The 56988-nt window shown below is 61.3% G+C and carries 52 protein-coding genes and 2 pseudogenes (2 of these 54 cut by a window edge); 26 read left to right on the forward strand and 28 right to left on the reverse strand.

Annotation, left to right across the window (positions count from 1 at the left end):
• Positions 1 to 47, reverse strand: the 5' portion of a protein-coding gene (locus NVV94_RS06875; RefSeq protein WP_258446471.1) for an FAD-binding oxidoreductase. The gene continues 1267 nt to the left of window position 1, outside the view; the window shows 47 of its 1314 coding nt (coding positions 1-47); its start codon is at positions 45 to 47; the stop codon falls past the left edge of the window.
• Positions 48 to 78: 31 nt separating this feature from the next.
• Positions 79 to 1443 (reverse strand): glutamine synthetase family protein, encoded by a 1365-nt coding sequence (locus NVV94_RS06880; RefSeq protein ID WP_258446472.1) that lies wholly within the window; start codon positions 1441 to 1443, stop codon positions 79 to 81.
• Between the two features lie 461 nt (positions 1444 to 1904).
• Between NVV94_RS06880 and hrpA the strand changes: the two genes are divergently transcribed.
• The 6 genes from hrpA to NVV94_RS06910 all read left to right on the forward strand — a co-directional run bounded on the left by hrpA (position 1905) and on the right by NVV94_RS06910 (position 10873).
• Complete coding sequence (hrpA, locus tag NVV94_RS06885) at positions 1905 to 5816, forward strand: ATP-dependent RNA helicase HrpA (protein WP_258446473.1); 3912 nt, start codon at positions 1905 to 1907, stop codon at positions 5814 to 5816.
• A gap of 210 nt (positions 5817 to 6026) precedes the next feature.
• On the forward strand, positions 6027 to 7148 hold the full coding sequence (locus NVV94_RS06890; RefSeq protein WP_258446474.1) for a beta-ketoacyl-ACP synthase III: 1122 nt from the start codon (positions 6027 to 6029) through the stop codon (positions 7146 to 7148).
• A gap of 145 nt (positions 7149 to 7293) precedes the next feature.
• Entirely contained in the window at positions 7294 to 7905 is a 612-nt protein-coding gene (locus NVV94_RS06895; protein WP_258446475.1) for an RNA polymerase sigma factor, read from the forward strand.
• Positions 7899 to 8138: an anti-sigma factor gene (locus NVV94_RS06900; protein ID WP_258446476.1), complete on the forward strand. Its 240-nt coding sequence runs from the start codon at positions 7899 to 7901 to the stop codon at positions 8136 to 8138. Before NVV94_RS06895 ends, NVV94_RS06900 begins: the two co-directional genes overlap by 7 nt.
• Before the next feature lie 206 nt (positions 8139 to 8344).
• On the forward strand, positions 8345 to 9658 hold the full coding sequence (locus NVV94_RS06905) for an OprO/OprP family phosphate-selective porin (protein ID WP_258446477.1): 1314 nt from the start codon (positions 8345 to 8347) through the stop codon (positions 9656 to 9658).
• An 87-nt stretch (positions 9659 to 9745) separates the two neighbouring features.
• Positions 9746 to 10873, forward strand: coding sequence for a GNAT family N-acetyltransferase (locus NVV94_RS06910; RefSeq protein WP_258446478.1), 1128 nt, complete (start codon positions 9746 to 9748; stop codon positions 10871 to 10873).
• A 117-nt stretch (positions 10874 to 10990) separates the two neighbouring features.
• Here the strand turns inward: NVV94_RS06910 and NVV94_RS06915 are convergent, their stop codons facing one another.
• Genes NVV94_RS06915 through NVV94_RS06930 form a run of 4 tightly spaced genes read right to left on the reverse strand, consistent with a single transcriptional unit; the run spans position 10991 to position 15170 of the window.
• Complete coding sequence (locus NVV94_RS06915; protein ID WP_258446479.1) at positions 10991 to 12823, reverse strand: ABC transporter ATP-binding protein; 1833 nt, start codon at positions 12821 to 12823, stop codon at positions 10991 to 10993.
• A gap of 46 nt (positions 12824 to 12869) precedes the next feature.
• Entirely contained in the window at positions 12870 to 13424 is a 555-nt protein-coding gene (locus NVV94_RS06920) for a peptidylprolyl isomerase (protein ID WP_258446480.1), read from the reverse strand.
• A gap of 4 nt (positions 13425 to 13428) precedes the next feature.
• The gene (locus NVV94_RS06925; RefSeq protein WP_258446481.1) at positions 13429 to 14232 is read right to left on the reverse strand and encodes an alpha/beta fold hydrolase; all 804 of its coding nucleotides are present in this window, start codon (positions 14230 to 14232) and stop codon (positions 13429 to 13431) included.
• A 14-nt stretch (positions 14233 to 14246) separates the two neighbouring features.
• On the reverse strand, positions 14247 to 15170 hold the full coding sequence (locus NVV94_RS06930) for a LysR family transcriptional regulator (protein WP_258447637.1): 924 nt from the start codon (positions 15168 to 15170) through the stop codon (positions 14247 to 14249).
• Between the two features lie 49 nt (positions 15171 to 15219).
• Here NVV94_RS06930 and NVV94_RS06935 point away from each other — a divergent pair, with 49 nt between their 5' ends.
• Together NVV94_RS06935 and NVV94_RS06940 are read left to right on the forward strand one after the other, a co-directional pair.
• On the forward strand, positions 15220 to 15534 hold the full coding sequence (locus NVV94_RS06935) for a 3-phosphoglycerate kinase (protein WP_258446482.1): 315 nt from the start codon (positions 15220 to 15222) through the stop codon (positions 15532 to 15534).
• Between the two features lie 155 nt (positions 15535 to 15689).
• A complete protein-coding gene (locus tag NVV94_RS06940; protein WP_258446483.1) occupies positions 15690 to 16289 on the forward strand; it encodes an FMN-dependent NADH-azoreductase in 600 nt (199 codons plus the stop codon).
• 217 nt (positions 16290 to 16506) lie between these two features.
• Here the strand turns inward: NVV94_RS06940 and NVV94_RS06945 are convergent, their stop codons facing one another.
• Complete coding sequence (locus NVV94_RS06945) at positions 16507 to 17808, reverse strand: mechanosensitive ion channel family protein (RefSeq protein WP_258446484.1); 1302 nt, start codon at positions 17806 to 17808, stop codon at positions 16507 to 16509.
• A gap of 208 nt (positions 17809 to 18016) precedes the next feature.
• On the opposite strand from NVV94_RS06945, the gene NVV94_RS06950 reads away from it, so the two are divergent.
• The 4 genes from NVV94_RS06950 to NVV94_RS06965 all read left to right on the forward strand — a co-directional run bounded on the left by NVV94_RS06950 (position 18017) and on the right by NVV94_RS06965 (position 21404).
• Positions 18017 to 19360, forward strand: a complete 1344-nt coding sequence (locus tag NVV94_RS06950; protein ID WP_258446485.1) for a DEAD/DEAH box helicase — start codon at positions 18017 to 18019, stop codon at positions 19358 to 19360.
• 233 nt (positions 19361 to 19593) lie between these two features.
• Positions 19594 to 19986 (forward strand): transcriptional regulator, encoded by a 393-nt coding sequence (locus NVV94_RS06955; protein ID WP_258447638.1) that lies wholly within the window; start codon positions 19594 to 19596, stop codon positions 19984 to 19986.
• Positions 19987 to 20151: 165 nt separating this feature from the next.
• Positions 20152 to 21081, forward strand: a complete 930-nt coding sequence (locus NVV94_RS06960; RefSeq protein ID WP_258446486.1) for a DMT family transporter — start codon at positions 20152 to 20154, stop codon at positions 21079 to 21081.
• 197 nt (positions 21082 to 21278) lie between these two features.
• A complete protein-coding gene (locus NVV94_RS06965; RefSeq protein WP_258446487.1) occupies positions 21279 to 21404 on the forward strand; it encodes a PA1414 family protein in 126 nt (41 codons plus the stop codon).
• Positions 21405 to 21438: 34 nt separating this feature from the next.
• On the opposite strand, the gene NVV94_RS06970 is transcribed toward NVV94_RS06965, so the two are convergent.
• From NVV94_RS06970 to speB, 6 genes are all read right to left on the reverse strand, one after another.
• A complete protein-coding gene (locus NVV94_RS06970; protein ID WP_258446488.1) occupies positions 21439 to 22161 on the reverse strand; it encodes an MBL fold metallo-hydrolase in 723 nt (240 codons plus the stop codon).
• A gap of 12 nt (positions 22162 to 22173) precedes the next feature.
• Complete coding sequence (locus NVV94_RS06975) at positions 22174 to 22425, reverse strand: acyl carrier protein (protein ID WP_258446489.1); 252 nt, start codon at positions 22423 to 22425, stop codon at positions 22174 to 22176.
• Between the two features lie 77 nt (positions 22426 to 22502).
• Positions 22503 to 23882 (reverse strand): sodium:solute symporter, encoded by a 1380-nt coding sequence (locus NVV94_RS06980; protein WP_258446490.1) that lies wholly within the window; start codon positions 23880 to 23882, stop codon positions 22503 to 22505.
• An 85-nt stretch (positions 23883 to 23967) separates the two neighbouring features.
• Entirely contained in the window at positions 23968 to 25479 is a 1512-nt protein-coding gene (locus NVV94_RS06985) for a cytosine permease (protein WP_258446491.1), read from the reverse strand.
• A gap of 48 nt (positions 25480 to 25527) precedes the next feature.
• Positions 25528 to 25935, reverse strand: a complete 408-nt coding sequence (locus NVV94_RS06990; RefSeq protein WP_258446492.1) for a nuclear transport factor 2 family protein — start codon at positions 25933 to 25935, stop codon at positions 25528 to 25530.
• A 9-nt stretch (positions 25936 to 25944) separates the two neighbouring features.
• Positions 25945 to 26895, reverse strand: coding sequence for an agmatinase (gene speB, locus NVV94_RS06995; RefSeq protein ID WP_258446493.1), 951 nt, complete (start codon positions 26893 to 26895; stop codon positions 25945 to 25947).
• Positions 26896 to 27118: 223 nt separating this feature from the next.
• Between speB and NVV94_RS07000 the strand changes: the two genes are divergently transcribed.
• Together NVV94_RS07000 and NVV94_RS07005 are read left to right on the forward strand one after the other, a co-directional pair.
• Positions 27119 to 28012 carry a LysR family transcriptional regulator gene (locus NVV94_RS07000; RefSeq protein ID WP_258446494.1) on the forward strand — a complete coding sequence of 298 codons (894 nt, stop codon included), beginning with the start codon at positions 27119 to 27121 and terminating at the stop codon, positions 28010 to 28012.
• A 13-nt stretch (positions 28013 to 28025) separates the two neighbouring features.
• A complete protein-coding gene (locus NVV94_RS07005; protein WP_258446495.1) occupies positions 28026 to 28625 on the forward strand; it encodes a tRNA-uridine aminocarboxypropyltransferase in 600 nt (199 codons plus the stop codon).
• 126 nt (positions 28626 to 28751) lie between these two features.
• Here NVV94_RS07005 and NVV94_RS07010 read toward each other — a convergent pair whose 3' ends face one another.
• The 3 genes from NVV94_RS07010 to NVV94_RS07020 are packed head-to-tail and all read right to left on the reverse strand — an operon-like array spanning position 28752 to position 33661.
• The gene (locus tag NVV94_RS07010; protein ID WP_258446496.1) at positions 28752 to 30107 is read right to left on the reverse strand and encodes an HlyD family type I secretion periplasmic adaptor subunit; all 1356 of its coding nucleotides are present in this window, start codon (positions 30105 to 30107) and stop codon (positions 28752 to 28754) included.
• 11 nt (positions 30108 to 30118) lie between these two features.
• Positions 30119 to 32266, reverse strand: a complete 2148-nt coding sequence (locus NVV94_RS07015; protein ID WP_408733482.1) for a type I secretion system permease/ATPase — start codon at positions 32264 to 32266, stop codon at positions 30119 to 30121.
• A 36-nt stretch (positions 32267 to 32302) separates the two neighbouring features.
• Positions 32303 to 33661, reverse strand: a complete 1359-nt coding sequence (locus tag NVV94_RS07020) for a TolC family outer membrane protein (protein WP_258446498.1) — start codon at positions 33659 to 33661, stop codon at positions 32303 to 32305.
• A 576-nt stretch (positions 33662 to 34237) separates the two neighbouring features.
• On the opposite strand from NVV94_RS07020, the gene NVV94_RS07025 reads away from it, so the two are divergent.
• The gene (locus NVV94_RS07025; protein WP_258446499.1) at positions 34238 to 38746 is read left to right on the forward strand and encodes a retention module-containing protein; all 4509 of its coding nucleotides are present in this window, start codon (positions 34238 to 34240) and stop codon (positions 38744 to 38746) included.
• Positions 38747 to 38937: 191 nt separating this feature from the next.
• Here the strand turns inward: NVV94_RS07025 and NVV94_RS07030 are convergent, their stop codons facing one another.
• Positions 38938 to 39354, reverse strand: coding sequence for a YbaN family protein (locus tag NVV94_RS07030; RefSeq protein ID WP_258446500.1), 417 nt, complete (start codon positions 39352 to 39354; stop codon positions 38938 to 38940).
• Positions 39355 to 39364: 10 nt separating this feature from the next.
• Positions 39365 to 39952 carry a YecA family protein gene (locus tag NVV94_RS07035; protein WP_258446501.1) on the reverse strand — a complete coding sequence of 196 codons (588 nt, stop codon included), beginning with the start codon at positions 39950 to 39952 and terminating at the stop codon, positions 39365 to 39367.
• A gap of 266 nt (positions 39953 to 40218) precedes the next feature.
• On the opposite strand from NVV94_RS07035, the gene recQ reads away from it, so the two are divergent.
• From recQ to NVV94_RS26690, 3 genes are all read left to right on the forward strand, one after another.
• Positions 40219 to 42348 carry a DNA helicase RecQ gene (gene recQ / locus NVV94_RS07040; RefSeq protein WP_258446502.1) on the forward strand — a complete coding sequence of 710 codons (2130 nt, stop codon included), beginning with the start codon at positions 40219 to 40221 and terminating at the stop codon, positions 42346 to 42348.
• A 117-nt stretch (positions 42349 to 42465) separates the two neighbouring features.
• Positions 42466 to 42900, forward strand: coding sequence for a MarR family transcriptional regulator (locus tag NVV94_RS07045; protein WP_258446503.1), 435 nt, complete (start codon positions 42466 to 42468; stop codon positions 42898 to 42900).
• Positions 42901 to 42924: 24 nt separating this feature from the next.
• The gene (locus NVV94_RS26690) at positions 42925 to 44076 is read left to right on the forward strand and encodes a hypothetical protein (RefSeq protein WP_309304281.1); all 1152 of its coding nucleotides are present in this window, start codon (positions 42925 to 42927) and stop codon (positions 44074 to 44076) included.
• Here NVV94_RS26690 and NVV94_RS07055 read toward each other — a convergent pair.
• Positions 44045 to 44209: pseudogene (locus tag NVV94_RS07055) on the reverse strand (patatin-like phospholipase family protein); the annotation flags it as partial. The gene NVV94_RS26690 and the pseudogene NVV94_RS07055 overlap by 32 nt on opposite strands.
• 77 nt (positions 44210 to 44286) lie before the next feature.
• Here NVV94_RS07055 and NVV94_RS07060 point away from each other — a divergent pair.
• Positions 44287 to 44568, forward strand: coding sequence for a SelT/SelW/SelH family protein (locus NVV94_RS07060; RefSeq protein ID WP_258446504.1), 282 nt, complete (start codon positions 44287 to 44289; stop codon positions 44566 to 44568).
• Here the strand turns inward: NVV94_RS07060 and NVV94_RS07065 are convergent.
• Both NVV94_RS07065 and NVV94_RS07070 read right to left on the reverse strand, forming a co-directional pair.
• A complete protein-coding gene (locus NVV94_RS07065) occupies positions 44565 to 45455 on the reverse strand; it encodes a DMT family transporter (protein ID WP_258446505.1) in 891 nt (296 codons plus the stop codon). The two genes, NVV94_RS07060 and NVV94_RS07065, sit on opposite strands and share 4 nt — an antisense overlap.
• A gap of 203 nt (positions 45456 to 45658) precedes the next feature.
• Positions 45659 to 45970, reverse strand: a complete 312-nt coding sequence (locus tag NVV94_RS07070; protein ID WP_258446506.1) for an Mpo1-like protein — start codon at positions 45968 to 45970, stop codon at positions 45659 to 45661.
• Between the two features lie 157 nt (positions 45971 to 46127).
• On the opposite strand from NVV94_RS07070, the gene NVV94_RS07075 reads away from it, so the two are divergent.
• On the forward strand, positions 46128 to 47195 hold the full coding sequence (locus NVV94_RS07075; RefSeq protein ID WP_258446507.1) for an AraC family transcriptional regulator: 1068 nt from the start codon (positions 46128 to 46130) through the stop codon (positions 47193 to 47195).
• Here NVV94_RS07075 and NVV94_RS07080 read toward each other — a convergent pair.
• Positions 47152 to 48606 carry a TrkH family potassium uptake protein gene (locus NVV94_RS07080; RefSeq protein WP_258446508.1) on the reverse strand — a complete coding sequence of 485 codons (1455 nt, stop codon included), beginning with the start codon at positions 48604 to 48606 and terminating at the stop codon, positions 47152 to 47154. The two genes, NVV94_RS07075 and NVV94_RS07080, sit on opposite strands and share 44 nt — an antisense overlap.
• Positions 48607 to 48706: 100 nt before the next feature.
• Between NVV94_RS07080 and NVV94_RS07085 the strand changes: the two genes are divergently transcribed.
• A complete protein-coding gene (locus NVV94_RS07085) occupies positions 48707 to 49270 on the forward strand; it encodes a nitroreductase family protein (protein ID WP_258446509.1) in 564 nt (187 codons plus the stop codon).
• A gap of 107 nt (positions 49271 to 49377) precedes the next feature.
• On the opposite strand, the gene NVV94_RS07090 is transcribed toward NVV94_RS07085, so the two are convergent.
• The 6 genes from NVV94_RS07090 to NVV94_RS07115 all read right to left on the reverse strand — a co-directional run bounded on the left by NVV94_RS07090 (position 49378) and on the right by NVV94_RS07115 (position 53463).
• A complete protein-coding gene (locus NVV94_RS07090) occupies positions 49378 to 50721 on the reverse strand; it encodes a HAMP domain-containing sensor histidine kinase (protein WP_258446510.1) in 1344 nt (447 codons plus the stop codon).
• A 79-nt stretch (positions 50722 to 50800) separates the two neighbouring features.
• Positions 50801 to 51214, reverse strand: a complete 414-nt coding sequence (locus tag NVV94_RS07095; protein ID WP_258446511.1) for a Spy/CpxP family protein refolding chaperone — start codon at positions 51212 to 51214, stop codon at positions 50801 to 50803.
• Between the two features lie 121 nt (positions 51215 to 51335).
• Entirely contained in the window at positions 51336 to 52013 is a 678-nt protein-coding gene (locus tag NVV94_RS07100; RefSeq protein ID WP_258446512.1) for a response regulator transcription factor, read from the reverse strand.
• A gap of 7 nt (positions 52014 to 52020) precedes the next feature.
• A complete protein-coding gene (locus NVV94_RS07105; protein ID WP_258446513.1) occupies positions 52021 to 52431 on the reverse strand; it encodes a translation initiation factor 2 in 411 nt (136 codons plus the stop codon).
• A 134-nt stretch (positions 52432 to 52565) separates the two neighbouring features.
• On the reverse strand, positions 52566 to 52865 hold the full coding sequence (locus NVV94_RS07110) for a YciI family protein (protein WP_258446514.1): 300 nt from the start codon (positions 52863 to 52865) through the stop codon (positions 52566 to 52568).
• 1 nt (position 52866) lies between these two features.
• Positions 52867 to 53463, reverse strand: a complete 597-nt coding sequence (locus tag NVV94_RS07115; RefSeq protein ID WP_258446515.1) for a septation protein A — start codon at positions 53461 to 53463, stop codon at positions 52867 to 52869.
• Between the two features lie 66 nt (positions 53464 to 53529).
• On the opposite strand from NVV94_RS07115, the gene NVV94_RS07120 reads away from it, so the two are divergent.
• The 5 genes and pseudogenes from NVV94_RS07120 to rluB all read left to right on the forward strand — a co-directional run.
• Positions 53530 to 54393, forward strand: coding sequence for a PHP domain-containing protein (locus NVV94_RS07120; protein ID WP_258446516.1), 864 nt, complete (start codon positions 53530 to 53532; stop codon positions 54391 to 54393).
• 13 nt (positions 54394 to 54406) lie between these two features.
• Positions 54407 to 55036 (forward strand): L-threonylcarbamoyladenylate synthase, encoded by a 630-nt coding sequence (locus NVV94_RS07125; protein WP_258446517.1) that lies wholly within the window; start codon positions 54407 to 54409, stop codon positions 55034 to 55036.
• Positions 55037 to 55167: 131 nt separating this feature from the next.
• Positions 55168 to 55866 carry a ScpA family protein gene (locus NVV94_RS07130; protein ID WP_258447639.1) on the forward strand — a complete coding sequence of 233 codons (699 nt, stop codon included), beginning with the start codon at positions 55168 to 55170 and terminating at the stop codon, positions 55864 to 55866.
• A gap of 5 nt (positions 55867 to 55871) precedes the next feature.
• A pseudogene (gene scpB / locus NVV94_RS07135) lies at positions 55872 to 56630 on the forward strand (SMC-Scp complex subunit ScpB); the annotation flags it as partial.
• Positions 56631 to 56819: 189 nt separating this feature from the next.
• Positions 56820 to 56988: the start of a 23S rRNA pseudouridine(2605) synthase RluB gene (gene rluB / locus NVV94_RS07140; RefSeq protein ID WP_258446518.1), read on the forward strand. The gene runs 1043 nt beyond the window's last position; 169 of the gene's 1212 nt are visible here — the first part of the coding sequence; the start codon lies at positions 56820 to 56822; its stop codon lies off the right edge, out of view.

The raw sequence follows: 56988 nt of genomic DNA on the forward strand, positions 1-56988 counted from the left end.
GCACTGCGCTGGGCAGGGCCGGTGAAACTGTGCATGGCAGCAGTCATGGCATCGATCCTTTAAATGAGTGGTCGCGGGTCAGGCCTGGGTCAGATACCAACGCCAGTCCTGTTCACCGACCTCAGCCATGAACTGCTGGTACTCGGCGCGCTTGACTGCCAGGTAGACGCCAAGAAACGCCTTGCCCAAGGCATCGCGGGCCCAGCTCGATTGTTCCAATGCCCGCAGTGAAGTCAGCCAGTCGGTGGGCAGCAACACCTTGGCCTGGGCGTAGCCGTTGCCTTCGACCGGGTCACCCGGGTCGACGTTTTCACGGATCCCGTGATGAATGCTGGCCAGAATCGCCGCGGCTGCCAGGTAAGGGTTGGCATCGGCGCCGCAGATGCGATGCTCGATATGCCGGGTATAGGCCGGGCCACCGGGTACACGCAGGCTGACAGTGCGGTTGTCGATGCCCCAGGTCGGCGCCAGCGGCGCGTAGCTGTTGGCCTGGAACCGGCGGTAGGAGTTGGCGTTGGGGCAGAACAGCAGCAAGGAATCGAGCAACAGGGCCAGCATGCCGCCCACCGACTGGCGCAGCAGCGGGGTGCCGGCCTTGTCTTCGCTGGCGTAGAGGTTGTTGCCGTCGGCGTCGGCCAGGCTCACATGCATGTGCATGCCGGTGCCGGCCAGGTGGTCGAACGGCTTGGCCATGAAACAGGCCTGCATGCCATGTTTATGCGCCACGCCCTTGACGATACGCTTGTAGCGTACGGCCTGGTCCATGGCCAGCAATGCGTCGCCGTGCTCCAGGGTGATCTCTACTTGGCCGGGGGCATACTCGGAAATCGCCGTGCGCGCCGGAATGTTCTGGGCCTTGCAGGCGGCATACAAATCGGCCAGGAAGGGTTCGATCTGTTCCAGTTCACGCAGGCCGTAGACCTGGGTGCTGCGCGGGCGCCCGCCGTCTGCGTCGAGTGCCGGTTGTGGACGGCCCTGCTCATCGCGCTTCTGGTCGAGCAGGTAGAACTCCAGTTCGCAGGCCATCACCGGGTGGTAGCCGTCGGCCTTGAGTGCGTCGATCACCTTGACCAGCAGATGGCGCGGGTCGGCGACGGTGGCCGGCATGCCTTCGGCAGGGTGCATGCAGACTTGCACGGCAGCAGTAGGAATCTGCCGCCAGGGCATGCGCACTAGGCTGCCTTCCAGTGGGTAGGCGCGGCAATCGATATCGCCCACATCCCAGACCAGCCCCGAATCTTCGACGTCATCGCCATTGAGGGTCAGCCCGAGCATGGTGCTGGGCAGCGGGCGGCCGCTTTGGTAAACGGCCAGCAGTTCCTCGCGGTGCAACAGCTTGCCGCGGGGCACACCGTTGGCGTCGAGGATGAACAGCTCGAACATTTCGATATCGGGGTTCTGCGCCAGAAAATCCTGGGCTTGCTGCACACTGGCAAATTGCATGGGGCTCTCGCTGCGCCATCGAGGCGCACAGTGACCGCCTGCCGGTAGCGGCGGGCAGGTCGTCATCGGATTGAAGTCGGCCGCGGTTGGGCCAACGGATTCAAATCAACGCGAGGGCTACATCTGGTGGGCGCGCATGACGGCAATGCCACAGCGCCCAGAAGGCCAGAATGATATGGAAGAGGGGATTTTCGCACGGACGGGCTCGCACCTTCGGGAAGGAAGGGCGCAGCTGACGACGAAGCAAATGCACGAGCGAAATCATGGCTGGATACTCCCACGGCGTTGAAGGTTCATTAAATTAGGATTTGTGAACCTTTGCTCGTGGCTTGACTAAACAATCGCCGCAATGCGTCGGGGTCGTGCTGGGCAGGGCAAATCTGCGACAATCGCCCGCTTATATGTGCTGACCACGTCAAAGCAGGCTCACCTGCGCCACTCAAAAGAATTCTGCGTACCTGATGACCGACCAATCTGCCGCTATCGACCAACTGCTGAAAAACCTCGATCAGGCGATGATCGCCGACCGCCATCGCCTGCGCCGTCAATTGCACGAGCTGCGCAAGAAGCCGGATCAAGCCAGGCTGGTACAGTGGGTCGAGAAGGTGCAGGCCTCCTTCGCTCAGGTCACCGCCCGGCGCAGCAGCGTGCCGAGCATTCGCTACGACGACAGCCTGCCGATCGCCGCCAAGCGCGATGAGATCAAGAAAGTCCTGAACGAACACCAGGTCTTGATCATTGCCGGCGAGACCGGTTCAGGCAAAACCACCCAGTTGCCGAAGATCTGCCTGGAGCTGGGTCGCGGCCAGCATGGCCAGATCGCCCATACCCAGCCCCGCAGGATTGCCGCACGCAGCGTGGCGACCCGGGTGGCTGAAGAGCTGGCGACGCCCTTGGGGGCGCTGGTCGGTTACCAGGTGCGTTTCGAAGACCAGAGCGATGCCAACACCCTGGTCAAGCTGATGACCGACGGTATCCTGCTCGCCGAAACCCAGCATGATCGCTTCCTCGAACGCTATGACACGATCATCGTCGACGAGGCTCATGAACGCAGCCTCAACATCGACTTCCTGCTGGGCTATCTGAAGACCTTGCTGCCGCGTCGTCCGGACCTGAAGGTGATCATCACCTCGGCGACCATCGACCTGGAGCGCTTTTCCAAACATTTCAACGATGCGCCGATCATCGAGGTTTCCGGGCGTACCTACCCGGTCGATACCTGGTACCGGCCGCTGACTGCCGAACAGGACGAAGAGGGCAACCGGGTCGAGGATGACCTCACGGTCGACCAGGCGATTCTCGCAACCCTCGATGAAATTGCCGCCTTCGAACGCAGCGAGGGCAAGCGCCCGGGCGACGTGCTGGTGTTTCTGCCCGGAGAGCGCGAAATTCGCGACGCCGCGGAAATGCTGCGCAAGGCCCAGCTCAAGCACACGGAGATCCTGCCCCTTTACGCGCGCCTGTCACCGGCCGAACAGCAGAAGATTTTCCAGTCCCACCCTGGTCGCCGGGTCGTGTTGGCCACCAACGTGGCCGAGACCTCGCTGACCGTTCCGGGCATCCGTTATGTGATCGACAGCGGCACGGCACGGATCAGTCGCTACAGCTACCGGGCCAAGGTGCAAAGGCTGCCGATCGAAGCGGTGTCCCAGGCCAGTGCCAATCAGCGCAAGGGTCGTTGCGGACGGGTAGAACCGGGTATCTGCGTGCGCCTGTACAGCGAAGAGGATTTCAACGGCCGTCCGGGCTTCACCGATCCGGAAATCCTGCGCACCAACCTGGCGGCGGTGATTTTGCAGATGCTCCATCTGCGCCTGGGCGAGATCGATGCGTTTCCGTTTATCGAGCCGCCGGACGGCAAGGCCATCAGCGATGGCTTCAACCTCCTGCAGGAACTTTCGGCGGTCAACCGGGAAAACCAGCTGACCCCATTGGGCCGGCAACTGGCGCGCCTGCCGGTCGACCCGCGTCTGGGCCGCATGTTGCTCGAAGCGAACAAGCAAGGCAGCCTGCAGGAAGTGCTGATCGTGGCCAGTGCGCTGTCCGTACAGGACCCGCGCGAGCGCCCGCCGGAGCGTCAACAGGCTGCCGACCAGGCCCATGCCCAGTGGAAAGACAGCGATTCGGATTTCGCCGCACTGGTCAATCTCTGGCGTGGCTTCGAGGAACAGCGCCTGGCCTTGACCGCCAGCCCGCTGCGCAACTGGTGCCGCAAGAACTTCCTCAATTACTTGCGCCTGCGCGAGTGGCGCGATGCTCACCGGCAGTTGAGTCTGATTTGCCGTGACTTGCAGCTGAGCATCAATAAAGAGCCGGCCGACTACCCGAAGCTGCACAAGGCGGTGCTGTCCGGTCTGCTCAGCCAGATCGGCCAGAAGACCGAAGAGGGCGACTACCTGGGCGCGCGGCAACGGCGCTTCTGGATTCACCCTTCCTCCGGGCTTGGTAAAAAGCGCCCGCAATGGCTGATGACCGCCGAGCTGGTCGAGACAACCAAGCTGTATGCGCGCATGGTCGCCAAGATCGAGCCGGACTGGATCGAGCCGCTGGCCGGGCATCTGATCAAGAAGAACCACTTCGAACCGCACTGGGAGAAGAAGCGCGGGCAAGTGGTGGCCTACGAACAGGTCACCCTGTATGGCCTGATCGTGGTCGGTCGCAGGCCCGTGCACTACGGCCCGATCGAGCCGTCGCTGGCCCGTGAGCTGTTCATTCGTGAAGCGCTGGTGCGCGGCGAGATTCAATCGCGGGCCAAGTGCCTGGCCGCCAATACCCGCTTGCTCGAGCAGCTCGACGAACTGGAGGCCAAGGCGCGGCGACGGGACATCCTCGCCGATGAAGAAACCCTCTACGGCTTCTATGAGGCGCGCCTGCCGGCCGAGATTCATCAGACGGCGACGTTCGACAGCTGGTACCGGGTCCACAGCCAGAAAGACCCGCAATTACTGATCATGCGTGAAGAGGACGTGCTGGCCCGCGAGGCCAGCGAAGTCACGGCAGCGCAGTATCCCGACACCCTGCGCCTGGGCGAGCTGACCCTGGCCTTGAGCTACCACTTCGAGCCCAATCATCCGCGCGATGGCGTGACGGTGCGGGTGCCGGCGCCGTTGTTGCCAGCCCTGCCGGCCGAGCGGCTGGAATGGCTGGTGCCAGGTTTGCTCGAAGCCAAATGCATCGCCCTGGTACGTAACCTGCCCAAGGCCATTCGCAAGAATTTCGTGCCGGTACCGGACTTCGTCAAGGCCGCGCTGCAGCGGATGACGTTTGCCGAGGGTTCGTTGCCTCAGGCGCTGGGGCGTGAATTGCTGCGCATGACCGGTGCACGGGTCAGCGACGAGGCCTGGGCCGAGGCGGCCGAGCAACTCGACAGCCACTTGAAGATGAACCTGGAAGTCCTCGACGGTCAGGGCAAGTTTCTGGGCGAGGGACGCGATCTGGCTGAACTGACCGCACGCTTTGCGCAAGCGAGCCAGGCTGCCCTGGCCGCACCGCAGTCGGCGAAAAGCCAGCAGCCCGTGGAGGCCAAGGTCTTCGCGCCGGTGGCAGAAAAGGCCCAGCAGAAGATCGCCGGGCTTTCCATGACGGTATATCCGGCGCTGGTAGAAGAGGGTGGCACCGTCAAGGAAGGCCGCTTCTCGACCCAGGCAGAAGCAGAGTTCCAGCACCGACGCGCGCTGCAGCGCCTGTTGCTGCAGCAGTTGGCGGAGCCGGCAAAATTCCTGCGGGGCAAGCTGCCGGGGCTGACCGAATTGGGCCTGCTTTACCGTGAGATGGGCCGGGTCGATGCACTGGTCGAAGACATCCTGCTGGCGAGCCTGGACAACTGCATTCTCGACGCAGAGGAGCATCTGCCGCGCGACGGTGCCGGGCTGGCCTCGCTGGCCGAGCGCAAGCGTGGCGCCTGGACCGAGCATGCCGAGCGCCTGGCGCGCTTGACCCTGGACATCCTCAAGCTGTGGCACGGCTTGCAGAAGCGCTTCAAAGGCAAGATCGACCTGGCCCAGGCAGTTGCGCTCAATGACATCAAGCAACAGTTGAGTCAGCTGGTGTACCCGGGCTTTGTGCGCGAGACTCCGGCCCCATGGCTCAAGGAATTACCGCGTTTTCTCAAGGCCATTGAATTACGCCTGGAAAAGCTTCCGGCTCAGGTGCAGAAGGACCGGGTCTGGAGCATCGAGCTGGCCGGGCAGTGGGCGCAATACCAGGCGCGGGCCGGCAAGCATGCCCAGGAAGGCAAGCGCGATCCGCAGTTGGAGCTGTACCGCTGGCTGATCGAGGAATACCGGGTTTCGCTGTTCGCCCAGCAGCTGGGTACCCGGGTGCCGATTTCCGACAAGCGCTTGAGTAAACAATGGAGTCAAGTCGAAGCCTAGGCGCCAAACTCCAGCAAATATGGCACACTTCGTCGTTAAATAACCCCGATACGTTTGGACAGCCCCGTCAAACGCATCGGGCTTGATCAAGCGCGAAGCATTGTTCCGCACAGCTGGATCGATCCCTGTTGGTATTGGCACGTTAGTGCCAATGCATTACTGCCTGAACAGCCCGTTGCACGCGCAATGGAATTGAATAGAGGAATGACCGTGCATAACGTCGTCATCAGCGGCACTGGCCTGTACACCCCGGCCAACAGTATCTCCAATGAAGAGCTGGTGGAGTCATTCAATAGTTATGTTCAGCAATTCAATGCCGACAATGCCGCGGCCATCGAGCGCGGTGAGGTCGAGGCACTGACCGAATCGGATGCGGCCTTTATCGAAAAGGCATCCGGGATCAAGAGCCGTTTCGTCATGGACAAGGAAGGCATCCTTGACCCCAAGCGCATGGCGCCCCGTCTACCGGAGCGTTCCAATGACGAGCACTCGATCCTCTGCCAAATGGCCGTTGCCGCTGCCGAGCAGGCTTTGCAGCGCGCCGGCAAGACAGCGGCAGACATCGACGCGGTGATCGTTGCCTGTTCCAACCTGCAGCGGGCCTACCCGGCCATCGCCATCGAAGTGCAGGCGGCATTGGGCATCCAGGGGTTCGGTTTCGACATGAACGTCGCCTGTTCCTCGGCGACCTTCGGTATCCATGCGGCCTGCAACGCCGTACAACTGGGCCAGGCCCGCGCCGTGCTGGTGGTAAACCCGGAAATCTGCACCGGTCACCTGAACTTCCGCGATCGTGACAGCCACTTCATTTTTGGCGATGCCGCCACGGCTGTGATTGTCGAGCGTGCCGACCTGGCTACTTCGCCCTATCAGTTCGATATTGTCAGCTGCAAGTTGCTGACCCAGTTCTCCAACAACATCCGCAACAACTTCGGCTTCCTCAACCGCGCGGCAGAAGAGGGTATTGGTGCACCGGACAAGCTCTTCGTCCAGGAAGGGCGCAAGGTGTTTCGCGAAGTCTGCCCGATGGTCGCCGAGCTCATTGGCCAGCACCTGACCGAAAACAACCTGAACGTCACTGACGTGAAGCGTTTCTGGCTGCATCAGGCCAACCTCAGCATGAACCACCTGATCGTCAAGAAGCTGCTGGGCCGCGAAGCCGCCGTCGACGAGGCGCCGGTCATTCTCGACACCTACGCCAACACCAGTTCGGCAGGTTCGGTCATTGCCTTGCACAAGCATCAGGATGATCTGCCCAAGGGCGCCCTGGGCGTACTCAGTTCCTTTGGCGCCGGGTATTCGATTGGCAGTGTGATCCTGCGTAAACGTTGAGCCTCTGAAAGTTCCTGCGCCGGGCGTGGCTTTTTTCTATAAAAGGGCTGACTTTTCGCCACTACCCTGCTGCACTTGCGGATGGAAGCGCCGGTTCAAGGCGCTTTATTCTGGCGGGCCAGGGAATGTGTAGATGAGGTAGTGAATGGCAGCTGCTGACGATTCTCGCCTGTTGGCGCGTTTGCTGGCCGGCGAGCAGAAAGCCTATCGGGAACTGGTCGACACTTATCAGGGGGCCATGCGGGCGGTGGCCTACGCCATTGTCGGCAACCGCCAGGCTGACGAGGCGGTACAGGATGCCTGGTTGGCCGTGGTGCGCAATCTGGCCGGGTTCCAGGGCCGTTCGAGCCTCAAGACCTGGTTGCTGAGCATTACGGCCAATGCGGCGAAGGGGCGTTACAGGCAGAACCGTCGCGAAGTGCTGCTCGACGACTTGCCTGCGCCCCATGGTACGGTGGGCGACGAGCGCTTCTCTGTCGAAGGGCATTGGCGGGTCGCTCCGTCCCAATGGCATGAAGATACGCCTGAAGCCTTGCTCAGCGAGGAGCAATTGCGCGAGTGTCTTGAGCACACCCTGCTCAGCCTGTCGGAGCTACAGAGCGGCGTCTTGATACTGCGCGAGCGGCAAGGTTTGGAACTGGAGGAGATCTGTAATCTTCTCGAGATTTCGCTCTCCAATGTGCGAGTGCTGTTGCATAGGGCACGGCTCAAGGTCTTCGCGACCCTGGAACATTACGAGGAAACCGGCCAATGCTGACCTGCAAGGAACAAGTCGCGCGCTCCAGCGATTACCTGGATGGGCAATTGAGTTTTCGCCAGCGCCTGCTGGTTCGCCACCACTTGTTGTTTTGTCCGAACTGCCGTCGCTTCATCAAGCAAATGCGGCTGATGCAGGCCACGGTCAGAAAAATGCCGGAGCCTGCGGTGACCAACGCTGAACAACTGGCTGCAGAGCTTGTAGCACGGCAACGCGACGCCAATAATCCCTGATCCCCAATTCAAAACCTGCCACAAGCCCTGCAACGGGGTGTTATGGCCTTACTTCCATTCGAAGTAAAAAGTTCCGCTGTCACAAAATATTTATATAACAGCCACTGATCTGACATAACCCCACGCCAAGATTCCCTCCCAACACAAAGCGGCCCTGACCGCGTGTTTTCCAACGCAATCAAGACCATAGATAGGGGAATTCTTAGATGATCCGTAAGCACTTCGCCGGTTTCGCGGCCAGCGCGCTGGCCCTCGCCGTAACCGCCCAGGCTTTCGCGGGTACTGTAACCACAGACGGCGCTGATATCGTAGTCAAGACCAAAGGCGGCCTGGAGGTTGCCACCACCGACAAAGAATTCAGTTTCAAACTGGGTGGTCGTGTGCAGGCCGACTACAGCCGCTTCGATGGCTTCTACACCAAAAACGGCGATACCGCCGATGCCGGTTACTTCCGTCGCGCTTACCTGGAGCTTGGCGGTGTCATGTACACCGATTGGGCTTACTTGATCAGCTACGACTTTTCCCACAACTCCGGTGGCGACAACCGCACCGAAGACGGCTATTTCGACGAAGCGTCTCTGGCCTACAACGGCTTCAAGCCGGTCTCGATCAAAGTGGGTCGCTTCGACCCCGAGTTCGGTCTGGAAAAGGCCACCAGCTCCAAGTGGGTAACGGCCCAGGAACGTAACGCTGCCTATGATCTGGTCGACTGGACCAACTCCCACAACGGCGGTATGGGCATTCAGGCTTCCGGTAACGCCGGCGATTCGCTCTATGGCTCGGTGGGTGTGTTCGCCAAAGACGCCACCAACCAGGACAAGGACGGTGACAGCACCAAGCAGTTCAACCTGCGCGGCGTCTTCGCCCCGATGCACGAAGCGGGCAACGTGCTGCACTTTGGCGTCAACTACGCTCAACGCGACCTGTCCGACACCGCCTTCGACGGCCGTATCCGCAGCCGCCTGGGCATGCGTGGCGTGAGCACCGATGGCGGCCAGGATGCAGGCAACAACGGCAACCGTCTGTTGCTCGGTGGTAACGCGGCAACACCGGTCGGCGCCTACGACACCGATAGCGCCTGGGGGCTGGAAGCGGCCTGGGCCCTGGGCCCATTCTCCGTGCAAGGTGAATACATCAAGCGTGAAGTAGAAGCGGACGCCCCAGCCTTCTCGGATATCAAGGCCGACGGTTACTACGCTCAGCTTGCCTACACCCTCACCGGTGAGGCTCGTGGTTACAAGCTCGGCAAGTTCGACGCTATCAAGCCTTCGAACAAGCAGATCGGTGCCTGGGAAGTGTTCTATCGCTACGACAATATCAGCGCCGAAGACGACAATGGTGCCTTCGCCACCCTCGACGATGTCGAAGGCAAGGTACACAACGTCGGTTTGAATTGGTATGCCAACGAGAGCATCAAACTCAGCGGCGTCTACGTCAAGGCCAAGACCGATAACGCCACCAACGCTGTGGGCGACGACAGCGGTGACGGTTTCGTAATGCGCGCGCAGTACGTGTTCTAAGTTTCGCTATTCCGTTATTTGCTCCTCTTTTAAGCCCCGCCCTGTGCGGGGCTTTTTTTCGCTTGTGCGACAGGTCAGACTGCGCAGATGCAAACTCTGACGCTCAACCACCTCGCCGATCTCGATGCCGCCGCCTGGGATGCCCTGTTACCCGGCGCGCAACCCTTTGTTCGCCACGCTTTTCTCAGTGCACTGGAGGATAGCGGCAGTGTCGGCAAGCGCAGCGGCTGGATGCCATCCCACCGGCTGGCGGTCGATGGCCAGGGTCAGTTGCTCGCCGCACTGCCGGCCTATGTGAAAACCCATTCCTATGGCGAGTATGTGTTCGACCACGGGTGGGCGGATGCCTGTGCCCGTGCCGGTATCGACTATTACCCGAAACTGCTGTGCGCCATTCCGTTTTCTCCGGTCAGCGGTGCGCGCTTGTTGGGCTACCCCGAGGCGGCGGGCTGGTTGATCGATCAGCTCACGCAGGATTTGACGGTGCAGGGGCTGACCGGCATGCACATCAACTTCACCGATGCCCTCGCTGACTCACTGCTGCGTGGGCGCGAAGGCTGGCTGGAGCGGCTGGGTTGTCAGTTTCACTGGCAGAACCGGGGTTATCGGGATTTCCGGGACTTTCTCGACACCTTGAGTTCGCGCAAGCGCAAGCAAATGCGCAAGGAGCGCGAGCAAGTGGCAGGGCATGGCATCGAGTTCGATTGGTACCTGGGCCATCAGTTGAGTGAGGTCGAGTGGGACTTTGTCCATGCCTGCTACGCCAATACCTATGCCGTGCGACGCCAGTCGCCTTACCTGACTCGCGAGTTCTTCAGCCTGCTGGCCGAGCGCATGCCCGAATCGATTCGGGTGGTGCTGGCCAGGCAAGGCGCAAAGCCCGTGGCCATGGCCTTCAGTCTGGTAGGCGGCGACAGTTTTTATGGGCGTTACTGGGGCTGCCTGGACGAATACGACCGGCTGCATTTCGAAACCTGTTTCTACCAGGGCATGGACTACGCCATCGCCCAGGGGCTGCAGCGGTTCGATGCCGGTGCCCAGGGCGAGCACAAATTGATTCGGGGGTTTGAGCCGGTCATTACTCGCTCCTGGCATTACCTGTTGCATCCGGGGTTGAATGCGGCGGTGAGCAACTTTCTCGAGCAGGAGCGGGTGGGGGTGTTGGCGTATGCCGAGGAGGCGAGGGCGGCTTTGCCTTATCGGCAGGGTGGGTGATTTGTGTTGCCCATGATGGCCTCATCGCTGGCAAGCCCGCTCCCACATGGGGCGGCGTTGTACATTCCTTGTGGGAGCTGGCTTGCCAGCGATCGACCGCGGAGCGGTCGCAGGGCCTCAATCAATCCCCACAAACCCACCCGTCTGGTGATGCCACAACCGCGCATACAATCCCTGATGGGCCAGCAGTTCGGTATGGCTCCCGCTTTCGGCAATACGACCTTTCTCCAGCACCACCAGCCGGTCCATCCGCGCGATGGTCGACAGCCGGTGGGCAATCGCGATCACCGTCTTGCCCTGCATCAGGGTTTCCAGGCTCTCCTGGATGGCCGCTTCGACTTCTGAGTCCAGGGCCGAGGTGGCCTCGTCCATGATCAGGATCGGCGCATTCTTGAGCAATACCCGGGCAATGGCGATCCGCTGCCGTTGACCGCCCGACAATTTGACCCCGCGCTCGCCCACATGGGCATCGAAGCCGGTACGGCCCTGGGCGTCGGAAAGCTGCGGGATGAACTCATCGGCGCGGGCCTTGCGTACCGCCTCCCAGAGCTCTTCATCGCTGGCGCCGGGTTTGCCGTAGAGCAGGTTCTCGCGGATCGAACGGTGCAGCAGCGAGGTGTCCTGGGTGATCATGCCGATCTGTTCGCGCAGGCTTTCCTGGGTGACCTGGGCAATATCCTGGCCATCGATCAGGATGCGTCCGCCCTCCAGGTCGTACAGGCGCAACAGCAGGTTGACCAGGGTCGACTTGCCGGCGCCCGAGGGGCCGATCAGGCCGATCTTCTCGCCAGGACGGATGTCCAGGGTCAGGCCACTGATGATCCGGTTGCCCTTGCCATAGTGAAAGTCGACATTCTCGAAGCGCACGGCCCCGCGATCGACCTTCAAGCGTGGCGCATCCTGGCGGTCGGTGACGCTGACCGGCTGGGCGATGGTCTGCAGGCCGTCCTGGACCATGCCAATGTTCTCGAAAATGCCGTTGACCACCCACATGATCCAGCCGGACATGTTGACGATGCGAATCACCAGGCCGGTGGCCAGGGCGATGGCGCCGACGCTGATCAGCGACTGGGTCCAGAGCCACAGCGCCAGCCCCGTGGTGGTGGCGATCAACAGGCCGTTGAGGCTGGTGACGACCACGTCCATGCTGGTGACGACCCGGGCGGCCAGTTGGGTTTTCTCGGTCTGCTCGGTGATGGCCTCGCGGGCGTACTGCTGTTCGGAGTGGGTATGGGCGAACAGCTTCAACGTGGCGATGTTGGTATAGCCGTCGACGATGCGCCCCATCAGCTTGGAGCGCGCATCGGAGGAGATCACCGAGCGGGCCTTGACCCGTGGCACGAAGTAGTAAAGCGTGCCGATGTAGCAGGCGATCCAGCTGAGCAAGGGAATCATCAAGCGCCAGTCGGCCTCGGCGAACAGCACCAGGGAGCTGATGGCGTAGATCAGGACGTGCCAGAGCGCGTCGACCGCCTGCACCGCCGAATCGCGCAATGAGTTGCCGGTTTGCATGATGCGCTGGGCGATGCGCCCGGCGAAGTCGTTCTGGAAGAAATTCAGGCTTTGTTTGAGCACATAGCTGTGGTTCTGCCAGCGGATCATGCTGGTCATTCCCGGGCTGATGGTCTGGTGCACCAGCAGATCGTGCAGGCCGACGAAGATCGGCCGCAGCACCAGCGCCACCACCAGCATCCACAGCAGTTCGCCGCCGTGCTCGCTGAAAAACCGGGTGTTGGGCGTGCCCTGGGTCAGGTCGATGATGCGGCTCAGGTAGCTGAACAGCGCCACTTCAATGAGGGCGCCGATCAGGCCGACCACCAGCAACGCGGCGAAGCTCGGCCAGACCTGGCGCAGGTAATACAGGTAGAACGGCAGGACCGTGCTCGGAGGGGCCGCCGTCGGAGCATCGCGGAAAATATCGATCAACTGCTCGAAACGACGGTACAGCATGAGTACGACCTCTCCTGTGTGAGGTGACCGGTCCTGTTGCCAGCGCTTATTCCTTGCGCTTGGCGGACTTTATCAGGATTGGGTCGATCGGTACGTTTTGCATGCCTTGCTTGTTGGTGGTCTGCGAATTCACGATGTTATCGACCACGTCCATGCCGCTTACAACTTTGGCGAAGACGGCGTAACCGGCGTCGCGGCCCGGGTTGAGGAACTCGTTGTCGGCCACATTGATGAAAAACTGGCTGGTGGCCGAGTCGGGGTTTGAAGTACGGGCCATCGACAGCGTGCCGCGTACGTTTTTCAGGCCATTGCTGGCCTCGTTCTTGATCGGGTCTTTGGTATCTTTTTGTTGCATCTGCGCAGTGAAGCCGCCGCCCTGGGCCATGAAGCCCGGAATCACCCGGTGGAAAATGGTGTTGGAGTAAAAGCCGCTATCCACGTACTCGAGGAAGTTCCTGGTGGTGATCGGCGCCTTGACCGGGTCCAGTTCGATTTCGATCTTGCCGAAGCTGGTGTCCAGTACCACGTGAGGCGCGGGAGCTGCCATCAGGCTGGTTGCGAACATGACACTGCCTGCGGCGAGGAGAATTTTTTTCAGCATAGACTCAATGATCCTTGGTGGAGGTTGGAACTGCTGCCAGAAACTGCAGCAGGGTCTGGTTGAAGGTTTGCGGTTGGTCCAGTGGGGTAGCGTGCCGCGAATCGGCGATCACCGCCAGTCGCGCGTTCGGGATCAGGGCCGTGTACTGTTCTTTCAGGGCGACCGGGGTGTAGTCGCGGTCGGCACTGATGATCAGGGTAGGACAGGTAATGCGCGACAGCCGTTCCCGCACGCCCCAGCCGACGATGGCGTCGAAACTGGCGGCGTAGGCGCGCTTGTCGTTCCTGGCCCAGCGCTCGGCCATTTTTTGACGCAGCTCGGTTTGCCCGGGCTTGGGAAAGAGTTTTGCGCCCAGCGCCTTGCCGACGGTGGCCGGGCTCAGCAGTCGGGCCAGGCCCCAGCGCTTGGCCCATTGCAGGTAGTCATCGGGGCTGCGCAACTTGACTTCGGGCGCGCTGTTGACGATGCACAGGCTGCGCAGCAGGGCGGGGTGATCCACGGCGGTCTGAAAACCGATCATGCCGCCCATGGACAGCCCGACCAGATGCACCGGCCCCAGGTTCAGGTGTTCGAACAACGCGATCAGATCCGCGCTGAAGCCGGCGATGCTATAACGCTCGCGGGGTTTGTCGGAGCGGCCGTGGCCGCGCACATCCACGAGGATGACCCGGTAATGCTCGGCCAGGGCCGGGACCTGGTATTCCCAGTCCTGGCAACTTGAACCCAGCCCGTGAACCAGCACCAGTGGGTCACCCTGGCCGTATTCCTCATAATGCAGCGAGCATCCATCGTGTTCGAAGTAGGCCATCGGTGACGTACCTGTCAGGCTTGTTGAGGGGCCGCGAAGGGAACATCCAGCGGCGCGGTATCGAAGGTGCGCAGCAACTCGATCAGAATCTGAGTGGCCGGCCCCAACGGTTTGTCCTTGTTCGAGTACAGATAGAACAGCGGGTGACGGCTGCCACCCTGATCCAAAGGTAGCACCTTGAGCACGCCCTCCCTGAGTTCACGTTCGATCAGGTGGCGCGGCAACCAGGCAAAGCCCAGGCCGCTACTGACGAAGGACGCGGCGGTGGCCAGGCTGCCCACCGTCCAGCGTTGCTCGGCACCCAGCCAGCCGACGTCGCGCGGCTGCTGGCGACCGGAGTCGCGGATCACCACTTGCAGCTGGCTTTCCAGGTCCTGGAAGTTCAGCTCTCGCTGCAGGCGGTGCAGGGCGTGTTCGGGGTGCGCCACGGCAACGAACTCGACGGCACTCATCTCGGTGCCCAGGTAGCCGGGAATATTGAACCCGCTGATGGCCAGGTCCGCGACGCCTTCGAGCAATACTTCCTCGACGCCCGACAGCACCTCCTCGCGCAGGCGCACCCGGCAGCCGCGGCTCTGCGGCATGAATGCGGACAAGGCTCGCACCAGACGGGCATTGGGGTAAGCGGCGTCGACCACCAGCCGGACCTCGGCCTCCCAGCCTTGCTCCATGTGATGGGCCAGGTCTTCCAGCTGGCTGGCCTGCTTGACCAGTTGCCGCGAACGGCGCAACAGCACGCCACCGGCTTCGGTCAGGACCGCCTTGCGGCCATCGATACGCAGCAGGGGCACACCCAGTTGGTCCTGCATGCGCGCCACGGTGTAGCTCACCGAGGATTGGGAGCGGTGCAGCGCTTCAGCGGCCTGGGCGAAGCCGCCGTGATCGACGACCGCCTGCAATGTTCGCCATTGTTCCAGGGTAACGCGTGGCGCTTTCATCATCGCCTCCTCTTGTCCTAAGCTGGCGGTCCTTCATGGAGTCTGCCGTATGAAAAAGTGTTGTGTTGCATTGCTGGCGCTGTTGCCGATGACGGTTCTGGCCTATCCCATCGATGTAGAGAAGAAGCTGGACGGCGTGAAAATCGATTACACCGCCTACGATACTGACTACGACATCGGCTCCATCACCCTGAACAACTATGGTGACGTGGCCGCCCAGTGCAAGGTCGTCTTCACCAATGGACCGGAAACGCCGCGCACGCGCCGAGTACAGATTCCGGCGAAGCAGAGCAAGGATGTCACCGCCAAATTCAACCGCAGCATTATCAAGCTGCGCATCAAGCTGGACTGCAAACCCGTCTGACTCGGACACCTGGCAGGCCCGACTGTCAGGTTAGAGCATCGCCTCGATAAAACAACTTATTTGATATGTTTAACCTGTTTTTTGCGCTTTTTAATCGATTTGGCCATGAGTAACCTTCACTCCATCGACTTACCCCACCCGATGGAGTTAACCCAATGTCCCGTGTCCTGATCATCGAAAGCAGTGCCCGTCAGCAAGACTCGATCTCGCGTCAGTTGACCCAGCAATTTATCAGCCAATGGCAAGCCGCCCATCCGGCCGATCAGATCACTGTTCGTGATCTGGCCGTCAATCCGGTGCCGCACCTGGACGCCAACCTGCTCGGTGGCTGGATGAAGCCGCAGGACCAGCGCACGGCCCCTGAACTCGAGGCGCTGCAACGCTCCAACGAACTGACCGACGAAGTCCTGGCTGCGGACGTGCTGGTCCTGGCTGCACCGATGTACAACTTCGCCATCCCCAGCACCCTGAAGGCCTGGTTGGACCATGTACTGCGCGCCGGCGTGACCTTCAAGTACACCGACACCGGCCCCCAGGGCCTGCTGACCGGCAAGCGTGCCTACGTGCTGACCGCCCGCGGCGGGATCTATGCCGGCAGCGCCAGCGACCACCAGGAACCCTACCTGCGTCAGGTGATGGGCTTCATCGGCATCCATGACGTCAGCTTCATCCATGCCGAAGGTTTGAACATGGGGGGGGACTTCCACGATAAGGGCTTGAACCAGGCCAAGGCGATGCTGGCCGAGGTGGCCTGAACCTGACGCGACACAGACTTTCCCCCTGACACCTGTTGCTCCTTGGGTGTGTCTGCCCGGTCGACCTCTGCATTGATCGGGCTTTTTTGCGCCCACTGCGGGGGCGTTCCGCTTGCCCGCGATAAGCTTCACCTACACCGCCGGCCAGGTGCTGTTCTGGAATCAGCACGAACCGCTGGGCCGGTTGTTCATCGGCGCCTTGGTGATCCTGGCCTCCCTATGGATCAGCCGGCTCGGTAGCCGGCGCCCGGCTTTGCTCGACCATGGGCGCGCGTAGCAGGCCCGCGCGCAGGTCGGTACCGCTGGGTTGCTGGTAGAGGTTCAGGCCGAACTCCGGCAACACGGCCAGCAAATAGTCGAAGATATCGCCCTGGATCCGTTCGTAATCGGCCCACACCGTGGTGCGGGTAAAGCAGTAGATCTCCAGCGGCACACCCTGGGCGGTGGTCTGCATCTGGCGGACCATGCAGGTCATGTTCGGCTGGATCTCGGGGTGGCTCTTGAGGTACGCCAGCGCATAGGCACGGAAGGTGCCGATATTGGTCATGCGTCGGCGGTTGGCCGAGAGGCTGGCGACATTGCCCTGAGCCTCGTTCCAGCTGCGCAGTTCGGCCGTCTTGCGGGCCATGTAGTCGGTCAGCAGGCGGACCTGGGACAGGCGCTGTTCTTCGGCGTCGGAAATGAAGCGCACGCTGCTGGCGTCGATGAACAGGCTGCGCTTGATCCGGCGTCCGCCGGACTGCTGCATGCCGCGCCAGTTCTTGAATGACTCGGACATCAAGCGCCAGGTCGGAATCGAAACGATTGTCTTGTCGAAGTTCTGCACCTTGACCGTATGCAGGGTGATGTCCACTACGTCGCCATCGGCCCCGACCTGGGGCATTTCGATCCAGTCGCCAACGCGCAGCATGTCGTTGCTGGTCAACTGCACGCTGGCGACGAAGGACAGCAGGGTGTCCTTGTAGACCAGCAGTATCACCGCCGACATGGCACCCAGGCCTGAAAGCAGCAACAGCGGCGAGCGGTCGATCAGGGTCGCGACGATGATGATGGCGCCGAAGATGTAAATCACCATCTTCGCCAGTTGCACATAGCCCTTGATCGAGCGCGTGCGGGCATGACGGGTGCGGGCGTAGATATCCAGCAGGGCGTTGAGCAGGGCGCTCAGGGCCAGGAGCAGGAACAGGATGGTGAAGGCCAGGGCCAGGTTGCCGAGAAAGTGGCTGGCCTTGGCACTTAGCTCCGGTACCAGGTTGAGGCCGAACTGCACCACCAGCGACGGCGTGATTTGCGCCAGGCGATGGAATACTTTGTTCTGCAGCAGGTCCTGGCACCAATGCAGGGCCGGCTGCCGGGACAACAGCTTCACACCATGGATGATCAGGTAGCGCGAGGCGCGACCCAACAGCAGGGCGATGACCAGCAGCAGGCAAAGGCCCAGGCCCGCATGCAGGATGGGGTGTTTGTCGAGGGCGCCGAAGAGGTCCTGGGCGCCGAGCCATAACTGTTGAATATCCATGCGTCGAGGCCGGTTTCCTGAAGTTGGATGAAAAAAAGCGATTAGAGCCCATTGGTCGGTCAAAAAGCCAACCGGCTGAGCCCCTGGCGACTTTTTACCGCAGTATTTCAGACCGAGATGACAATAAAGGCGTAAAGATATTCGGCTATTGCGTCGCAAACCGTTACGCTATGCAGTTGAATTTATGTACTTCGCCGAGGTAACACCCGTGTTTTCCCAATTCGCCCTGCACGAACGCCTGCTCAAAGCCGTGGCCGAGCTTAAATTTGTCGAGCCAACGCCTGTGCAGGTAGCGGCACTTCCGCTGGCGCTGCAGGGACGTGACCTGCGGGTGACGGCGCAGACCGGCAGCGGCAAGACCGCCGCTTTTGTCTTGCCGATCCTCAACCGCCTGATCGGCCCGGCCAAGGTCCGCGTGACCATTCGTGCGCTGATCCTGCTGCCGACTCGTGAGCTGGCCCAGCAAACCCTCAAGGAAGTCGAGCGGTTTTCCCAGTTCACCTTCATCAAGTCCGGCCTGATCACCGGCGGCGAAGACTTCAAGGTGCAGGCCGCCATGCTGCGCAAGGTGCCGGATATCCTCATCGGTACGCCCGGTCGTCTGCTCGAGCACCTCAATGCCGGCACCCTGGATTTGAACGAAGTCGAAGTGCTGGTGCTCGATGAAGCCGACCGCATGCTCGACATGGGCTTTGCCGAAGACGTCCAGCGCCTGTGCGACGAGAGCAAGCACCGTCAGCAGACCCTGTTGTTCTCCGCGACCACCGGCGGCGCCGGCTTGCGCGAGATGATCGGCAAGGTGCTGAACAATCCGGAGCACCTGCTGATCAACAGCGTCAGCCAGCTCAACGAAGGCACCCGCCAGCAGATCATCACCGCGGACCACAACGTTCACAAGGAGCAGATCCTCAACTGGCTGCTGGCCAACGAGACCTACCAGAAGGCCATCGTCTTCACCAACACCCGGGCCATGGCCGACCGCCTGTACGGGCGCCTGGTGGCGCAGGAATACAAGGCGTTTGTCCTGCACGGTGACAAGGACCAGAAGGACCGCAAACTGGCCATCGACCGCCTCAAGCAAGGCGGGGTGAAGATCCTGGTGGCAACCGATGTCGCGGCGCGCGGGCTGGACGTGGATGGCCTGGACCTGGTCATCAACTTCGAAATGCCACGCAGCGGCGATGAGTACGTGCACCGTATCGGTCGTACCGGCCGGGCCGGCAACGAAGGCCTGGCCATCTCGCTGATCACTCACGGCGACTGGAACCTGATGTCGAGCATCGAGCGCTACCTCAAGCAGCGTTTCGAGCGTCGGGTCATCAAGGAAGTCAAAGGCACCTACAGCGGGCCGAAGAAGGTCAAGGCGTCGGGCAAGGCAGTCGGTGTGAAGAAGAAAAAGACCGACAAGAAGACCGACAAGAAAGCCGCCGCCAAGACCCCGACCAAGCGCAAGAGCGCCAACCGTCCGAAGTCGGACGCCCCGGCCCTGGTCAGCCAGGACGGCATGGCCCCGCTCAAGCGGCGCAAGCCGGCGGCGCCGGCTGCTGAATAAGGTCTGATGGAGATATGAAAACCCGGACTTGTTCCGGGTTTTTTGTTGTCTGGCTGGGCCTCATCGCTGGCAGGGCGAACAGCAAGGTTGCGGCGACGGTGACACTCAACAGCGTTTTCATGGTCGGCGAAGGTAGTCGGTTGAGGGGCAAAGCCGCGCAAAAGTTCAGCGTTGAACGGCCGCCGCGCGATCCGGTCACAACCTATGTAGGCCACTTACAGAGGTTGACGCGGATGACGACTTACAACTGGGATTTCATCGAACGCTTGCTTCACGAAGTGCAGAACGGCGCCGGCCATAGTTTTAAACCCCGAGCTTATGCCGAACAGCATGAGGCCGCGAAAGCGGCGATGGGCGAGGCGGTTGGCAATCTCGATCACTTGAAGACCATTGCTGGCGAGTATGAAAAGCTGCTGCTCCTGCGCGGTTATATCGAGCCGCGTCCGGAGGGAGAGGGCGGCAACGGCGAGAATTACATCCTGACCCTGCGTGGGTCCAGCCTGCTCAGCCTGATCGACAGCAGTATTCCGGGCAATGACCACCCTCGTCAGCTGCTTGATGAGCAGGCCGACGCCCTGGACACCGCGACTTTTGATGGACTGGCATCCAGGCCACAAATTGCCTGAAGTCGCGGTGCAGGCAGCGACTGACGTTTTAAGTGCATGCTTTGCTGGCTGTTTGGTTGATAATCTTCGGCAGCTAGCTAACGAATTGCGAAGGAGATCGCTCCGACGCGTGTGAACTTGATGCCGGGAAGCTGCCATGAACCTTTTGATGTGGGCAGGCGCGCGATGAGTGCGCCACGCCAGAATACCGATGCGTTTGCCCTGCAGGTGATGCTGGGATTGTGCCTGATCTGGGGCCTGCAGCAAGTGATGATCAAGTGGGCGGCGCCGGATATCGCGCCGGTCATGCAGGCCATGGCGCGGTCGGGGATCGCGGCTTTGCTGGTTGGGCTATTGCTGTGTTGGCGCGGTGGCTGGGACCAGTTGGGCAGCACCTGGCGTGCCGGGTTGCTGGCCGGCGGCCTGTTTGCCCTGGAGTTCTTGCTGATTGCCGAAGGGCTGCAGCTCACTTCGGCTGCGCACATGTCGGTGTTTCTCTACACCGCACCAATGTTCACCGCCCTGGGCCTGCACTTCACGTTGCCGAGCGAGCGCCTGCGCACGCCGCAGTGGCTGGGCATCGCCCTGGCGTTCGCCGGTATCGTCATCGCCTTTGCGGGGGGTATGTCGCTGGACACCGTTGACGCGAAAATGCTCATGGGCGATGCCTTGGGCGTGATGGCTGGCATGGCTTGGGGGGCAACCACGGTGGTGGTGCGGGCCTCGCGCTTGTCCGACGCGCCGGCGACCCTGACCCTGTTCTACCAATTGCTGGTCGGTTTTGTCGGCCTGCTGTTGATCGCTGTCGCGACGGGGCAGGTCACCCACGTGACGCTGACCACCGTGGCCGTATCCAGCGTGCTGTTCCAGGGCCTGATCGTCTCCTTCTTCAGTTACCTGACCTGGTTCTGGCTGATGCGCCGTTACCTGGCCTCGAACCTGGCGGTGTTCTCCTTCATTACGCCCTTGTTTGGCGTGACCTTCGGGGTTCTCCTGTTGGGTGAACCCCTGAGTGTGAACTTCGTGATTGGCGCGGTGCTGGTGTTGCTGGGCATCACCCTGGTCAGCGCAGAGCAATGGTTGCGCCGTCGCTTGCGCTCGCTGCTGGGGCAGTGAGTGGTCGCGTCAGCAAGGTGCCGGCCACGACCAGCCCGCATCAGACAATAAAGCTGGCGAGAAGGCGCTTGACCCAAATCAACGCTGCGACCAATAGCCGCGCTCAAGAACATGCGAAAATCGTGACTTGGGGCTATGATCAACTAGAAGCGACGAATAGAACACTCGTCGCTCGGAATGACCCTTAAGGGGGCTTTATGAACAGCAGACTTTTCAACTGGCTTCATGATCTGGCCGTGGCGCTGGGTTTGATTGCGCCACCGCTGCAACCGGTTCCGATCCCGCCTGATGAAGAGAAACGTCAGCGTCAGCCACGCCGGTAACCGATCCGGTCCCCACCAACGGCGCAGCTGCTGCTCAATGCGAGCGCAGCCAGGCGTCGATCATCTCGCGCAGGCGTTCGCCCGAAAAACTCGGGAAGTGCCCGCCATGCACTGTACGAATGGGTAATTGCCGCAAGCGCTCAAGGCTTGCGGCATAGTGCTGCACGTTGGAGTGGTAGGCGTCTTCGATCAGCGGCCCGTCATAGATGATATCGCCACTGAACAAGGTGCCGGTGGCGGCTTCCCAGAGGCTGATACCGCCGGGCGAGTGGCCTGGCGTATGCAGCACTTGCAGCACTCGATCGCCCAGGTCGAGCACATCGCCTTCTTCGATCAAGCGCGTGGCCGGGGCGGCCTTTACCCGATATTCGGCATAGCACAACGGGCAATCCGGATGGGCCTCGAACATGTCGTCGCCGACAAAGGCACGCGACAGCGTGTTGTCGCCATCCGGGGCGGCAAGAATGCCGGCCTCATTGGGATGCACCAGTCGTTCGGCAAACTCATGGTGGCCGGCGATATGGTCGAAATGAGTATGGCTGGCCACTGCCAGCAGGGGCCGCTCGGTCAGCCAGGGCAACTGCTCGCGCAGGCTGACCAGGCCAGAACCGCTGTCGACCAGCACATCGCGATCGCGGCCCTGGACGTGCCAGAGGTTGCAGCGGTAGAAGGGGCGGATATACGGCTCATGGATCAAGCGCACACCATCGCTCATGGTCTTGACTTCAAACCATTGGTCGCGGCTGACGATTTTCATGGATGACACGCTCTATTGTCGGGAGATTTGCTGCAGGAAGCGGCACAAGTCGTTGGCCGTGACGGCGCGCTTGAGCAACTCGTCTTCCTGGAAGGTGATGGCGGTCAATCCGAGTTCATCCTCCAGGCGGAAGATCAATTCCTCGATGTCTTTCTTGTCCAGGCCCAGGGCCTGCAGGCTGACATCATCATCGAATTCGTGGTCATCGCCCAGATAGGTGGCGATGAAGTCGTGGACTGTTTTACTGATACGTGACCTGTTCATGATCCTCCCGAGCCTGGGCGATCCTTCAAAGGCCAAAAAACCGCTGCGTCAAGCGTGACGCAGCGGTAGAGGCAAGCTTAAGCCAGTTTTGCAGCAGGGGCTGGGCGAGGAGACAGAAGGGTCACCGCGACGAAGCTGATCAGGGCTACAGCCAGGCTGTAGTAGATCGGGGTGTTGGCTTCCAGGCCATCCTTGAACATGAACACCAGGGCAGTGACGAAGCCCAGTGCCATGCTGGTGATGGCGGCGGCGGTCGTCGCGCGCTTCCAGAAGATCGCACCGATCAAAGGAACCAGCATGCCGCCAACCAGCAGGTTGTAGGCCAGGGTCAGGGCGCTGATCACGTCGTTCACCACCAGGGCGATACCGAGTACGGCAATACCGGTCAGCAGCGTGAACAGGCGGTTGATCGCCAGGCTCGACTGCTTGCCGCCACGCAGCTTGGGCAGCAGGTCTTCGGTCAGTACGGTGGAGGCAGCCAGCAGGCCGGCACTGGCGGTCGACATCATGGCTGCCAGGGCAGCGGCGATGACCAGGCCACGGATGCCGTCCGGCAGGGTGGCTTTGACGATGGCAGCGAAGGCGTTGTTGGCGTTGTCCAGGTCAGGCAGCAGAACGTGGGCAGCCATGCCGATCAGGGCGCAAGCCAGGCCGTAGATGATGCAGTAGATGCCTGCGGTGGTGCCGGCGTACTTGGCGACTTTCTCGTCACGGGCGGTGAACACGCGCTGCCAGATGTCCTGGCCGATCAGGATCCCGAAGAAGTAGATCAGGAAGTAGGTGATGATGGTGTCGTAGCCGATGGTGGCGAAGTTGAAGCTGCTGGCAGGCAGCTTGGCCACCAGTTCGTCCCAGCCGCCGACACGGTACAGGCAGATCGGCAACAGGATGAACATCAGGCCGACGGTCTTGATGATGAACTGAACGATGTCAGTCAGGGTCAGCGACCACATGCCGCCAATGGTCGAATACACCACAACCACGCCACCACCCAGCAGGACCGACATCCAGAATGGCAGGTCGAACAGCACTTGCAGCACGGTACCGATGGCCAGGGTCGAGGTCACGCCGATCATCAGGGCATAGGCCAGCATGATCACCGCACTGGCCTGGCGGGCCATCGGGTTGTAGCGCTGTTCAAGCACCTGGGTCACGGTGAAGATCTTCAGCTTGAGCAGGGGCTTGGCCATGAACAGGTTCAGGGCAACGATGCCCAGGCCCAGGGCCGCGCACAGCCAGAAGCCGGAAATGCCGTGGACATAGCCCAGGCGCACGGTACCGACGGTGGAGGCACCGCCCAGCACGGTGGCAGCCATGGTGCCCATGTACAGGCTTGGGCCCAGGTTGCGACCGGCAACCAGGTAGTCTTCGTGGGATTTTGCCTTGCGCATGCCGTACCAGCCGAGCAATAGCATGCCGGCGGCATAGATCAGTACGACGAATATATCCAGGGCCATTGAAGGTCTCCAATTGTCTTTTTTATGGCGAGATCGATCCCCCGACCAGGGCTTGCCCAGGTCGCGGGTCGTTCATCAATTCAGGTCAGGCAGCAGATTGCAGATCGGCTTTATCGAGTGTTGCTGTGTTTTTGCTGCGGGGATCGTTCGGTCCGTAAACGGCCGCCGCTTCTGGAAACAGGTTGAGCAGTGCCAGGTACAGCAGCGCGGCCAGGCCCAGGGTCACCGGCAGGCTGATGTCGATGCCTTGCGCCAGGTTGCCCAGCGGGCCGACGAACTGTCCCGGCAGGTTGACGAAGAGCAGGCCCACCAGTGCGCTCGGGATCCAGGCACCCATGCCGCGCCAGTTCCAGCCGTGCTTGAACCAGTAGCGTCCGCCTTTTTCGCCACGGGTGAACACCTGCAGGTCGTCGGGGCAGTAGAAGCCACGACGAACCAGCAAGCCGATCAGCATGATCACCATCCACGGGGTGGTGCAGGTGATGATCAGCACGGCGAAGGTGGACACGCTTTGCACCAGGTTGGCGGCGAAGCGGCCGATGAAGATGAACGCAATCGACATCACGCCAATCAGCAAGGTTGCCTTGACCCGCGACAGTACCCGCGGAAACACGCTGGACATGTCCAGGCCCGTGCCATACAGCGAAGTGGTGCCGGTAGACATGCCGCCGATCACCGCAATCAGGCACACCGGCAGGAAGAACCAGGTGGGCGATACCGCCAGCAGCCCGCCGACATAGTTGTTCGCAGCAATGTAGTCCGGTGCCTGGATTGCCACGATGGTGGCGGTGGCCAGGCCGAACAGGAACGGCAGCAGGGTGGCGACTTGCGCCAGGATCACCGCCGACAGGATGCGCCCCTTGGACGCTTCACGCGGGATGTAGCGGGACCAGTCACCAAGGAATGCACCGAACGAAATCGGGTTGCTCATGGCCACCAGCGCAGCACCGATGAACGCGGCCCAGAAGCCTTCCTGGCCGAGACTCAAGGTGCCGGCGAAGTTGACGTCGAAGGGCCCGGAAAAGGCGAAGATACCCAGCAGGAACAACAGGCTGGCGCTCCACACCGCGACCTTGTTGACCCACAGCAGGAAGCGAAAGCCGTAGATGCACACGGTCAGGACCAGCACCGCGAACAAGCCATAGGCCAGGCCCAGGGTGAGATCGTTCTCCGGCAGGCCGATGAGCCGCTTGGCCCCGCCGATCAGTGCGTCGCCCGAACTCCAGACCGACAGGGAGAAGAAGGCGATTGCGGTCAGCAGCGACAGGAACGAACCGACGATGCGGCCATGCACGCCGAAATGCGCACCCGAAGAAACGGCATTGTTGGTGCCGTTGATCGGCCCGAACAGGCCCATGGGCGCCAGGATCAGCGCACCCACCAGCACGCCCAGCACGATCGCCGCCACGCCAGCCTGAAAGGACAGGCCGAACAGTACCGGGAAGCTCCCCAGTACTGCGGTGGCGAAGGTGTTGGCGCCGCCGAAAATCATGCGAAACAGATCGCTGGGACGAGCGGTCCGTTCATGGTCGGGAATCTGTTCGACCCCGAAGGTTTCGATGTTGCTTATGTTTTGTGCATTGTTGTTTTTATTCATGGTCTGCTCCGATCATTTGTTGCGTCGTGTCGATGAACGCGTCGTCGGCTAAGGGGTCGTCTGCGCCTGGGGTGCGGCAGACAAGTGTTCGTGGCAGGCCAGCCATCGGCCCTGTTGGTGCCTTCGAAACACGATGGTTTCGCGCTCCTGGCTAAAGCACAGCTCCCCTTGCATGCGCAGCTCGGTGGCCACGTCATGGATGAAAATCGCCACGTCACCCTGCAGGCTGACGAACGCGTTGCTCGAAATGCACGACAGCACTTCGAAGCCTTCCTCCAGCCGCCAGCTGTCCCACAACGCCTGGTAGGCATCGCGTGACAGAAGAGGTTGCTCGAGGGTGTAGAACACAAAGCTTGCATCGGCGCTGAAAGCGCCGAAGTAAGCTTCACGATCGTTGTTGGCGAAGGCTGTTACCAAGTCCCTGGCAGCCTGCAATACCTGATCACGGTCGTTCATGTTGGCGCCTCAGCGATGGGCTACGCCAGGCAGTACGCAGAGCATTTCGTACAGCAGGTTGGCGCCCAGCAGCGAGGTGTTGCCGGTGGTGTCGTAAGGCGGGGAAACTTCGACCAGATCGCAACCGATCAGGTCCAGGCCCTGGCAGCCACGCACGATTTCGATCGCCTGGATAGTGGTCAGGCCGCCGATTTCCGGGGTGCCGGTACCTGGTGCCCAGGCCGGGTCGATACCGTCGATGTCGAAGCTCAGGTAAACCGGGCCGCCGCCGACTTTCTCGCGAACTTCAGCCATCAATGGCGCCAGGGATTTGTGCCAGCACTCTTCGGCCTGGACCACGCGAAAGCCCTGGTTGCGGCTCCAGTTGAAGTCTTCGGCGGTGTAGCCCTGGGCGCGCAGGCCGATTTGTACGACACGGTCGCAGTCCAGCAGGCCTTCCTCTACCGCGCGGCGGAAGGTGGTGCCGTGGGCGATTTTCTCGCCGAACATGTGATCGTTGACGTCGGCGTGGGCGTCGATGTGAACCAGGCCGATCTTGCCGTGCTTCTTGTGCAGTGCGCGCAGGATTGGCAGGGTGATGGTGTGGTCACCGCCCAGGGTCAACGGGATGACGTTGTGCTTGACGATCTCGTCGTAGGCTTCTTCGATGATGCGCACGGCGTCGAGCAGGTTGAAGGTGTTGATCGCCACGTCGCCGATGTCGGCAACCGACAGCGAGTCGAACGGCGCGGCACCGGTGGCCATGTTGTAAGGACGGATCATCACCGACTCGGCGCGGATCTGGCGCGGCCCGAAACGAGTGCCCGAGCGCAGCGAGGTGCCGATGTCCAGGGGAATCCCGACAAAGGCGGCATCGAGGCCGGCAGCGGTTTGCAGGTGGGGCAGGCGCATCATGGTGGCAATGCCGCCGAAGCGCGGCATTTCGTTGCCGCCCAGTGGTTGGTGAAGAATCTTGTCCACGGGTAGGGCCTCATCGTTTGTTTTAGTTGTTTGAACCTGTTCAGCCGGGCGTCGGTGAAACCGAAATACGCTGGAACGGGTACATTGCAGTGGATTCTGCAAAAGGTAGTGCCTGGAAAGAATCGCTACAGGCAAATACTTAGTTCATATTTTTCTAAACTATTGCCCGGCAGATGGTTAGACTGAGCGAAATACCCTTGCCTGTGATGTGCTGGAAACCCCCATGGCCAATGCCCTGCCCGACCTGAAACTGCTGCGCATCTTCGTCAGCGTGGTGCGCCATCAAGGCTTCGCCAACGCCCAGCAGGAACTCAACCTGTCGACGTCGGCGATCAGTACCTACATGAGCCAGCTCGAGGCAAGCCTGGGCATCGTGCTGTGCCATCGCGGGCGCGGTGGTTTCAGCCTGACCAGCAAGGGCGAGCTGTTCCATCAGGAGACCCTGCGGCTGATGGGCGAGATGGAGGGGTTCGAGCAATACGCGGCAGCACTCAAGGGCGAACTGCGCGGAACGCTCAACCTGGGCGTGATCGACTCGACCGTCAGCGACCGCGCCCTGCCTTTCGCCGAGGCCATTGGCGCCTACAGTCAGGAGCACCCGGCCGTGCACTTGCACTTGTCGGTCTCAAGCCCTTATGAACTGCAACTGGGGGTCCAGGACAATCGCCTGGACCTGGCCATCGGTGCCTTTTCCACCCGCATGAGCGGCCTGGTCTATCAACCGCTGTACCGCGAGCAGCACTGGCTGTATTGCAGTAACCGTCATCCGTTGTTCAACGAGCGGCGTATCCCCGAGCAGGTCATCACCCAGCAGCGCATGGTCGGCCGTGGTTACTGGAGCCAGGCGGAACTGGCGCGCCATGGCTTCAAGCACAGTGCCGCCACCGTGGAAAGTATGGAGGCACAACTGATCCTGGTGCTGTCCGGGGCTTATATCGGTTACTTGCCCGAGCACTATGCCCAGCCCTGGGCGGACAAGGGCGACCTGCGGGTGCTGTCACCGGCGACCTTCGGTTACCAGGCGCCGTTTTCCATGATCGTGCGGCGGGGGCGTAGCCGGGAGCCCTTGATCCAGACCTTTCGTGATTTGTTGAAGGCGCAGCTCAATACCCTCTGAGCAGGAGACCCCGATGTCCAGAATCCACTGCAGCCGCTGCCTGCGCCCCGAAGGCCACTGCCTTTGTCCGTTGATCCCCTCGCTCGACAGCCACACCCGGGTGTTGCTGTTGCAGCACCCCAGCGAAGTCAGTCACGCCTTGAACACGGCCCGGCTCGCGGCGTTGGGCTTGCGTAATGCCGAATTGCGGGTGGGGGAAGTATTCGATGATCTGCCGAGCCTGCTCAATCAACCTGGCTATCAGGCGCGCCTGCTGTTTCCGGGCGATGAGGCGCAGCCTTTGGCGGCTTATGCCGGGCGCGCCAATGATTTGCCGCTGTTGCTGGTAGTGCCCGATGGCACCTGGCGCAAGGCGCGCAAGTTGTTGCATGTGAATCCTGCGCTGGCGGCGTTGCCCAGGGTGACCCTGGCCGAGGCATCGCCCTCACGGTATCGCCTGCGCAAGGCGCCGGGGCCGGGGGCATTGTCGACGTTGGAGGCGGTGGTGCAGGCGTTGGAAGTTTTGGAGGCGCCTGCGTCGTTCGAGGCGCTGTTAAGGCCTTTTGATGCGTTGATTGAGGGGCAGATTGCGGCGATGGGGCAGGAGACTTACGAGCGGAATCATTTGCGGTGATTTTTTTGCGACCGCTGCGCGGTCGATCGCTGGCAAGCCAGCTTCCACAGGGAATTACGGGCGCCCAACTGACCACTGTGGGAGCTGGCTTGCCAGCGATAGGGCCCTGGAGGTCCTGCATGAATCTCAACGCTCGCGCATCGCCTCCGTCCGCGCCTTGAGCACCGGCTTGAGCAAATAATCCAGCACGCTCTTCTCCCCGGTAATGATATCCACAGTCGCCGTCATCCCCGGGATGATCAGCAACGGCTTGTTGTCGCCGCCCAGGTGGTTTTTGTCGGTACGCACCTGGATCAGGTAGAAGCTGTTGCCCTTGTCGTCGGTCACGGTATCGGCGCCGATCAGTTCGAGCCTGGCTTTCAGGCCGCCGTAGATGGTGTAGTCGTAGGCGCTGAACTTGACCATCGCCGGCTGGCCGGGGTGCAGAAACGCCACGTCCTGTGGCCGGACCTTGGCTTCGATCAGCAGGTTGTCTTCCAGCGGTACGATTTCCACCAGGTCACTGCCCGGCTGGACCACGCCGCCAATGGTGTTGACCTTGAGCAACTTGATGATGCCGTGCACCGGCGAGACCACGGTGGTGCGGGTGACGCGGTCTTCGATGGCAATGCTGGTCGCGGTGATTTTCGACAGCTCGGTGCGTTTCTCGTTGAGTTCCTTGGCCGCTTCCGAGCGGAAGATCAGCTCCGATTCTTCGATCTTGCTTTTGATTTCGTTGATTGCCGCTTCAGCGCGTGGAATGGCCAGGCGGGTGGCGTCCATCGAACCACGGACTTCCACGGCGCTGCGTTTCAAGCGAAGTATCTCCACCGGTGAAATCGCCCCGGTACCCACCAGTGGGGTCGACATGTTCAGCTCTTGCTGGAGCAGGCCAAGGCTTGAGCGATACTGTTCCTGTTTTGAACGAAACTCGGCAAGCTCCTGGGTTTTTTGCCGAAGTTGCTCGTTGAGTGTGTTTTGCTCGCTGCTCAGGCGGCGTTGCCGGGATTGATACAGCGAAAGTTCGTCCTCGGCCACTTGCGGGGCCTTGCTGCGCACTTCGTCGGAGAGCTTGAAGGGACGGCCCTCGGCCTCTGCCGAGAGGCGCTCGACCTGAGCCGTGAGGGCATAGCGATCGGCTTCGCTTTCGCCCTTGTTGGAAAGGAAACGGGTGTCATCCAGGCGCAGCAAGGTATCGCCCTTGTTCACCATTTGCCCTTCACGGACAAAGATCTCGGTGACGATACCGCCCTCGAGGTTCTGGATCACCTGCACCTTGCTCGACGGAATCGCCTTGCCTTCACCCATGGTGACTTCATCGAGCACGGCATATTTGGCCCAGACCAGTGCCGCGACGATCAATCCAGCGGTGAGCCAGACGGTGATCCGTGAAAGCCTGGGAGAATCCCGCAAGGCCGCCTCGGTCACCTCCGGCATGAATTCGCTTTCGGCGGTTTTGCCAAAACTGTGGAAATAACCGCGAAGCCCTTGGCTGGCTGACATGGCCACAACTCCTAGACTGCCGAGCCCACGAGGCCCTTGCGTAGTGCTTCGATAACCGCTTCCTTGGGGCCGTCGGCAACGATACGGCCGTTGTCCATGACCACCAGGCGGTCGACCAGGTTGAGCATGGAGGTGCGGTGAGTGACCAGCAGCAGCGTCTTGCCCTGGACCCAGCCATGCAGGCGTTTGCGCAGTGCGTCTTCGCTGCTGTTGTCCATGTGGCTGGTCGGTTCGTCGAGCAACACGATCGGTGGCTCCAGCAGCATGGCCCGGGCCAGCAGCACGGCCTGGCGTTGCCCGCCGGAAAGCAGTTGCCCGCGCTCGCCCACGGGCCGGTCGAAGCCTTGTGGATGCTGGCGCGCCAGTTCACTGACGCCGGTGATCTCGGCCACTTCGAGCATCCGTGCGTCGCTGACATAGCGGGCGCCCAGGGTCAGGTTGTCACGCAGGCTGCCGGCCAACAGCGGCAGGTCGTGCGCGACATAGCCGATTTGCTGGCGCAGGTCGGCGACATCCAACTGGCGCAAGTCCAGGCCGTCGAGCAGGATCTGGCCTTCGTCCGGGGCGTAGAAACCCATGATCAACCGCGCCAGTGTGCTCTTGCCCGATCCGCTGCGGCCGATGATGCCGATACGCTCGCCCGGCTTCATGCTGAAGGCGAGGTTGTCCAGTGCCGGGGCGTTTTGCCCGGCATAGCGAAAACTGACATGACTGACCTCCAGCGCACCCTGCAGCTGCGTGCGTTCCAGTGGCCGCTGGCGCGCCTCGCGCTCCTGGGGGAGGGCCATCAGCGCGTCGGTACTGCGCATGGTCAATTGCGCCTGCTGGTAGCGCGTGATCAGGCCGGCGATCTGCCCCAGCGGGGCGAGCACGCGGCTGCCGAGCATGTAAGTGGCGACCAGTGCGCCGACGCTGAGGTTGCCGGCGATGATGCTGTAGACCCCGGCGACGATGGTCGCCATGCCGCAGAACTGCTGGATGAACAGCGTGCCATTGGTCGCCAGCGCCGACAGGTTGCGGGCGTGGCTGTCCAGTCGGGTCAGCGCCCCATGGGTGGTTTCCCACTGATACTGACGCTCGCTCTCTGCGCTGCAGGCCTTGAGGGTTTCCAGGCCGCCGAGGGTTTCGATCAGCAGCGCCTGGCGCAGGGCGCCAAGGCTCAGGCTTTTTTGTACCGTATCGCGCAGCCGGACCTGGATCAGCATCGCGAAAATTATCGTGACCGGGAACGCAACCAAGGGGATGACCACCAGCCAGCCGCCGAGCAGGCCGATCACGGCGAGCATGAGCACCGCGAACGGCAAGTCGATGATGCTGGTCAGGGTCACCGCCGTGAGAAATTCACGTAGCCCCTGGAAGTCGTGGATGCTTTGCGCAAAGCCACCAATGGTGGCGGGGCGGGCCTTCATGGCCATGCCGGTGATGCGCTCGAAGAGTGTGGCCGAGAGAATCAGGTCGGTTTTCTTGCCGGCCTGGTCGAGCAAGTGCGCGCGAACCACGCGCAGGATCAGTTCGAAAAGAGTGCCGATCAGCAGCCCGATCGCCAGTACCCAGAGAGTCGAGGTTGCCTGGTTGGGCACCACCCGATCATAGGTCTGCATCACGAACAGAGGCACCATCAGGCCCAGCAGGTTGATCGCCAGGCTGGCAAGAATGGCGTCACTGTAGAGCCAGCGGGACAATTTCAGGGTATCGCGAAACCAGGCTTCGACCCGTGGCATCAGCGGGGTGCGCAAGTCTTCCAGTTCATGCCGGGGCCTGGCGAACAGGGCCTGGCCGCTGTAGGCAGCAGCCAGTTCCTCGCGACTGACCCATTGCTCGCCGCCCTCGGCTTCACAGGGCAGAATCAATGCCCGGCCGTCATCGCCCCAGCGTCTGAGCACGGCGCAGCGGCCGCCCTCAAGCAGTAGCAGGACGGGCAGGTTCAGCGTGGAAATGGCTTGCAGGTTACGCCGCAGCAGCCGCGCCTGCAGGCCGGCGCGCGCGGCCGCGCGGGGCAGGAGTTCGAGGCTCAGCCGCTGCTGCGCCAGCGGCAGGCCGGCGCTCAGGCTGGCCCGGCTGACAGTGCAACCATGTAGCTTGCAGAGGATCAGCAGTCCATCGAGCAGCGGGTCATCGAAGCTCAGGCGAGGATCCAGCACAGAGCTTGCAGGTTGCATGCTAGTCAAAATGGCTTACTCCAGCACAGTACAGCGTTATCTCATATCAGGCAGACGTGCTTCGCTTTTGACTTCGGAACTGGCAATGGCTTCGACAGGCAGCACGACCTTCTGCTTGCTCAGCAGCTCGCCCATGTTGGCCAGCACCCGGTACATGGAGAACTCCTCGATGTAACGGACTTCCGTATAGCGGCGGTTGGCGTTGTAGAGCTCGTTTTCGCTGTCGAGCAGGTCGAGCAGGGTTCGTTGACCCAGGCCGAACTGGTCCTGGTAGGCCGCGCGTACCCGGGTGGAGGTTTCGGCGTATTCGCGGGCGGTCGGGGTTTGCAGCTTGGCGTTGCTCATCGCATTCCAGGCCAGTGACAAGTCTTCGTTGACCTGGCGCAGGGCATTGTTGCGGATGTCCATCGCCTGATTGATCTTGTGCGCGTCGGATTGCAGGCGGGCCTTGTCGCTGCCGCCCTTGAACAGGTTGTAGGTCATCACGACGCCGGCACGCCAGTCGGTGTTGTTGTGGCCTTCTTCACCTTGCAGGTTGTTGTTGGCGCCCGTTGCAAGTTCTGCATCGAAGCGAGGGTAGAACGGCGACTTGGCGACTTCGTATTGTTTCTCGGCTGCCTGCACATCAGCCTGGGCCGATTTCAGGTAGGGGTTGTTTGCAAGCATGCCCTGGCGTGCGTCGGAAAGGTCGACGGGTATTTCCCCCTTGATCGAGGCAGGTGATTCCAACTCATCGGGCATGCGCCCGGTGACGCTGAAAAAGTTGGCCTCGGCGTCTGCCAGGTCGACCTGGGCGGTATAGTAGTTGTTCTCGGCCAGGGCGCGACGGGCCTTGGATTGGTCCAGGTCGGCGTTGCTGCCCACCCCACGCTCGCTGCGCAGGCCGATCTGGTCGTTGACGCGCAAATGCGCTTGCAGGTTGTTCTTGGCCAGAGTCACCAGTTCGCGACGCTTGAGCACCTCCAGGTAAACCTCGATGGTGCGCAGCGCCAGGCTTTCTGATGTGGCTTGCACATAGTACGCGCGCGAATTGACCACCGCTTCCGTACGGCCGACCTCGTTTGGCGTGTTGAAACCGTCGAACAGCATTTGCCGCAAGCGCAGTTCCGATTGGGTGTAGTTCAGTGTTTCCTTGTTGTGGTTCCCCAGGGCGCGAGTGTTCAGGTTATCCGATCTTTCCCGGCCATAGCCGGCAAACAGGTCGACGCTTGGGTAGTAGCCCCCTTTTGCTACCTTCACCTCCTCATCTGCAGACAGTCGGCTGTTTACGTTGGCATGGATTTCAGGATGGTTGTCCAGGGTGCTCTGTATGGCTTGGGATAGCGACATGGCTTGTGCTTCAGCGCAGGCCATCGCGAATAGAACCGCACTGCAGATGGGGGTCAAAACGCGCATTAATACATCTCCCTGATTCGTATGGTGCGCTGCATTCGCCAAAAAAATGACGAAAATTCTGGTCAAACCGTTTCAGGCTTGTAACAACAGAGCTAAGAACATCTTTTGCGCGACCCAAGAAGAATTTCTCATAAGGGTTATGCGAAAAAAAACTTATGTGCCCTCCGAAATCCGAGACACTGTTCTTTACCCTACAACCCGATTTAGGAAGCTTTAGGGGGCTTTCACGGGTAGCAGGAAAGTTCAATGTTTTTTGCAGCATAGGGCGGAGAAGTAGCGAAGGGGATGGAATGGTAGGGCCTCTGGTGACAAAAAATTGTCACTTTAAACGCCGGCAGGCCCTGTCGTGACTTCACTGGAAGGCTGTCGAAAGGGATGAAATTGATTTGACTGGAGTTTGTCCCGGAAAAAAGAAGCCACCAGATTCAGGTAGGGCGAGCGTTGCCCGCGATGTGACGCACCTTCACCTTCGGTGAGGGTGTTTGTTCATCCGGTTTCCAGCCACACCTCCCTGCGATGCCGAGGGCGCTTTCTCTGCAAAAACCGGATGTTTTATCGGCAGTGGGAGAAATGCGCATGGCTAAGTTAATCGGCGTGGTCAGTAAAGTGCTCGGCCAGGTGTTTGCAGTGGCCAACGACGGCACCCGTCGCGCGCTGGTCGAGGGCGACCGATTGTTTGCCGGCGAACAACTGGAAACCGGTGCGACCGGTGCCGTCGCGGTTCATCTGCAAAATGGCGCAGAGCTGACCCTGGGCCGCGAAAGCAGCCTGCATCTGTCCTCCGATCTGCTTGCCAAGAGTGCACCACCTGCCGTCAACACGGACGCCGCCCCGCCCAGCCAGGATCAGTTGACAGATGTCGAGCAGATCCAGAAGGCCATTGCCGCAGGCGGTGACCCCACCCAGGAGGCCGAAGCGACGGCAGCAGGCCCCGGCGGCAATGGCTCCGCGGCCGGTGGCGGGCACAATGTCGTCATGCTCAGCGAGGTGGGCGGGCGTGTCGACCCCGTCATCGGCTTCCCGACGGCGGGCTTGAACGGCACTGCCGATATCCCCGACCGTTGGGTCGCTGAAAACAGCCACTTGCCAGAGCAGGCCGCTCCCCCTGTGGTCAACAATCCCGTAACCCTCGATGGCCTGGCAATGGAGGGGGGGGAAGTGACGGTCAACGAGGCCAATCTCCCGGATGGCTCGGCTAAAGACCCTGGAACGCTGACGCAGGTCGGTACCTTCACGGTGAAGGCCCCGGACGGGGTCTTCAATCTCAACGTCGGCGGCATCAATGTCATCACCGGCGGGGTCGTCAGCGGTGTCGGCCAGTCGATCACCACCAGCCTGGGCAATACGCTGACCATTACCGGCTATGACCCCGCGACCGGAGTGGTCAGCTACTACTACACCCTGGCGGTTACTGACACTCATCCGGCAGGCAACGGTGCCAACACCGTCAGCGAGAGCATCAAGGTCGTGGCCAGCGACGCCAATGGCGATGTGACCAACGGCTCGCTGGACATCAATGTGGTCGACGATGTTCCGAATGCCATCGACGATACGAATGCGCACGTGGCTTCCGAGAACCTGACGACGCTGACCGGCAACGTGTTCAGCAACGATGTCCAGGGCGCCGACCGACTCGCAAACCCCATCACCCCCGGCACCTATATCGGCACCTACGGCACCCTGAAGCTGGCTGCCGATGGCAGTTACACCTATACCCTGAACAGCGCGGACCCCGATTTCCTTGCCCTGCAGGGCGGCGCAAAGGGGGCGGAGACCTTTACCTACACCCTTCGGGATGCCGATGGCGACACCAGCACCGCCGACCTCGTGCTGCAAGTCCACAACAACAATGACCCGGTCATAATCAAAGGGCTGAATGTCGCCTGTGGGGAATTGACGGTCAACGAGCAGAACCTCTGCAATGGCAGCGACCCTGATGCGGCGGCACTGACCCAGTCCGGCACCTTCACCGTGACCGCTGCCGACGGCCTGCAAAGCCTGACCGTTGGCGGCATCAACGTCATCAGCGGCGGCGTGGCGCAGGGTTTCCCGCAATCGATCCAGACCGGCCTGGGCAATACCCTCACCATCACCGGCTACAACCCGACCACCGGCGTGGTCAGTTACAGCTACACCTTGCTGGACAATGAAAAGCATCCGAATGGCCATGGCAGCAACACCCTCAGCGAGCATTTCAACGTCGTCGCCACCGATACCGATGGCAGTTCGGCCAGCGGCAAGCTTGATGTCAATATCGTCGACGATCTGCCCAAGGCCCGCGCGGATTGGGCAGAGGTTGACGAGGGCCAGAGCATCAGCGGCAATGTGCTGCACAACGACACGCTGGGTGCCGACGACCCTGGCTGCAACGTGGTGATCGGCGTGCGGGCCGGCGGCAACACCTCGACCCATGCCAGCGGCTCGCTCAATACCGAAGTGCACGGTAAATACGGCACCTTGACCCTGGATGCCCAGGGCAATGCCACTTACCACGCCAACCCGGACGCGGTTGGCGTCGCAGGTGCGAAGGACGTGTTCACCTACACCATCCGCGATGCCGATGGGGACAAAAGCACCACGACCATTACCATTGACGTGCAGAACACTTGCTTCGACGATCGGCCGCAGGTTATCTCCAGCGAGCGCTCGGTGACCGCGAACCAGGTGGACTCCAATTTGCTGTTGATCATTGACGTCTCGGGCAGCATGGCCGATGACTCCGGCGTCAGGGATCTGTCACGGCTGGAACTGGCCAAGGAGACCATCGGTCTCTTGCTCGACAAGTACGAGGGCATGGGTGATGTGAAGGTCCAGATCGTCACATTCAGCACTCATGCGCAGGAGCAGAGCTCAGTCTGGGTTTCTGTCGCGGACGCCAAGAACATCATCAGCGACCTTGAAGCCTATGGCGACACCAACTATGACGCCGCCGTCGATGCGGGGCAGGATGCCTTCGACACGGCCGGCAAAATCGCTGGCGCGCAGAACATCGGCTACTTTTTCTCCGACGGTATTCCGACCTCGGGCCACGCCATTGGCACGAAGGACGAAGCCCAGTGGAAGAAATTCCTCGAGGCCAACGACATCAAGTCGTACGCGATCGGCCTGGGAGAAGGGAGCGACAGCGGCAAACTCAATCCACTGGCCTACGATGGCAGTACCGGCACCAATACCGATTCAACGGTAGTGACCGACCTCAATGCGCTGGGCCAGGTGCTGTCCGGCACTGTCCAGGGCTCGCCGATTACCGGCAGCCTGATGAGTGGCGGCACCTTTGGTGCCGACGGCGGCTTCATCAAGTCACTGATCATCGATGGCACGACCTACACCTACGATCCGAAGGGCAATGGCAATACGGGCTCGTATTCGGCTACCGGCGGCATCGACAAGGGGGCCTTCGATACATCCACCAATACCTTCAACGTCAAGAGCAGCAGCGGCGGGTCGCTACAGGTCGACATGGATACCGGGGAATTCACCTATACCCCGCCCAAGGCCACCGGCTCGGCGATCAAGGAAACCTTCGGCTTCGTGGCCAGCGACAACGATGGCGACCTGGACAGCGCGCAGCTGGTGATCAACGTCAACGCCAATGCAGCGCCGGTGGCAGGTGCCGACCACATCATCACCAATCTGTTGTCGTCGCAAATCAGCGTTCCGGCCGAAGCCCTGCTGGCCAATGACAGCGATGCCAATGGCGACCCGTTGAGTGCCACGCCGACTACGTTCACTACCGGCTGGGAGGCCAAGGGGGCCGACTTATCGGTGGGCAACAATAAGCCCACCATCGGCTTCAATGGCCTCGGCAGTACGAGCAGCCAACTGTTCAAGGACCTCGATCGCAGCGATTTCAAAGGCCCGGCCGGGTCGATGGCTGCTGCCCTGATCGTCAGTGGTTATCTGGGACAGGTGGGCGCCACCAATGGCGAGGACTACATCACCGTTGACCTGGCCAAGGGTGAAAGGCTTGCTCTGAGCCATGACCGAGGCGACAAAATCAGCATGGCCTGGAAGCTGGCCGATGGCAGCTATCACACGATCGCCAGCGGCTCGGACTTCCTTGCCGAAGAGGGCGGGCGTTACACCATACATGTCAGCAACGTGAGCAACCCCATCGGTAACACCAACAACGCCGAAGCCTACAGGTTGACGATGACCATCGATTACAGCGGGGCGGATAACACACCGGATGCACACGGCACCTATAGCGTCAGCGATGGTCACAATGGCAGTGCCGTCGGCGATGTCACGATCAGCTACCAGGCTGGCAACTCACTGACGGGCACCGCAGGCGCCGACACCCTGTTGGCTGGCAATGGCGACGATATCCTCGACGGCGGCGACGGCAAGGACGTGCTCAGCGGGGGGGAAGGCAATGACCAACTCCACGGTGGAAATAACGACGATCTGCTGATCGGTGGGGCAGGCAATGATCTGATCGATGGCGGTGACGGCAGTGATACCGCCAGTTATGCCAATGCCGGTTCCGCGGTGAGCGTCAATCTATCGTTGGCGGGGCAGCAGAACACCATTGGGGCAGGGCTTGATACGCTGCTGTCGGTCGAGAACCTGATGGGCTCCAGCCATAACGACACCCTCACCGGCAATGGCAGCAACAATGTCATCAATGGGGGGCTGGGTAATGACATTCTCGATGGGCTCGGTGCCGACGACCTACTGATCGGCGGGCGTGGCGACGATACCCTGACCGGCGGCGCGGGCAGTGATGTCTTCCAGTGGCAGCCGGGCAATAGCGGCCATGATCGGGTGACCGATTTCACCCCGGGCACCGATCGGCTGGATCTGTCGCAATTGCTTCAGGGCGAGAATGCGTCATCGGCCTCCCTGGATGACTACCTGCACTTCAAGGTCACCGGTACCGGCAGTGACGTGGTCTCGACCATCGAGGTCAGTGCGGTGGCGGGGGCGAGCCCGACCCAGACCATCGACCTGGCGGGGGTCAACCTGGCTGCTCAATATGGCGTGACAGCCGGTACCGGCGGGGTGGTCGCTGCAGGGGCCGATACGGCGACCATTATCAACGGAATGCTCAATGACCATACGCTGAAGGTTGATACGGTCTGATAACGCGTTCGCAGGCGTAGGGTTTCAAAATCGCCGGGGAGCCCCTGCGGGGCTCCAGCGTCGCAGCGGCGCACCGAGCCTTCGGCAGCGGCTACAAGTGTTCGGCTCACCGCGGTCGGCGTAGCCGCTGCCGCCAGGCTGCGCTGGAGTCCCGAAGGGACTCCCCGGCGATCTCGAGCTCAGGCACCGTGTCAGGATTGTTTGTGCAACGGTTGTCGCAAGGTCTTTTGCCGCAGGATGTAGATCGTCACCAGCACTGCCGTGGTCAGCATGAGCCCGCGTGCCCAGGGCAGCGGTACCAGGTAGCAGGACAGGCCGATGCTCGGCCACATCAGGCCAATGGCGTAGACCTTGCCCTTGAGCGGTATGCCCTGGCCTCTGAGGTAGCCGGCGATCCATGGGCCCAGGCGGGGGTGGCTGGTCAGCCAATGGTAGAACCGCGGCGAGCTTCTGGCGAAGCAGGCAGCGGCCAGGAGCAGAAAAGGCGTTGTCGGCAATACCGGCAGGAAGATACCGATCACCCCCAATGCCACGCTCAGCCAGCCGATACTCAGCAGGACGTAGCGCAGCAGCCGGGGCCGGTTCGGGTGTGCCGTGTCCGGCGCCATCGGCGCAGACTCAGTGATGACGAGGCTTGAGTATCGCAGGCTTCTCGTCGGGCGCATTGCACAGCAGGTACAGGGCCGTCAGTGCTTCCGGGATCTGCACGATCATGTCGTCCATCAGGTTGGCATCGGCGGCGATGTCGGAGAACTCTGGCTGTTCGTCGAACAGACCGGAGCCGACCATGATCGGCAGGAGCATTTCGCTGACTTCGTCTTCGGCGGTTTCGAACCAGGCCGCTTCACGCAGGAAGACCCCTTCCATGAAGCCGATGCACCAGCCACGCAGGTCCGAATCGTCCGGGTCTTCGCCCAGGTCCAGTTCGCACGGCAGCTCGAACTCTTCATCGCTGGCCAACTGGCGGGCAATGTGGGCCTTGAGCAGGATCAGGGTGGCTTCGATCTCCTCGCGTTGAGCATCACTACTGTAATGCGGCTCTTCGGCGAACAGGGCGTCGATCCATTCACGCTCCGGGACGGCTTCCGAGCAGATCGACAATGCGGTCAGGTAGCCGTGAGCGGCAACATAGTCCAGCGCCTCATCATGCAGCTCGTCGGCGTCGAGGAAGGCTTGCAGGCGGTGTAATTGCTCAGCGAAGGACATTAAAAGGCTACCTTGGGGAATATTTGATAGTGAATTCTAGGCCTTGTTGAGGGCTCTGCGCCACCTGTGCGGTGAACAATGCACTTGCCGACGGCCCGTCGCCGACGCCCTGCGCCCTTGATCGCTCGGGTATAATGCCGCGCCTTTGCTGCAAGTCCCTGTATCGAAACGGGCTTTGCAAAGGTCGCTTACGCACTTTTTCGTGCGGCGAGGAAAGTTTTCATCCAGCCTGTGGCAAGGATGGTTCTGCGATTTTTGGAGTTTATATGCTCGAACAGGCTCAACGCGTCCTTAAAGACATCTTCGGCTACGACAGTTTCCGTGGCCGCCAGGGTGCCATTATCGAACGCGTGGCCAGTGGTGGCGACGCCCTGGTGCTGATGCCTACCGGCGGTGGCAAGTCCCTGTGTTTCCAGGTCCCGGCCTTGTTGCGCGAGGGCCTGGCCGTGGTGGTCTCACCACTGATCGCCTTGATGGACGACCAGGTCGCGACTCTCGAAGAGCTGGGTGTAGCCGCAGCGGCCTTGAATTCCACCTTGAGCGCCGAGCAACAGCGCGATCTGGCCGTGAAGATCCGCAACGGCGAGGTCAAGATGCTCTACCTCGCCCCCGAGCGCCTGGTGCAGCCGCGCATGCTGGACTTCCTGCAGGGCCTGGACATCGCCTTGTTCGCCATCGATGAAGCCCACTGCGTGTCGCAATGGGGGCACGACTTCCGCCCCGAATACCTGCAATTGGGGCAACTCGCTGAACTGTTTCCGAATGTTCCGCGGATCGCCCTGACGGCCACCGCCGACAAGCGAACCCGTGAAGAAATCGTCAATCGCCTGCATTTGCAGGACGCCGAGCGCTTTTTGTCGAGTTTCGACCGGCCGAATATCTTCTACCGCATCGTGCCCAAGGAGCAGCCGCGCAAGCAGTTGCTGGCGTTTCTCGCCGAGCGGCGCAGCGATGCCGGGATCGTCTATTGCCTGTCGCGCAAGAAGGTCGATGATGTCGCCGTCTTTCTTTGCGAGCAGGGTTTTCCAGCATTGCCGTACCACGCCGGCCTGCCCGCCGAAACGCGGGCGGCGAACCAGAAGCGCTTCCTCAATGAAGAAGGCCTGATCATGGTCGCGACCATCGCCTTCGGCATGGGCATCGACAAGCCCAACGTGCGCTTCGTCGCCCACCTGGACCTGCCCAAGTCGCTGGAAGCCTATTACCAGGAGACTGGCCGGGCCGGGCGAGATGGCCTGCCGGCCGATGCCTGGATGGCCTACGGCTTGCAGGACATGGTGATGCTCAAGCAGATGCTGCAGAACTCCGAAGGCGACGAGCGCCACAAGCGGGTCGAGCAGCACAAGCTCGATGCCATGTTGGCGCTATGCGAAGAAACCCGTTGCCGTCGCCAGTCCCTGCTTGGCTATTTCGACGAAGACATGCCGCAACCCTGTGGTCACTGTGACAACTGCATCGATGGCGTGCAGACCTGGGATGCCACCGAAGCGGCGCGGCAGGCCCTGTCGACCATCTTCCGTACAGGCCAGCGCTACGGCGTGGGGCATCTGGTCGACGTCCTGCTCGGCAAGGACAACGAAAAGGTACGCAATTTCGGTCACGAGAAATTATCGGTCTACGGTGTCGGTAAAGCCCGCAGCGAAGCCGAATGGCGATCGCTGTTCCGCCAACTGGTGGCTCGCGGGCTGGTCGACATTGATCTGGAAGGCTACGGCGGCCTGCGCCTGAGCGACACCTGTCGGCCGCTGTTGCGCGGCGAAGTCGCTCTTGAATTGCGTCGTGATCTCAAACCGCAGACCAGCACCAAGAGCAGCTCCGGCAGCCCCGCCAGCCAATTGGTCCGCGGCGAGGAGCGCGAACAGTGGGAAGCCCTGCGGGCCCTGCGGCGCAAGCTTGCCGAAGAACATGCGGTGCCGCCATATGTCATCTTCCCGGATTCGACCCTGCTGGAAATGCTGCGCAGCCAGCCAGGCTCCATGGCGGAGATGGCGCGGGTCAGCGGTGTCGGTGCGCGCAAACTGGAGCGCTACGGCGCAGCATTCCTGCAGGTGCTCGGTGGCGCTACCCAAGCGCAGCCCGTGGTGGCCGACCTGCGCCACGAATTGATCAGCCTGGCCCGCGCGGGCATGACGCCGATTCAAATTGCCGGTCAATTGCAGTGCAGCGAAAAAAACGTCTACAGCCTGTTGGCCGAAGCGATTGGCCGCCAGCAGTTGTCACTGGAGCAGGCACTGGACCTGCCCGAAGATCTGCTGGGGGAAGTGCAGGATGCATTTCTCGATGGCGAAGGCGAGTTGCCGCCGGTTGCCGCCATTGCCGAGCAGTTCGTCGGCCGAGTGCCAGAAGGCGTCCTTTACTGTGTGCGCGCAGCCCTGCAGTCTGAATTCGAACTCTGAAGGGGCAGTTTGCAATCATTTCTAACTATTGTCAGACAAAGTATCCAGGCAGAGTCTTGCCTCTGAGGCAGGGGCATGGTTAGCTGCCTATTAATTAGTTCTGATGATGAGTTTGCTATGCCGTTGATTGACCAACACCGTTTCGGGATGCAATTGGCCCACATGTCCCGGGGCTGGCGTGCCGAACTGGACCGGCGTCTTGCCGGCCTGGGCTTGTCCCAGGCACGCTGGCTGGTACTGTTGCACCTGGCGCGTTTCGAAGAATCTCCCACGCAGCGTGAACTGGCGCAGAGTGTTGGCGTCGAAGGTCCCACGCTGGCGCGATTGCTCGACAGCCTGGAGTCTCAGGGTTTGGTGCGCCGGCAGGCGGTACTGGAGGACCGGCGGGCAAAAAAGATCCTCTTGAGCCCTTCGGCCAAACCCTTGATCGAGCAGATCGAAACCATTGCCAATGCGTTGCGGGTGGAATTGTTCAATGGCATCGACGAGGAAGAGTTGCGTATCACCATGCGGGTGCACGCACGTATTCTGGCCAATCTGGAGAAGTCCTGAGTTTTGAAGTCGTCGCTGCTGCCCATGATGCTGGTTGGCATGCTCCTTCAGGTGCCACAGGCGTCGGCCCTGGGGCTGGGTGAAATCATGCTCGGCTCGAGCCTGAACCAGCCGCTGAAGGCCGAGATAGAATTGCTGGACGCGGCAGGCCTGGACCCGAGCGAGCTGTCGGCAGGCCTGGCCAGTGCCGATGAATTCAGCCGTGCCGGCCTCGATCGTCCCTACGTGCTCAACGACCTGCACTTTTCCCCGAAGGTGCAGGGTAATCGCGCAATTATTGAAGTGACTTCCAGCAAGGTCGTCACTGAACCTTATCTGACTTTTCTGGTGCGGCTGGACCGGCCCAATGGGCAGCTGTTGCGCCAGTACACGGTCCTGCTGGATCCGCCGGGGAGTGCTGCGCAGCTTCGCGCACCCACTCTTGCTGCAGACCCCGAAGTTCAGCGTGAACCCGTAGCGGCCGCCCAGCCGCGGCTACCTGCTGCCGAACAATTAAAGCCGACAATCACTGAATCGGAGAGCCAACGACTGCAGGCTATCGTGGCCGATCGGCAAGTGCAGCTGAAGGCACTCAAGGCCACCCTTGCCGACAAGGACCAGAAGGTGCTCGAGCTTCAGGCCGAGCTGGCTCAGATAAAAGCATCCAATGCCGCTCTTGCCACTCCCCCGAGCGCTGTCCCGCCAGTCGCGCCGACCCGCGAATCCGCTGAGGCAGAGAAGCAGCAGAGCACGGCTTTTACTGGCATGCTGTGGGGCAGTGCTGCCTTGTTGCTGTTGGTCGTGGTGGCGTTGATGCGCCGTCATCGCCAGGCAATGCAGGCTTCGTCTGCAAAATCACCGAAGCCGGCCCCCGTTGCGCCGTCGCTGTCCGCTGCTGCACCAGCAGACCCGGTGCAGCCATCAGCCATGATGCAACAGGGCAAAAGCTCTGCGGAGCCAGAGGCGAATCTGCTTGAGCCAGGCTTCATTGCACTTGCACTGCAGGACCCGCTTGCCCCCTCGCCACGGCAACTGGCAGCACCCGTCGCTGCGGCTCCAGCCGAGACGTGCGATGGGTTCCGGTTGAATCTCGACGACCTGTCGATGGAAGCGGACTGGGACCTGGGCCCGTTGGAAACTAAAAAGTCTGCCCCAGGTTCAGGTACATCTTCACGCCTTGTTCCTCGAGGGCCTTGAGCACGCCGATATGGGCCAGGCCGCGAGCTGCGCCGCCGGAAAGGACCAGGCCGACCTTTGGCGGGTTCATTTCGGCCGCGTGCAGGGTCAGGGGCAGCAGGAGCAACAACAGGCAGGACAACGGGCGACGCATCATCAATCTCGGGCAAGCGGCAAAGGTCGATATTATAGTCATCTCACCGTTGCCCCTTCCCAGGAGACTGTTACCCCATGTCCACGAGCAAACCGGAAATTGTCATAACCTATTGCACACAGTGCCAATGGCTGTTGCGCGCTGCCTGGCTGGCCCAGGAACTGCTCAGCACCTTCTCCGATGACCTGGCCCGGGTTGCGCTGGAACCGGCCACGGGCGGGGCGTTCCGGATTACCTGCGACGGGGTGCAGATCTGGGAGCGCAAGGAAGATGGCGGCTTTCCCGAGGCCAAGGTGCTCAAGCAGCGGGTGCGCGACCAGATCGACCCGCAGCGCGACTTGGGCCACAACGATCGTTAATGCGAAGCCTGCGCCGCCGCTTTTTTGCTGCTGGAGCTGGCTGGCAAACTACTGGCCAGTACGATGGCAAAGATGATCAACGCACCGCCCAGCAGCATGCGCAGGGTGGGCGTTTCGCCAAAAATCAGCCAGGCCATGCCGATCCCGTAGACCGGCTCCAGGGCAAAGACCACGGCGGCGGTGCGCGCCTTGATCACCGCCAGGCTGGCGACGAACAGGCTGTGGGCCACGCCGGTACAGAACACCCCGAGCAGCCCGATCCACAACCAGTCGATGGCCGGCACCGAGCTCAATGCGGGTGCCGCGGCAGGTAGCAGGCACAGGGCGACCACCGCGTTCTGGCACAGCGCTGCCTGTACGGCCGGGATACTGCCGGAACTGGCCCGGTTGGTCAGCGACAGCAACGCGAACAGCAGGCCCGAAGCGATCGCCCAGAGCAGGCCGCTGGTGGCCTGGCTGGCAAGGTCGAAGTCCGGGGTGACCAGGATCAGGCCGACACTGACCAGCACCACCAGCAGGATCTCGTTGGCACGGATGCGTTCGCGAAAGATCAGCCCTTCAAGGACCACGGTAAAGGCCGGGAAGCTGGCAAAGCCCAGGGTCGCGATGGCGACGCCCGCCACCTTCACCGCGATGAAGAAGCTGACCCAGTGGCCGGCCAGCAGCAACCCGCTAAGCAACAGGCGTCGCCAGTCACGGGTATGCAAGGGTTGCCAGCCGCCCATGCGGGCAAAACGGGCGAACACACCCAATGCCAGGACAGCGAAGGCGGCACGGCCGAAGACGATAATGGCGGGGGAGGCGCTGGCGAGTTTGCCGAAGACCCCGGTCAGGCCGAAGAACAGTGCGCCGATATGCAGGGCACCCAGGGCGGTTCGGTGATTCATTGCAATCCTTGTCGTATGGCGGGGGAGCGCTGGCGCAAGTTTACACGTTGCCAGCCGGTGCGACCGTCATCCAACTGCCGCCTTGCCGTCACAGAGCGTTAATCGGTTGCTTCTAAGCTTGGGCAAGGACGGAGGTGATCTATGTCACCGGGAACCACGACGAGTTTCTGGCAGGACGGCGTGCCGTGCGCGCATTCAGGTATTCAGAACGATACTTTGCCGACCAGCATGTCGCGGTACATGACAAAGTCACCCATCAGGCTATAAAGAGGATGCAGGAAAGTGGCCGGGCGATTCTTCTCGAAGAAAAAGTGCCCGACCCACGCGAAGCCGTAACCGGCGACGGGCAAGGCCGGAAACAATAGCCAGTTGGAAGTCGCGAGTATGTACACGAGCAGGGCCAGCACAAGGCTGGTGCCTGCAAAGTGCAGTCGCCTGCAGGTGCTATTACTGTGTTCGGCCAGGTAAAAAGTGTAGAACTCGGCGAAGCTGTTGAAGCGCTGGGTATTTTTCACTACTACAGTCTCAATGCTTGTATTTCCCGCTGAAGATGCACGGCGTGGAGCCTGCTTTAAGTCTAGAGTGAACAGCAGCAACGGCCAGTGACATTGGACGCCAGATTACTATCCTTGGGAGATTGGTTGCGGCAGCGACCAGGGGAAGATTTCGGCCATGAGCGAAAGAACGACTTCTGCAAGTTGGGCGACAGGTATCGTCAAGGCGCTGGAACTGGAGGGGCTGGATTGTCGGGCAATGTTCCAGCAACTGGGCCTGGATTTCTCGGCACTCAATGATCCCGATGCGCGGTTCACCCAGGATTCGATGACGCGATTGTGGCAATTGGCGGTGCACTTGTCGGGCAATCCGGCCATCGGCTTGAACATGGCCAGGGTCGTGCACCCGGCGTCTTTTCATGTGGTGGGCTACGCGCTGATGTCGAGTCGGACCCTTAAAGAGGGTTTTGATCGCTTGGTGCGTTATCAGCGAATCATCGCCGAAAGCTCGGATTTGAGATTCAAATTGGTACCCGAGGGCTATGCGCTGATTCTTACGGTGCATGGCGATCATCTGCCTCCGACCCGGCAAAGCGCCGAAGCCTCTCTGGCATGTGCGCTGGCCCTGTGCAGTTGGCTGACCGGCAGGGTCATCCAGCCGCGGCGGGTTCTGGTGCAGGGCGAGCAGCCGGTCGATGTAGAGCCTTACAAAGTGGCGTTTCACGCACCGCTGGTGTTCGGCGCGCCCTTTGACGCGCTGATTTTCGAGCGAGAAGACATGGAGGCGCCACTGCCGACGGCCAATGAGGCGATGGCGTTGTTGCATGATCGTTTTGCCGGTGAGTACCTGGCGCGATTTTCCGAGAGCCGGGTGACGCACAAGGCTCGGCAGGTACTGTGTCGGTTGTTGCCCCAGGGTGAGCCCAAGCGGGAAGTGGTCGCGCAATCTCTGCACTTGTCCCAGCGGACCTTGCAACGTCGGTTGCAGGACGAGGGCACCAGCTTCCAGGCACTGCTGGATGACACCCGTCGCGAATTGGCCGAGCAATACCTGGCCCAGCCCAACATGACCTTGCTGGAAACCGCCTACCTGCTGGGTTTTGCCGACCCGAGCAATTTTTTCAGGGCGTTTCGCCGCTGGTTCGATACCACGCCCGGCGAATACCGGGCGCGGCTGGTCGGGTCAGTCGCAGGGGCGCAGGTCAATGGCGCCAAAAGGCCGGCATACATAGAACCAGCACGGTAATAATCTCCAGCCTGCCCAGCAGCATGCCCAGCGCCAGAATCCACTTGGCCGCATCCGGCAGGCTGGCGAAGTTGCCCGCCGGGCCAATGGTCTCGCCCAGCCCCGGGCCGACACCGGAGACGGCGCTGGCGGCACCGGTCAGTGCGGTCATCCAGTCGACTCCCAGCAGGGACAAGGACAGTGCGATCGCACAGATGGTAATGGCGAAGAAAAACGAGAAGGTCAGAATCGAGCGCACGATCTCTTCGTCGAGGCGGTGGCCGTTGTACTTCTGCTTGATCACCGCACGCGGGTGAATCAACTGATTGAGGTTGGCCTTGAGCAGGATATAGGCAACCTGGAAACGGAAGATCTTGATCCCGCCGGCGGTCGATCCCGAGCAGCCACCGATGAAGCCCAGGTAGAAGAACAGCATCAAGGAAAAATTGCCCCACAGGCTGTAATCGCCCAGGGCAAAGCCCGTGGTGGTGACTATCGAAGTGACGTTCAGCGCCACATGGCGCAGGGCTTCGAGCCAGTGCAGCTGGGTGGTCGCCCAGTACCAGGTGCCGAGTACCAGCCAGGTCACCACCAGCAAGCCGAGCATACCCTGGACCTGTTGATCCTTGATCAGTGCCCGGCGATTGCCGCGCAATGTTGCTACATACAGGGTGAATGGCAGGGCGCCGAGAATCATCACCATCACGGCCACCCAGTGCACGGCCGGTTGAGTCCACTTGGCCAGGGACTGGTCCGAGGTCGAGAAACCGCCGGTGGAAATCGCCGACATCGAATGGTTGATCGCATCGAAGATGCTCATGCCGGCAGCCCAGAACGCCAGCCCGCCCAGTGCGGTGACGCCGATATAGACCGCCACGATGGACTTGGCGACCATGTGCGAACGCGGCATGACCTTTTCCGAACGGTCGGAAGATTCGGTCTGGAACAGGCGCATGCCACCGATGCGCAGCAGCGGCAGGATCGCCACGGCCATGGCGATAAAACCGATGCCGCCGAGCCAGTGCAGCAGCGAGCGCCACATCAGGATGCCAGGGGACATGGTGTCCAGGCCGCTGAGTACGGTCGCGCCGGTGGCGGTGATGCCTGACATGCTTTCGAAGAAGGCGTCGGTATAGCTGATGCGCTGGGTCAGCAGGAACGGCAGGGCGGCGAAGATGCACACCAGCACCCAGCTGCTGACGGTCAGCAGGTACATGTCGCGCGGACGCAGCTGTACGTTTTCCGGCCGCCCCGGTATGACCAGGGCCAGGCCTGCGACGAAGGTGATCGTGCTGGCCCAGAGGAAAGAGGGGATTTCGTGGGCCCGCTCGAAGGCCACCAGGGTGGCCATGGGGATGACCATGCTGATCGCCAGCGTAATGAGGAAGATGCCGATAATGAAACCGATGATCCGTAGGGTCGGCAACGCCATGAGGTCCGCTCTGACTCGAAACTTGAAGGGCGCCATTCTACCTATGGGCTGGGGCATGTAAACGGTAGAATGGTTGCACATTTCTTATTGGGGGTAGCCGATGGAGGCTCTCGACGCTTTGCTCAACCGTGTTTCCGTACCGCGCCTGATCGATCCGGCACCCACGGCGGCGCAACGGGAAATCCTGTTCCAGGCGGCATTGCGTGCGCCCGATCATGGCCAGTTGCACCCGTGGCGATTCCTCACGGTTGAAGGCGCTGCACGCGAGCAGCTCGGTGAGCTGTTGGCCGAAGCGGTCAAGATCAAGGGCGTGGACGTTACCGAAGCAGCCCTGGAAAAGGCGCGGGCCATGCCGTTGCGTGCCCCGCTGCTGGTGGTGGTCATTGCCCGGTTGCAGGACCATTTCAAAATACCCAAATCCGAGCAAAAGCTGGCGGCCGCGTGTGCAGCCCACGGCATTCTGCTTGCGGCACATGCCCAGGGGATTGGCGCGGTATGGCGTACGGGGGAGTTGGCCTATGCCGCGCACGTGGCCAAGGGGTTGGGGCTGGGTGACGGGGAGGAGGTGATTGCCTTTCTGTACATCGGGACGCCGCAGAAGGAATTGCGTGTACCGCAGCCGTTGGCTACTGCTGATTTTGTCAGTGCCTGGACTGCCGCTTAGAGGCCGCTATGCGGCCTCATCGCTGGCAAGCCAGCTCCCACAAGGACCGTGCACCGCCTGATTCTGTGGGAGCTGGCTTGCCAGCGATGAGGCCCGCACAAATACCATCAAACCCCAACGGAAGCCCCATTCGGCTCCAACGGCAACTCCAGACAAGCCACAAACCCACCCTCAGGATGATTGGCCAGCGTCAGGCTGCCACCATGCCGTTCCGCCGCGCGGCGAGCGATGGCCAGGCCCAGGCCATGGCCGGGCGCGGTCTGGTTGGGCGCACGGAAAAAAGGCTCGCCCAGTTGCGCCAGGTGTTCGCTGGCAACGCCCGGGCCATGGTCGCGGACGCTCAGCACTATCCGGTCACCCGACTTGCGGCCATTGAGTTCGATCGGCTGGCCCTGCGGGTTGAAGCGCAAGGCATTGCGCAACAGGTTGTCCAGCGCCCGCTCCAGCATGGTCGGCCAGCCTTGCAGGCTCAGCTCGGGCTCGGCGTCGATGCGAATCTCCTGTTCCGGCGCACTCAATTGGGCATCCTTTTGCACGTTGGTGAGCAGGGCCTGCAGGTCGATGGGCTCGGCGCTGGCATGTTCGGCATCCAGGCGTGCCAGGGCAAGAATTTCACTGATCAAGGCCTCGAGGCGATCGCACTCGCGGGTCAGGCGCGGCCAGAGTTTTTCCCGTTGTTCAGGCTCGGCCCGTTCAGCCAGGGCCAGGGCGATACGCAGGCGGGCCAGGGGCGAGCGCAGTTCATGGGAAACATCGCGCAGCAATTGTCGCTGGCTGCCGATCAGGCTTTGCAGTCGCGCCCCCATGCGGTTGAAATCATTGGCCAGGACACCGAACTCATCACGCCGGTTGGCCAACTGCGCCAGGCTGTTCTGCTGGTAGGTGGTTTGTCCCAGGTCATGAACCGCACCGCGCAGGCGGCTGAGCGGGCGCGTGATCGAGAGCGTCACCAGCAGGCTGAACAACGTCAGCACCACCAGCGCGATTCCCAGGGCACTGAGCGGCCAGAGCAGGCTGTCGCGATGCCAGGCGTCGAGTTGCGGGTGAGGAATGCGATAGATCAGCAGGTAGGTCTCGCCACTCTCGGGGCTGGTGTGTTCGACGGTGAGGCGGCGCCAGGGCAGTGGTCGTTCGTCATGGCGCCGGCGTTCCTCGAACGCAGCGGCCCGGCGCGGGAAGGTTCCCGGCACCACGGCTTCGCCGCTTTCGTCAAGCACCTGGACATCGATGTGATAGCGCCGTTTGCGTTGTTCCAGATACTCCTGGGCATCCTCGGCGCCATTTCTTTCGTAGCGTTCGGTCCAGGTCTGGGCGAGGGTGTTGATGCCCGGGTGGCGACTGAGAATCCAGGCGTCCTGGTTCAACATATGGCCGAGCAGGATAGACAGGCCGGCGACGAGTGCGATGGCAAGCCAGAAACTGGCAAGGACTCGCCAGAACAGTGAACGCAAAGTGGCACCTCAAAAAGTCAAAGCCCGCCCGGCCAAGGAGCACTGGCTGGGCGGGCGGTCGAAGGATCGCGATTGCAGATTACTGTGCCTTGTTGGCCTTTTCAGCTTTCCAGGCCTTGAATTCAGCCCATTCGGCGCGGTGCTCGGCCTGTTTTTTCTTCAGTTCGTCGAACTGCTTCTGCTGATCGGGGTTGAGCAGTGCACGAATGTCGCTCTGGGTCTTGTCTTCCTTGGCCTTGAGTTCATCCTTCAGGGCCTTCTGGTCGGCGGCCGGCAGTTTTTCCAGGTAGCGTTGGGTGATTTCGTGGCGGCTTTTCATTTGCTCGCCCATCAGTTTACCGACTTGCTGACGCTGTTCCCGGCTCAGGTCCAGCTGGCTGTACATGCCGTGGCCGCGGTGATGATCGCCGCCGTGCGGGCCGCCTTCGGGCATGGCCATGGCAACGGTCGGCAGGGCTGCAGCGACCATCAGGGCGATAAGGGTCTTGCGCATGGTGGATCTCCTTGACTGGATCCCGGTCAGTTACCGGATGAGCCTAGTTTAGTGAGATCAAGGTCAACGGCGGTCAGGCGAGCGTAAAGCTTCGGTAAAGACCTGCGCACCGATACTGACATCAGAGGCTGTAGTAATAGCCACGGCTGCGCAGTGCGACGATGCGCGGACGGCCGTCGGGGTGCGGGCCGATCTTCTTGCGCAGGTTGCTGACATGCATGTCCAGGCTGCGGTCGTACAGGGTCAGCTTGCGTCCCAGGGCGATCTGCGCCAGCTCTTGTTTATCCAGTGGCTCGCCCGGTTGGCGCAGCAGTGCCTCGAGCAGGCGGCTTTCGGAGATGGTCAGGCTCAATTCGTGTTCGTCGATACTGACCACGCCTCGGGCCGGGCTGAAGCACAGGTCGCCGACTTCCATCTGGCTGGCGACAGCTGTCGGATGGCTGCGGCGCAACACGGCGCGCAAGCGTGCGGTCAATTCGCGGGGGTCACAGGGCTTGGCCAGGTAGTCGTCGGCGCCCAGTTCCAGGCCGAGAATCCGGTCCAGCGGCTCGCCGCGCGCCGAGAGCATCAGCACTGGCAGTTCGGCATGCTCGCTGCGCAGTTGCTTGAGCAGCTCCAGGCCACTGCCGTCGGGCAGCATGACGTCGAGCACGACTGCCGCCGGCGCGTGCTCGGCCAGGGCGCGGCGCGCGCTGTGGCCGTCGTGACAGGCACGTACCTGAAAGCCTTCCTGGCTCAGCCAACTGGTCAGGAGTTCACACAACTCCTGGTCATCATCAATCAGTAACAGCTCGCTCATGACTCACTCAATTCAACCATTGCCGACGCTTTCTGTGTCCGCCACTGGCGAGGATACCGCACAGTGCTGCCAACAAGGTTACCCCGCCACCGATCACGAACCATTGCTGCTGATCGGTCAGCAGGCGCGGTGTGGCAGTGGCCCGGGCTTCCTTGAGTTGCAGTTTCAGACGCTGATTTTCCTGGCGCAGCCTGCCCAGCAGGGCGGTTTCATGCTCGTTGCTGGCAGTTTGCAGCTGCTTGCTCAATTCATCGCGTTGACGCTCGCTTTCCTTCAATTGCTGTTGCAATTCGCTGATCTGACTGCCGGCGCTCAGCGAGAACGGCGCGGTTTTCCCGGACGGGGCAGCTTCTTCAGCCTGTACCCGAGGGGTCAGCAACAACAGCGAAAACAACAGACACAACGTACCTTGGCGCATCGCAACTCCTGAATCCAATCGAGTGTTCAGCACGTTGTCGGCAGTCAAACGAGAATAATGAGCAATACAGAGGATAATCGTTGATGCGGCCGTGGCCAAAGTGTTTGTACTTTTGCCACGGCCCATGGGGCAGGTTACGGCAGGACTTGCTTGAACGGCTTGACCACGACGTTGGCGTAGACGCCGGCTTCGATGTACGGGTCGGCGTCGGCCCAGGCCTGGGCGGCGCCGAGCGAATCGAATTCGGCGACGATCAGGCTGCCGCTGAAGCCGGCTGCGCCCGGGTCGTTACTGTCGATTGCCGGGTGAGGACCTGCCAGCACGATGCGGCCTTCAGCCTTGAGCTGTTGCAGGCGCTCCAGATGCGCCGGGCGGGCGGCCAGGCGGTTTTCCAGCGAGTTGGCAACGTCGGTGGCAATGATTGCGTAGAGCATGTCAGTCCTCGGTTTTCGGAGTGGTGGTGTCGCTGTCGTGAATATGGCGAGACAGGTAGATGCCCTGGCCGACCAGGAACAATACGGTCATGGCCAGGCTACCAAATACCTTGAAGTCGACCCAGATGCTCTGGAAGGTAAAGGCCACGAACAGATTGGCCGCGCCGCAGAACAGGAAGAAGGCGACCCAGGCGACGTTCAGACGAGTCCAGACCGGCTCGGGCAGGGTCAGTGCATGCCCCATGATGCGTTTGATCAGCAGGCGGTCGCCGATGAAATGGCTACCGGCGAACGCCAGGGCGAACAGCCAGTTGACCACCGGTGCCTTCCACTTGAGGAAGGTCTCGCTGTGGAAGGCCAGTGTCAGGCTGCCGAACACAAGGCAGGCGACCAGCGTCAGCCATTGGCTCTTTTCCAGCTTGCGCTGGTTGATGAACAGGGCGCCATAAACCACCAGCGAGCTGACGATCAGCATGGCCGTGGCACTGTAGATGCCACCCACGGTAAGGGTCTGGCCGGCGATGTCGACGGCGCGGGGTTCGATCTTGTAGACGATGAAGAACAGGAACAGCGGGATGAAATCGATGAATTGTTTCACAGTGGCAGCCAGAAGCAGGATGTGCCGGCATAATAACAAACATCGATAACAGCGAAAGCGCCACCTATGAATGTTGATCTGCACTGCCACAGCACGGCCTCCGATGGCGCCCTTGCGCCTTCGGCACTGGTTGCGCGTGCGTTTGAAAACGGCGTGCGGGTCCTGGCCCTGACCGACCACGACACCCTCGAGGGGCTGCCAGAGGCCCGTGCCGCGGCGCTTGCGCTGGGCATGCAGTGGGTCAGTGGGGTGGAAATGTCCTGTACCTGGGGTGGGGCGACTATCCATGTATTGGGCTATGGTTTCGACCTGTCGGCACCGCCGCTGGTCGAGGCGATCGAGCGCTTGCACCACGGGCGCTGGTTGCGTGCCGAGGAAATTGGCCGACGACTGGCACTCAAGGGCATGCCCGGCGCGATGGAAGGTGCCCGCGCGATCCAGCAGGCTCTGGGCGACAGCGGCAACGCGCCGGCGCGCCCGCACTTCGCTGATTTCCTTGTGAATTCAGGCTTCGTCAAAGACCGCGCCGAGGCCTTTCGCAAATGGCTCGGCGCGGGCAAGCTGGGCGACGTCAAGCAGCACTGGCCGACCCTTGAAGACACCGTCGAAACCTTGCGCCAGGCTGGCGCCTGGGTCAGCCTGGCGCACCCGATGCACTATGATTTCACTCGCAGCAAGCGTCGCAAGCTGATTGCCGACTATATTCAAGCAGGTGGCCACGCCATCGAGGTGGTCAACGGGATGCAGCCGGCCGAACAGGTCGGCAGCCTGTCCATATTGGCTCGAGAGTTCGGTCTGATGGTCAGTGCCGGCAGTGATTTCCATGCCCCGGGCACCTGGTCCGAGATCGGTATCTACCGGCCTGTACCAGAGGATTTGCCACCGTTATGGTGCCGATTCAAACATGAACAGCCTATTGCCGCCGTCTGAACAGGTAGAAAATGTGAGTCAATTTTTCCAGATTCATCCGGAAAACCCGCAAGTGCGCCTGATCAAACAGGCGGTAGAAATCATCCGCAAGGGCGGAGTGGTGATCTACCCGACCGACTCTTCCTATGCCATGGGTTGCCAGATCGGTGACAAGAATGCGGTGGAACGGGTGCGGCGTCTGCGCCAGCTGGACAACAATCACAATTTCACGCTGATTTGCTGCGACTTGTCGCAGCTGGGCCTGTTCGCCAAGATCGATACCGGTACGTTTCGCCTGCTCAAGGCACATACCCCCGGGCCTTACACCTTTATCCTCAACGCTACCCGGGAAGTCCCGCGCCTGTTGCTGCATCCCAAGCGTCGGACCATCGGCCTGCGCGTCCCGAGCCATCCGATCGCGCTGGCGTTGCTGGAGCAGCTGGGCGAGCCGCTGATGAGCGTGACCCTGATCATGCCCGGCGAGAGCATGCCGATGAGCGATCCCTATGAAATGCGCCAGCTGCTCGAGCATCAGGTCGACCTGATCATCGACGGTGGCTTTGGTGGCGTGGAGGCGTCGACCGTGATCAACCTGGCCGACGATGAGCCGGAAGTCATCCGGGTCGGTTGTGGCGACCCAACGCCTTTTCTGGTCGAAGCGTGAGCAAGGTAGCAGCCGACACCGAGCAGCCCATGGATCCCCAGGCCGGTGCCCAGCAGGAACTGCCCTTTGCCCTGGTCTACGGCCAGGCGCTCACCGAAATGCCGGTCGACCTGTACATCCCGCCCGATGCGCTGGAAGTCTTTCTCGAAGCATTCGAAGGCCCGCTCGACCTGTTGCTGTACTTGATCCGCAAGCAGAACATCAACATCCTCGATATCCCGGTGGCGGAAATCACCCGGCAGTACATGGGCTATGTCGAACTGATGAAGACCGTGCGCCTGGAGCTGGCCGCCGAGTACCTGGTGATGGCCGCCATGCTCGCCGAAATCAAATCGCGCATGTTGCTGCCACGGTCTGCCGAAGTCGAAGCCGAGGAAGACGACCCGCGTGCCGAGCTGATCCGGCGCTTGCAGGAGTACGAACGCTTCAAGGCCGCCGCCGAAGGTATCGATGGCTTGAGCCGGGTTGGCCGCGACCTGTACGTGCCCAAGCTGGACGCCCCGCAGGCCAAGGCGCGCAAGTTGCTGCCCGATGTCAGCCTGGAGGAATTGCTGATGTCGATGGCTGAAGTGCTGCGCCGCGGCGACATGTTCGAAAGCCATCAGGTCAGCCGGGAAGCCTTGTCCACCCGCGAGCGCATGAGCGACGTACTGGAGCGGCTCAAGGGCGGTGGGTTTGTGCCGTTTGTCGAGCTGTTCACCGCCGAAGAGGGCAAACTGGGCGTTGTCGTGACGTTTATGGCGATTCTCGAGCTGGTCAAGGAATCCTTGATCGAACTGGTGCAAAATGAGCCATTTGCGGCGATTCATGTCCGTGCCCGAGCCGAGTAACACCGATGAATTTGAATGAACCGCGCGAACTTGCGCCTTTGCTGGAAGCGTTTTTGCTGGCCTCGGGCAAACCGCAATCGCTCGATCGCCTGTATGAACTGTTCGAAGAAGGCGAGCGCCCGGAGCCGCCTGTGTTCAAGAAGGCCCTCGAACTGCTGCGCAAATCCTCTGAAGGCCGGGCCTTCGAGCTGGTGGAAGTGGCGTCCGGCTATCGCTTGCAGATCCGCGAGAAGTTCTCCCCGTGGGTCGGTCGGCTCTGGGAAGAGCGGCCGCAACGCTATTCCCGCGCCATGCTCGAGACCATGGCCCTGATTGCCTACCGCCAACCCATCACCCGTGGTGAAATCGAAGACGTGCGCGGCGTTGCGGTCAACAGCAACATCGTCAAGACCCTGCTCGAGCGTGAGTGGATTCGCATCGTCGGGTACCGCGAAGTGCCGGGCCGCCCGGCGATGTTCGCGACCACCAAGGCCTTTCTCGATCACTTCAACCTGAAGAACCTCGACGATCTGCCGCCCCTGGCCGAGCTGCGCGAGCTGGAGCCGGCACCGGTGCTGGACTTCGACGATGCACCGGTGCCTGCTCACTTGCAGGCATTGGCCGATGAAAGCGCCGAGGTGCAAACTCCGCGCGACGAAACCAGCTTTCGCAGCCTGCTGGTCGAACTCGACACCATGGAGGAGGGCCTCAAGACCGACTTCGATGACTTGCTCGAACCTGCGTCGGATGGTGCAGAGGAGGGCGAGGCGCTTGAGACCGAGCCCGGTTCGCGCCAGGACTGAAGCCATCCGGTCGGCGGAAAAAACCGGCACAGCGACTTTTTCGACTAGTCTCAGATGCGCGTCAGCCGCCATGAGCGTATGATTCGCGACCTTTTGGCGATTCATTCGCCGCAATACTGGTTTCCAATACCGCGGGTCTTGGCCTGCGTCGACACACCGGGAGGTGCCCAGATGAGTGAACACGATCAGAAAGACGACCAGGTAATTCGCCCCGCCGGCGAAAAGCTGCAAAAAGTGCTGGCGCGCATAGGCGTGGGTTCGCGCCGCGACGTCGAGGCCTGGATTGCCCAGGGCCGGATCAAGGTCAACGGCGTAGAGGCCACCCTTGGCCAGCGCGTCG

Source organism: Pseudomonas sp. LS1212, assembly GCF_024741815.1.
GTDB lineage: Bacteria > Pseudomonadota > Gammaproteobacteria > Pseudomonadales > Pseudomonadaceae > Aquipseudomonas.

Coding starts and splice junctions, on each gene's coding strand:
- NVV94_RS07075 (WP_258446507.1), top strand. CDS start 46,128: ATGAGCGAAAGAACGACTTCTGCAAGTTGGGCGACAGGTATCGTCAAG.
- NVV94_RS06990 (WP_258446492.1), bottom strand. CDS start 25,935: ATGAACGACCGTGATCAGGTATTGCAGGCTGCCAGGGACTTGGTAACA.
- NVV94_RS06935 (WP_258446482.1), top strand. CDS start 15,220: ATGAAAAAGTGTTGTGTTGCATTGCTGGCGCTGTTGCCGATGACGGTT.
- NVV94_RS07025 (WP_258446499.1), top strand. CDS start 34,238: ATGGCTAAGTTAATCGGCGTGGTCAGTAAAGTGCTCGGCCAGGTGTTT.
- NVV94_RS06980 (WP_258446490.1), bottom strand. CDS start 23,882: ATGGCCCTGGATATATTCGTCGTACTGATCTATGCCGCCGGCATGCTA.
- NVV94_RS07110 (WP_258446514.1), bottom strand. CDS start 52,865: ATGCTCTACGCAATCATTGCCACCGACGTTGCCAACTCGCTGGAAAAC.
- NVV94_RS07005 (WP_258446495.1), top strand. CDS start 28,026: ATGTCCAGAATCCACTGCAGCCGCTGCCTGCGCCCCGAAGGCCACTGC.
- NVV94_RS07120 (WP_258446516.1), top strand. CDS start 53,530: ATGAATGTTGATCTGCACTGCCACAGCACGGCCTCCGATGGCGCCCTT.
- NVV94_RS07080 (WP_258446508.1), bottom strand. CDS start 48,606: ATGGCGTTGCCGACCCTACGGATCATCGGTTTCATTATCGGCATCTTC.
- NVV94_RS07095 (WP_258446511.1), bottom strand. CDS start 51,214: ATGCGCAAGACCCTTATCGCCCTGATGGTCGCTGCAGCCCTGCCGACC.
- NVV94_RS06985 (WP_258446491.1), bottom strand. CDS start 25,479: ATGAATAAAAACAACAATGCACAAAACATAAGCAACATCGAAACCTTC.
- NVV94_RS07015 (WP_408733482.1), bottom strand. CDS start 32,266: ATGCAACCTGCAAGCTCTGTGCTGGATCCTCGCCTGAGCTTCGATGAC.
- NVV94_RS06910 (WP_258446478.1), top strand. CDS start 9,746: ATGCAAACTCTGACGCTCAACCACCTCGCCGATCTCGATGCCGCCGCC.
- NVV94_RS07065 (WP_258446505.1), bottom strand. CDS start 45,455: ATGAATCACCGAACCGCCCTGGGTGCCCTGCATATCGGCGCACTGTTC.
- NVV94_RS06915 (WP_258446479.1), bottom strand. CDS start 12,823: ATGCTGTACCGTCGTTTCGAGCAGTTGATCGATATTTTCCGCGATGCT.
- NVV94_RS07085 (WP_258446509.1), top strand. CDS start 48,707: ATGGAGGCTCTCGACGCTTTGCTCAACCGTGTTTCCGTACCGCGCCTG.
- hrpA (WP_258446473.1), top strand. CDS start 1,905: ATGACCGACCAATCTGCCGCTATCGACCAACTGCTGAAAAACCTCGAT.
- NVV94_RS07010 (WP_258446496.1), bottom strand. CDS start 30,107: ATGTCAGCCAGCCAAGGGCTTCGCGGTTATTTCCACAGTTTTGGCAAA.
- NVV94_RS06960 (WP_258446486.1), top strand. CDS start 20,152: ATGAGTGCGCCACGCCAGAATACCGATGCGTTTGCCCTGCAGGTGATG.
- NVV94_RS07000 (WP_258446494.1), top strand. CDS start 27,119: ATGGCCAATGCCCTGCCCGACCTGAAACTGCTGCGCATCTTCGTCAGC.
- recQ (WP_258446502.1), top strand. CDS start 40,219: ATGCTCGAACAGGCTCAACGCGTCCTTAAAGACATCTTCGGCTACGAC.
- NVV94_RS06940 (WP_258446483.1), top strand. CDS start 15,690: ATGTCCCGTGTCCTGATCATCGAAAGCAGTGCCCGTCAGCAAGACTCG.
- NVV94_RS06925 (WP_258446481.1), bottom strand. CDS start 14,232: ATGGCCTACTTCGAACACGATGGATGCTCGCTGCATTATGAGGAATAC.
- NVV94_RS06930 (WP_258447637.1), bottom strand. CDS start 15,170: ATGAAAGCGCCACGCGTTACCCTGGAACAATGGCGAACATTGCAGGCG.
- NVV94_RS07105 (WP_258446513.1), bottom strand. CDS start 52,431: ATGCGCCAAGGTACGTTGTGTCTGTTGTTTTCGCTGTTGTTGCTGACC.
- NVV94_RS07100 (WP_258446512.1), bottom strand. CDS start 52,013: ATGAGCGAGCTGTTACTGATTGATGATGACCAGGAGTTGTGTGAACTC.
- NVV94_RS07035 (WP_258446501.1), bottom strand. CDS start 39,952: ATGTCCTTCGCTGAGCAATTACACCGCCTGCAAGCCTTCCTCGACGCC.
- NVV94_RS06905 (WP_258446477.1), top strand. CDS start 8,345: ATGATCCGTAAGCACTTCGCCGGTTTCGCGGCCAGCGCGCTGGCCCTC.
- NVV94_RS06965 (WP_258446487.1), top strand. CDS start 21,279: ATGAACAGCAGACTTTTCAACTGGCTTCATGATCTGGCCGTGGCGCTG.
- NVV94_RS06970 (WP_258446488.1), bottom strand. CDS start 22,161: ATGAAAATCGTCAGCCGCGACCAATGGTTTGAAGTCAAGACCATGAGC.
- NVV94_RS06920 (WP_258446480.1), bottom strand. CDS start 13,424: ATGCTGAAAAAAATTCTCCTCGCCGCAGGCAGTGTCATGTTCGCAACC.
- NVV94_RS06895 (WP_258446475.1), top strand. CDS start 7,294: ATGGCAGCTGCTGACGATTCTCGCCTGTTGGCGCGTTTGCTGGCCGGC.
- NVV94_RS06945 (WP_258446484.1), bottom strand. CDS start 17,808: ATGGATATTCAACAGTTATGGCTCGGCGCCCAGGACCTCTTCGGCGCC.
- NVV94_RS06975 (WP_258446489.1), bottom strand. CDS start 22,425: ATGAACAGGTCACGTATCAGTAAAACAGTCCACGACTTCATCGCCACC.
- NVV94_RS26690 (WP_309304281.1), top strand. CDS start 42,925: ATGATGCTGGTTGGCATGCTCCTTCAGGTGCCACAGGCGTCGGCCCTG.
- NVV94_RS07020 (WP_258446498.1), bottom strand. CDS start 33,661: ATGCGCGTTTTGACCCCCATCTGCAGTGCGGTTCTATTCGCGATGGCC.
- NVV94_RS06900 (WP_258446476.1), top strand. CDS start 7,899: ATGCTGACCTGCAAGGAACAAGTCGCGCGCTCCAGCGATTACCTGGAT.
- NVV94_RS07060 (WP_258446504.1), top strand. CDS start 44,287: ATGTCCACGAGCAAACCGGAAATTGTCATAACCTATTGCACACAGTGC.
- NVV94_RS07045 (WP_258446503.1), top strand. CDS start 42,466: ATGCCGTTGATTGACCAACACCGTTTCGGGATGCAATTGGCCCACATG.
- NVV94_RS07030 (WP_258446500.1), bottom strand. CDS start 39,354: ATGGCGCCGGACACGGCACACCCGAACCGGCCCCGGCTGCTGCGCTAC.
- NVV94_RS06880 (WP_258446472.1), bottom strand. CDS start 1,443: ATGCAATTTGCCAGTGTGCAGCAAGCCCAGGATTTTCTGGCGCAGAAC.
- NVV94_RS06955 (WP_258447638.1), top strand. CDS start 19,594: ATGACGACTTACAACTGGGATTTCATCGAACGCTTGCTTCACGAAGTG.